This is a genomic window from Polynucleobacter brandtiae (assembly GCF_002797575.1).
Taxonomy (GTDB): Bacteria; Pseudomonadota; Gammaproteobacteria; order Burkholderiales; family Burkholderiaceae; genus Polynucleobacter; species Polynucleobacter brandtiae.
Genome location: NZ_PGTX01000002.1, coordinates 1 through 56430, shown reverse-complemented (window position 1 = coordinate 56430; position 56430 = coordinate 1). Strand labels below are relative to the sequence as shown.

At 44.6% G+C, this 56430-nt stretch carries 59 protein-coding genes and 1 pseudogene (1 of these 60 only partly in view); 43 read left to right on the top strand and 17 right to left on the bottom strand.

What is annotated here, in order from left to right; all coding sequences use genetic code 11:
* Window positions 1-1548, top strand: partial view of a branched-chain amino acid ABC transporter ATP-binding protein/permease gene (locus B0G85_RS04270; RefSeq protein WP_100379233.1) — the 3' portion only. 381 nt of this gene lie to the left of the window's left edge; the window shows 1548 of its 1929 coding nt (coding positions 382-1929); its start codon lies beyond the left edge, outside the window; the stop codon is at window positions 1546-1548.
* Window positions 1549-1579: 31 nt separating this feature from the next.
* Window positions 1580-2308 (top strand): ABC transporter ATP-binding protein, encoded by a 729-nt coding sequence (locus B0G85_RS04265; RefSeq protein WP_100379232.1) that lies wholly within the window; start codon window positions 1580-1582, stop codon window positions 2306-2308.
* Between the two features lie 83 nt (window positions 2309-2391).
* On the opposite strand, the gene B0G85_RS04260 is transcribed toward B0G85_RS04265, so the two are convergent.
* Window positions 2392-3234, bottom strand: a complete 843-nt coding sequence (locus tag B0G85_RS04260) for a sulfite exporter TauE/SafE family protein (protein ID WP_100379231.1) — start codon at window positions 3232-3234, stop codon at window positions 2392-2394.
* Window positions 3235-3330: 96 nt separating this feature from the next.
* Between B0G85_RS04260 and B0G85_RS04255 the strand changes: the two genes are divergently transcribed.
* On the top strand, window positions 3331-4203 hold the full coding sequence (locus tag B0G85_RS04255; RefSeq protein ID WP_100379230.1) for an MBL fold metallo-hydrolase: 873 nt from the start codon (window positions 3331-3333) through the stop codon (window positions 4201-4203).
* Window positions 4204-4217: 14 nt separating this feature from the next.
* Window positions 4218-4535 (top strand): ArsR/SmtB family transcription factor, encoded by a 318-nt coding sequence (locus B0G85_RS04250; protein WP_100379551.1) that lies wholly within the window; start codon window positions 4218-4220, stop codon window positions 4533-4535.
* A gap of 16 nt (window positions 4536-4551) precedes the next feature.
* On the opposite strand, the gene B0G85_RS04245 is transcribed toward B0G85_RS04250, so the two are convergent.
* Genes B0G85_RS04245 through B0G85_RS04230 form a run of 4 tightly spaced genes read right to left on the bottom strand, consistent with a single transcriptional unit; the run spans window position 4552 to window position 7290 of the window.
* Window positions 4552-4983 carry a hypothetical protein gene (locus B0G85_RS04245; RefSeq protein WP_100379229.1) on the bottom strand — a complete coding sequence of 144 codons (432 nt, stop codon included), beginning with the start codon at window positions 4981-4983 and terminating at the stop codon, window positions 4552-4554.
* On the bottom strand, window positions 4980-5810 hold the full coding sequence (locus tag B0G85_RS04240) for an FAD:protein FMN transferase (RefSeq protein ID WP_100379228.1): 831 nt from the start codon (window positions 5808-5810) through the stop codon (window positions 4980-4982). The genes B0G85_RS04245 and B0G85_RS04240 overlap by 4 nt, the downstream gene beginning before the upstream one ends.
* On the bottom strand, window positions 5807-6364 hold the full coding sequence (locus B0G85_RS04235) for an FMN-binding protein (protein ID WP_415836282.1): 558 nt from the start codon (window positions 6362-6364) through the stop codon (window positions 5807-5809). Before B0G85_RS04235 ends, B0G85_RS04240 begins: the two co-directional genes overlap by 4 nt.
* Window positions 6365-6375: 11 nt before the next feature.
* A complete protein-coding gene (locus B0G85_RS04230; RefSeq protein WP_100379227.1) occupies window positions 6376-7290 on the bottom strand; it encodes a DUF6662 family protein in 915 nt (304 codons plus the stop codon).
* 197 nt (window positions 7291-7487) lie between these two features.
* On the opposite strand from B0G85_RS04230, the gene B0G85_RS04225 reads away from it, so the two are divergent.
* A complete protein-coding gene (locus B0G85_RS04225) occupies window positions 7488-7733 on the top strand; it encodes a DUF3820 family protein (protein WP_100379226.1) in 246 nt (81 codons plus the stop codon).
* Between the two features lie 16 nt (window positions 7734-7749).
* Here the strand turns inward: B0G85_RS04225 and B0G85_RS04220 are convergent, their stop codons facing one another.
* A complete protein-coding gene (locus B0G85_RS04220) occupies window positions 7750-8463 on the bottom strand; it encodes a DNA/RNA non-specific endonuclease (protein ID WP_100379225.1) in 714 nt (237 codons plus the stop codon).
* A 408-nt stretch (window positions 8464-8871) separates the two neighbouring features.
* On the opposite strand from B0G85_RS04220, the gene B0G85_RS04215 reads away from it, so the two are divergent.
* Window positions 8872-9882, top strand: a complete 1011-nt coding sequence (locus B0G85_RS04215; RefSeq protein ID WP_100379224.1) for a transglycosylase SLT domain-containing protein — start codon at window positions 8872-8874, stop codon at window positions 9880-9882.
* Window positions 9883-9959: 77 nt separating this feature from the next.
* Here B0G85_RS04215 and B0G85_RS04210 read toward each other — a convergent pair whose 3' ends face one another.
* Window positions 9960-10307 carry an FKBP-type peptidyl-prolyl cis-trans isomerase gene (locus tag B0G85_RS04210; RefSeq protein ID WP_100379223.1) on the bottom strand — a complete coding sequence of 116 codons (348 nt, stop codon included), beginning with the start codon at window positions 10305-10307 and terminating at the stop codon, window positions 9960-9962.
* Between the two features lie 74 nt (window positions 10308-10381).
* Here B0G85_RS04210 and B0G85_RS04205 point away from each other — a divergent pair, with 74 nt between their 5' ends.
* The gene (locus B0G85_RS04205; protein ID WP_100379222.1) at window positions 10382-11398 is read left to right on the top strand and encodes a DUF6352 family protein; all 1017 of its coding nucleotides are present in this window, start codon (window positions 10382-10384) and stop codon (window positions 11396-11398) included.
* A 22-nt stretch (window positions 11399-11420) separates the two neighbouring features.
* Here the strand turns inward: B0G85_RS04205 and B0G85_RS04200 are convergent, their stop codons facing one another.
* On the bottom strand, window positions 11421-12623 hold the full coding sequence (locus tag B0G85_RS04200; RefSeq protein ID WP_100379221.1) for an MFS transporter: 1203 nt from the start codon (window positions 12621-12623) through the stop codon (window positions 11421-11423).
* Between the two features lie 219 nt (window positions 12624-12842).
* Here B0G85_RS04200 and B0G85_RS04195 point away from each other — a divergent pair, with 219 nt between their 5' ends.
* The 10 genes from B0G85_RS04195 to B0G85_RS04150 all read left to right on the top strand — a co-directional run bounded on the left by B0G85_RS04195 (window position 12843) and on the right by B0G85_RS04150 (window position 23445).
* Window positions 12843-15080, top strand: coding sequence for an NADP-dependent isocitrate dehydrogenase (locus B0G85_RS04195; RefSeq protein WP_100379220.1), 2238 nt, complete (start codon window positions 12843-12845; stop codon window positions 15078-15080).
* A gap of 268 nt (window positions 15081-15348) precedes the next feature.
* Complete coding sequence (locus B0G85_RS04190) at window positions 15349-16314, top strand: Bug family tripartite tricarboxylate transporter substrate binding protein (protein WP_100379219.1); 966 nt, start codon at window positions 15349-15351, stop codon at window positions 16312-16314.
* An 80-nt stretch (window positions 16315-16394) separates the two neighbouring features.
* Window positions 16395-17288, top strand: coding sequence for an L-threonate dehydrogenase (gene ltnD / locus B0G85_RS04185; RefSeq protein ID WP_100379218.1), 894 nt, complete (start codon window positions 16395-16397; stop codon window positions 17286-17288).
* Entirely contained in the window at window positions 17285-18574 is a 1290-nt protein-coding gene (otnK, locus tag B0G85_RS04180) for a 3-oxo-tetronate kinase (RefSeq protein WP_100379217.1), read from the top strand. The genes ltnD and otnK overlap by 4 nt, the downstream gene beginning before the upstream one ends.
* Entirely contained in the window at window positions 18567-19223 is a 657-nt protein-coding gene (locus tag B0G85_RS04175; RefSeq protein ID WP_100379216.1) for a class II aldolase/adducin family protein, read from the top strand. The genes otnK and B0G85_RS04175 overlap by 8 nt, the downstream gene beginning before the upstream one ends.
* Window positions 19224-19476: 253 nt before the next feature.
* Window positions 19477-20439 carry a protein-methionine-sulfoxide reductase catalytic subunit MsrP gene (gene msrP, locus B0G85_RS04170; protein WP_100379215.1) on the top strand — a complete coding sequence of 321 codons (963 nt, stop codon included), beginning with the start codon at window positions 19477-19479 and terminating at the stop codon, window positions 20437-20439.
* Between the two features lie 24 nt (window positions 20440-20463).
* On the top strand, window positions 20464-21051 hold the full coding sequence (msrQ, locus tag B0G85_RS04165; RefSeq protein WP_232725939.1) for a protein-methionine-sulfoxide reductase heme-binding subunit MsrQ: 588 nt from the start codon (window positions 20464-20466) through the stop codon (window positions 21049-21051).
* On the top strand, window positions 21044-21634 hold the full coding sequence (locus tag B0G85_RS04160; protein WP_232725938.1) for a lipocalin family protein: 591 nt from the start codon (window positions 21044-21046) through the stop codon (window positions 21632-21634). The genes msrQ and B0G85_RS04160 overlap by 8 nt, the downstream gene beginning before the upstream one ends.
* Window position 21635: 1 nt before the next feature.
* Window positions 21636-22574 (top strand): MBL fold metallo-hydrolase, encoded by a 939-nt coding sequence (locus tag B0G85_RS04155; RefSeq protein ID WP_100379213.1) that lies wholly within the window; start codon window positions 21636-21638, stop codon window positions 22572-22574.
* A gap of 64 nt (window positions 22575-22638) precedes the next feature.
* On the top strand, window positions 22639-23445 hold the full coding sequence (locus tag B0G85_RS04150) for an SDR family oxidoreductase (RefSeq protein WP_100379548.1): 807 nt from the start codon (window positions 22639-22641) through the stop codon (window positions 23443-23445).
* Between the two features lie 7 nt (window positions 23446-23452).
* Here the strand turns inward: B0G85_RS04150 and B0G85_RS04145 are convergent, their stop codons facing one another.
* Entirely contained in the window at window positions 23453-23986 is a 534-nt protein-coding gene (locus B0G85_RS04145; protein WP_100379212.1) for a DUF2889 domain-containing protein, read from the bottom strand.
* A gap of 108 nt (window positions 23987-24094) precedes the next feature.
* Here B0G85_RS04145 and B0G85_RS04140 point away from each other — a divergent pair, with 108 nt between their 5' ends.
* Window positions 24095-24835, top strand: a complete 741-nt coding sequence (locus tag B0G85_RS04140; protein ID WP_100379211.1) for a pseudouridine synthase — start codon at window positions 24095-24097, stop codon at window positions 24833-24835.
* The gene (locus tag B0G85_RS04135) at window positions 24822-25130 is read left to right on the top strand and encodes a 4a-hydroxytetrahydrobiopterin dehydratase (RefSeq protein ID WP_100379210.1); all 309 of its coding nucleotides are present in this window, start codon (window positions 24822-24824) and stop codon (window positions 25128-25130) included. Before B0G85_RS04140 ends, B0G85_RS04135 begins: the two co-directional genes overlap by 14 nt.
* On the opposite strand, the gene B0G85_RS04130 is transcribed toward B0G85_RS04135, so the two are convergent.
* Window positions 25131-25346, bottom strand: coding sequence for a hypothetical protein (locus B0G85_RS04130; protein ID WP_100379209.1), 216 nt, complete (start codon window positions 25344-25346; stop codon window positions 25131-25133). It abuts the gene before it with no gap.
* Window positions 25347-25511: 165 nt separating this feature from the next.
* Here B0G85_RS04130 and B0G85_RS04125 point away from each other — a divergent pair, with 165 nt between their 5' ends.
* The 3 genes from B0G85_RS04125 (at window position 25512) to B0G85_RS04115 (ending at window position 27435) form a co-directional block, all read left to right on the top strand.
* Window positions 25512-25850 carry a hypothetical protein gene (locus B0G85_RS04125; RefSeq protein WP_100379208.1) on the top strand — a complete coding sequence of 113 codons (339 nt, stop codon included), beginning with the start codon at window positions 25512-25514 and terminating at the stop codon, window positions 25848-25850.
* Window positions 25851-25909: 59 nt separating this feature from the next.
* Window positions 25910-26728: a peptidylprolyl isomerase gene (locus B0G85_RS04120; RefSeq protein WP_100379207.1), complete on the top strand. Its 819-nt coding sequence runs from the start codon at window positions 25910-25912 to the stop codon at window positions 26726-26728.
* 167 nt (window positions 26729-26895) lie between these two features.
* Window positions 26896-27435 carry a phasin family protein gene (locus tag B0G85_RS04115; RefSeq protein WP_100379206.1) on the top strand — a complete coding sequence of 180 codons (540 nt, stop codon included), beginning with the start codon at window positions 26896-26898 and terminating at the stop codon, window positions 27433-27435.
* A gap of 61 nt (window positions 27436-27496) precedes the next feature.
* Here B0G85_RS04115 and B0G85_RS04110 read toward each other — a convergent pair whose 3' ends face one another.
* From B0G85_RS04110 to B0G85_RS04100, 3 genes are all read right to left on the bottom strand, one after another.
* Window positions 27497-28339 carry a DUF6671 family protein gene (locus B0G85_RS04110; RefSeq protein WP_100379205.1) on the bottom strand — a complete coding sequence of 281 codons (843 nt, stop codon included), beginning with the start codon at window positions 28337-28339 and terminating at the stop codon, window positions 27497-27499.
* A gap of 66 nt (window positions 28340-28405) precedes the next feature.
* Window positions 28406-29374 (bottom strand): sodium-dependent bicarbonate transport family permease, encoded by a 969-nt coding sequence (locus B0G85_RS04105; RefSeq protein WP_100379204.1) that lies wholly within the window; start codon window positions 29372-29374, stop codon window positions 28406-28408.
* A 23-nt stretch (window positions 29375-29397) separates the two neighbouring features.
* Complete coding sequence (locus tag B0G85_RS04100; RefSeq protein ID WP_100379203.1) at window positions 29398-30285, bottom strand: LysR family transcriptional regulator; 888 nt, start codon at window positions 30283-30285, stop codon at window positions 29398-29400.
* An 84-nt stretch (window positions 30286-30369) separates the two neighbouring features.
* Between B0G85_RS04100 and B0G85_RS10360 the strand changes: the two are divergent.
* From B0G85_RS10360 to B0G85_RS04065, 8 genes and pseudogenes are all read left to right on the top strand, one after another.
* Window positions 30370-31071: pseudogene (locus tag B0G85_RS10360) on the top strand (TerC family protein); the annotation flags it as partial.
* Between the two features lie 66 nt (window positions 31072-31137).
* Window positions 31138-31677 carry a universal stress protein gene (locus tag B0G85_RS10355; RefSeq protein WP_369405929.1) on the top strand — a complete coding sequence of 180 codons (540 nt, stop codon included), beginning with the start codon at window positions 31138-31140 and terminating at the stop codon, window positions 31675-31677.
* Between the two features lie 155 nt (window positions 31678-31832).
* Window positions 31833-32165 (top strand): hypothetical protein, encoded by a 333-nt coding sequence (locus B0G85_RS04090; RefSeq protein WP_100379201.1) that lies wholly within the window; start codon window positions 31833-31835, stop codon window positions 32163-32165.
* A gap of 293 nt (window positions 32166-32458) precedes the next feature.
* Window positions 32459-33724 carry a TolC family protein gene (locus B0G85_RS04085; protein WP_100379200.1) on the top strand — a complete coding sequence of 422 codons (1266 nt, stop codon included), beginning with the start codon at window positions 32459-32461 and terminating at the stop codon, window positions 33722-33724.
* Window positions 33721-35067, top strand: a complete 1347-nt coding sequence (locus B0G85_RS04080; RefSeq protein WP_100379199.1) for an efflux RND transporter periplasmic adaptor subunit — start codon at window positions 33721-33723, stop codon at window positions 35065-35067. Before B0G85_RS04085 ends, B0G85_RS04080 begins: the two co-directional genes overlap by 4 nt.
* Before the next feature lie 3 nt (window positions 35068-35070).
* Window positions 35071-38166 (top strand): efflux RND transporter permease subunit, encoded by a 3096-nt coding sequence (locus B0G85_RS04075; protein WP_100379198.1) that lies wholly within the window; start codon window positions 35071-35073, stop codon window positions 38164-38166.
* Window positions 38163-38486: a P-II family nitrogen regulator gene (locus tag B0G85_RS04070; RefSeq protein WP_100379197.1), complete on the top strand. Its 324-nt coding sequence runs from the start codon at window positions 38163-38165 to the stop codon at window positions 38484-38486. The genes B0G85_RS04075 and B0G85_RS04070 overlap by 4 nt, the downstream gene beginning before the upstream one ends.
* A gap of 73 nt (window positions 38487-38559) precedes the next feature.
* The gene (locus B0G85_RS04065) at window positions 38560-41454 is read left to right on the top strand and encodes an FAD-binding and (Fe-S)-binding domain-containing protein (protein ID WP_100379196.1); all 2895 of its coding nucleotides are present in this window, start codon (window positions 38560-38562) and stop codon (window positions 41452-41454) included.
* Window positions 41455-41507: 53 nt separating this feature from the next.
* Here B0G85_RS04065 and ahpF read toward each other — a convergent pair whose 3' ends face one another.
* Both ahpF and ahpC read right to left on the bottom strand, forming a co-directional pair.
* Window positions 41508-43052 (bottom strand): alkyl hydroperoxide reductase subunit F, encoded by a 1545-nt coding sequence (gene ahpF, locus B0G85_RS04060; protein ID WP_100379195.1) that lies wholly within the window; start codon window positions 43050-43052, stop codon window positions 41508-41510.
* Window positions 43053-43191: 139 nt separating this feature from the next.
* The gene (gene ahpC / locus B0G85_RS04055; protein ID WP_100379194.1) at window positions 43192-43755 is read right to left on the bottom strand and encodes an alkyl hydroperoxide reductase subunit C; all 564 of its coding nucleotides are present in this window, start codon (window positions 43753-43755) and stop codon (window positions 43192-43194) included.
* Window positions 43756-44042: 287 nt separating this feature from the next.
* On the opposite strand from ahpC, the gene B0G85_RS04050 reads away from it, so the two are divergent.
* From B0G85_RS04050 to B0G85_RS04030, 5 genes are read left to right on the top strand one after another with little or no spacing between them, the layout of a single operon-like run.
* The gene (locus tag B0G85_RS04050) at window positions 44043-45017 is read left to right on the top strand and encodes a Bug family tripartite tricarboxylate transporter substrate binding protein (protein WP_100379547.1); all 975 of its coding nucleotides are present in this window, start codon (window positions 44043-44045) and stop codon (window positions 45015-45017) included.
* A 48-nt stretch (window positions 45018-45065) separates the two neighbouring features.
* Window positions 45066-46568, top strand: a complete 1503-nt coding sequence (locus B0G85_RS04045; RefSeq protein ID WP_100379193.1) for a class I adenylate-forming enzyme family protein — start codon at window positions 45066-45068, stop codon at window positions 46566-46568.
* A 55-nt stretch (window positions 46569-46623) separates the two neighbouring features.
* Window positions 46624-47427 (top strand): citryl-CoA lyase, encoded by an 804-nt coding sequence (locus tag B0G85_RS04040; RefSeq protein ID WP_100379192.1) that lies wholly within the window; start codon window positions 46624-46626, stop codon window positions 47425-47427.
* The gene (locus tag B0G85_RS04035; protein WP_100379191.1) at window positions 47420-48166 is read left to right on the top strand and encodes an SDR family oxidoreductase; all 747 of its coding nucleotides are present in this window, start codon (window positions 47420-47422) and stop codon (window positions 48164-48166) included. The genes B0G85_RS04040 and B0G85_RS04035 overlap by 8 nt, the downstream gene beginning before the upstream one ends.
* A gap of 52 nt (window positions 48167-48218) precedes the next feature.
* Window positions 48219-48788, top strand: a complete 570-nt coding sequence (locus B0G85_RS04030) for a YggT family protein (protein ID WP_100379190.1) — start codon at window positions 48219-48221, stop codon at window positions 48786-48788.
* Between the two features lie 31 nt (window positions 48789-48819).
* Here B0G85_RS04030 and B0G85_RS04025 read toward each other — a convergent pair whose 3' ends face one another.
* The gene (locus B0G85_RS04025) at window positions 48820-49752 is read right to left on the bottom strand and encodes a helix-turn-helix domain-containing protein (RefSeq protein ID WP_157799278.1); all 933 of its coding nucleotides are present in this window, start codon (window positions 49750-49752) and stop codon (window positions 48820-48822) included.
* Window positions 49753-50383: 631 nt separating this feature from the next.
* Here B0G85_RS04025 and B0G85_RS04020 point away from each other — a divergent pair.
* Window positions 50384-50866 (top strand): helix-turn-helix transcriptional regulator, encoded by a 483-nt coding sequence (locus B0G85_RS04020; protein ID WP_157799277.1) that lies wholly within the window; start codon window positions 50384-50386, stop codon window positions 50864-50866.
* A 3-nt stretch (window positions 50867-50869) separates the two neighbouring features.
* Complete coding sequence (locus B0G85_RS04015; protein ID WP_232725937.1) at window positions 50870-51535, top strand: nucleotidyl transferase AbiEii/AbiGii toxin family protein; 666 nt, start codon at window positions 50870-50872, stop codon at window positions 51533-51535.
* 526 nt (window positions 51536-52061) lie between these two features.
* On the opposite strand, the gene B0G85_RS04010 is transcribed toward B0G85_RS04015, so the two are convergent.
* Window positions 52062-52640: a redoxin domain-containing protein gene (locus B0G85_RS04010; protein WP_232725936.1), complete on the bottom strand. Its 579-nt coding sequence runs from the start codon at window positions 52638-52640 to the stop codon at window positions 52062-52064.
* 339 nt (window positions 52641-52979) lie between these two features.
* Between B0G85_RS04010 and B0G85_RS04005 the strand changes: the two genes are divergently transcribed.
* Genes B0G85_RS04005 through B0G85_RS03980 form a run of 6 tightly spaced genes read left to right on the top strand, consistent with a single transcriptional unit; the run spans window position 52980 to window position 56196 of the window.
* On the top strand, window positions 52980-53507 hold the full coding sequence (locus B0G85_RS04005) for a YeeE/YedE thiosulfate transporter family protein (protein ID WP_100379187.1): 528 nt from the start codon (window positions 52980-52982) through the stop codon (window positions 53505-53507).
* A 1-nt stretch (window position 53508) separates the two neighbouring features.
* Window positions 53509-54072, top strand: coding sequence for a YeeE/YedE thiosulfate transporter family protein (locus B0G85_RS04000; protein ID WP_100379186.1), 564 nt, complete (start codon window positions 53509-53511; stop codon window positions 54070-54072).
* Between the two features lie 28 nt (window positions 54073-54100).
* Entirely contained in the window at window positions 54101-54307 is a 207-nt protein-coding gene (locus B0G85_RS03995; protein WP_100379185.1) for a hypothetical protein, read from the top strand.
* 45 nt (window positions 54308-54352) lie between these two features.
* Window positions 54353-54976, top strand: a complete 624-nt coding sequence (locus B0G85_RS03990) for a DUF6969 family protein (RefSeq protein WP_157799276.1) — start codon at window positions 54353-54355, stop codon at window positions 54974-54976.
* A 9-nt stretch (window positions 54977-54985) separates the two neighbouring features.
* Entirely contained in the window at window positions 54986-55963 is a 978-nt protein-coding gene (locus B0G85_RS03985) for a sulfurtransferase (protein WP_100379183.1), read from the top strand.
* A gap of 32 nt (window positions 55964-55995) precedes the next feature.
* Complete coding sequence (locus B0G85_RS03980; RefSeq protein WP_100379182.1) at window positions 55996-56196, top strand: YgaP family membrane protein; 201 nt, start codon at window positions 55996-55998, stop codon at window positions 56194-56196.
* Window positions 56197-56430: the final 234 nt, after the last annotated feature.

Genomic DNA, 56430 nt, shown 5'->3' with positions numbered 1-56430 from the left:
GAAATGACTTGGTTAACTGAAGGCCCATTAGGCATCAAGATTCCAAAGCCAGAGTTAATGGGTGTGCCAATGACTAAGGCAGAATTTTTCTGGTTAGTTTCTGCGATTTTGATTATTGCCATGATTGTGGTGGATCGTCTTGTTAAGTCACAAATTGGTCGTGCTTTTGAGGCCTTGCGTGACAGTCCGATTGCATGTGACTGCATGGGCGTGTCGGTATATCGCTTTAAGGTAATTGCATTTGTAATTAGTGCGGGATTTGCTGGTTTGGCAGGTTGCTTGTATGCCTATTCAGAGCAATACATTTCACCAAACACTTACAACAACGAACTTGCAGTGCTATTCCTGCTGGGCATCATTATGGGTGGACGTAAGTCCCGCTTAGGTGCGGTGATTGGTGCGGCCATTATTGTGCTCTTGCCAAAACTGCTCGATGACATCAACTTGTTCCGTATCGTTGCATCCATCATTGCCATCGTGGTGGTAGTGGGCGCGGCAATGGCCTTGTCCAAAAAGGTAACTACTATTAAACGGGTATCAGTTCCGGTTGCTGGTGTCGTAGGTTTGGCTGCATTCTCATTTTGGCTCAATAGTATTTCTGACTGGCGCTTGAGTATCTTTGGCTTCATGATCTTGCTGGTGGTGTACTACTTGCAAAACGGTATCGTAGGTTTTGCGAAGAGCTTCTATCAGTCCATGGTTGGTAAAACTAAGGTAACGCGCGGTGAAGATGCTGGAAAGGTCGATGACTCCGTCAGCTTTATTAGTGATGTAGCCAATAAAGGTAGTGGGGAAGAGCTGCTCAAAGTGGATTCAATCTTGATGCAGTTCGGCGGTCTCAAGGCATTAAACAACGTTGATCTGAGCGTGAAGCGTGGCACTATTCATGGCTTGATCGGGCCTAACGGCTCCGGCAAGAGCACGATGATGAACGTGCTAACCGGTATTTACATTCCTACCGCTGGTAATGTTTTGTATGCGGGTGAGAGCGTTGTTGGTAAGACTTCTTCTGATATCGCCATATCCGGCATTGCCCGTACTTTCCAGAACGTGCAACTCTTTGGTGAAATGACCGCAATCCAAAATATTTTAGTTGGCTTGCATCACACATTTAAGTCCAATATCGTTGATGTAGCCCTCAACCTTGTGCGCTACAGAAAAGAGGATCAGGAAGCCCATGCCCGTGCAATGGCGCTCTTGAAGTTTGTCGGCCTAGAAGATCTGGCAAATGAAGAGGCTCGCAACTTGCCTTACGGTAAGCAACGCTTACTGGAGATTGCCCGTGCCTTGGCATTAGATCCACAACTACTCTTATTAGATGAGCCCGCTGCTGGTTTGACTGCTCCTGACATTAAAGAGCTCCTGCGTATCATTCGCAAGATCCGTGACAGTGGTATTACCTTCATCTTGATTGAGCATCACATGGACGTGGTCATGTCAGTGTGCGATACCGTTTCTGTATTGGACTTCGGTCAGAAAATTGCAGAAGGTAAACCCGCTGAAGTTCAAGCAGACGAGAAGGTGATTAAAGCCTACTTGGGCACTTAATCACTCGAACCCTATATAAACGGTAAAAACCATGTTATCTATAAAGAATCTTGAAGCAGGCTACGGCAAAGTCAAAGTACTGCATGGCATCAACATTGATGTTCCTAAAGGACAAGTCATTACTTTGATTGGCTCGAACGGCGCAGGTAAGACAACGACGATGCGGGCTATTACGGGCATGATTAAACCCACTGGTGGTGAAGTGACCTTGAGTGGCGAGAAGATTGATGGTTATGACTCTCACAAAATCGCCCGCCTTGGCTTGGCTCATAGTCCAGAAGGTCGTCGTGTCTTTACGACGATGTCAGTTAATGACAATCTTTTGCTTGGAGCCTTCCCCCGTTTTACAGGCAGCCGTCCAAAGGGTGATATTAAGAATGATTTAGAGCGCGCTCTAGAAATGTTCCCCCGTCTAAAAGAGCGTCGTAATCAGCTAGCCGGAACCCTATCGGGTGGTGAGCAGCAGATGTTAGCGATGGCGCGCGCTGTGATGTTAAATCCAGAGATTATTCTCTTGGATGAGCCGTCAATGGGCCTAGCACCAATCTTGGTTGAGGAAGTCTTCAAGATCATTTCTAATCTGAAATCTCAAGGGGTTACGATGTTACTGGTTGAGCAGTTTGCAGCCGCTGCACTGAATGTGGCTGACTATGGCTATGTACTTGAGAACGGCAAGATAGCTACTCACGGACCTGCCGATAAGCTCAAAGACGATCCAGCAGTTAAAGCCGCTTACTTAGGCGGTTCTGGCGGCCATTAATTTACTGCGGTTTTATTTGAGTTTCGCTGTTTTGAAAAGCCCTCTGTGAGGGCTTTTTTAATATCTGCCGTTAGATCAAAGACCTAAGCAATAAATGAGATCGAGAGGTTTAAGGCTAACGCAGCCTTGATGAGAAGACCTAGGGCAACGGTCAGTGTCAGCAGTGCAAAGATCAACTGAATATGGGAGCCACGCATTCTGTAGCTTAGTAGTTGCCCAAATAAAAGACCACCCAAGGCTGCTATCGCAAAAGGCGCTGCAAGCTCAATATTCAGAGCTCCCGTAAAACCAGCGAAGATCGCACCACCACCGGTAATGATGGCTAATACCCCAAGGGAGGTTGCCACGATTGATTTGATGGGTAAGTCGGTATAGCGCTTAAGTGCAGGAACGATAATAAAGCCACCACCAACCCCCAGTAATCCCGACAAGAAGCCCGCTAGGCTGCCTGCTAAAAGTAGGGCTCTTGCGCAAGGCAGTGTCCAAGTGAGTTTGCCAATCGCTGCGTTCATTAGACAGGGTGGAGCCACCCGCAGCTTCTCCGGAATTTTTCGGATTTCTCTAGAGGCTTCTAACAATAGGCGCACGGCGACTAACAACAAAATAAGCGCAAAGAGAATCTGCAATGGTGTATTCGGAATTTGTGGGGCAATCCATAGGCCTAATGGAGAGAGCGCTAAGCCGAAGAGTGCCATAAAGCCAGCGGCTCTGTAGCGCAATGTGTTATTTTTCAGACCCAGTATGGCGCCGACGCTTGAGGCTAGTGCTACAGCACAAAGCCCAATAGGAGCTGCTTGAGCGATAGTAAGGTGTGCAAAAAATACCAATAGGGGCACTGACAATATGCCACCTCCCGCTCCAGTAAGCCCCATCAAAATACCGACAATGATGCCTAAGGCTGGAATGATGAGGGTTGTGTAGTCCATTGATAATTATTGTAGATTAATGTAGTAGATTAATATAGTATATAAATATATATATTAATAAATGCAATCAGTCACATCGTCACTTAAAGGAATACCTTGAAGCCAAACCCACAGGCCATCATTCAGGACTTTTTTGATCCAGAGACTTGGACCTATACCTATGTTGTTTATCAGCAGACGGGTAGTCCTTGCGTCATTATTGATTCAGTATTGAACTATGACCCGAAGTCAGGTAGAACCAGTACCCAATCAGCGGATGCTGTGATTGCCTTTATTGAAGCGCATCAATTACAAACTACCTGGATCTTAGAGACGCATGCCCATGCCGATCATCTGACGGCGGCACCCTATTTGCAAAGTCGTTTAGGGGGGAAGATCGCTATTGGCGATCAGATCACACGGGTGCAAGGGGTTTTCAAGGAAGTATTCAATTTAGATGAGCGCTTTAAACCAGATGGTGGGCAATTTGACGCCTTAATCAAAAACGGAGAATCTCTTAGTTTTGGGGCGCTTTCATTAAGTGCTTTATTTGTACCGGGTCACACCCCCGCTTGTATGGCTTATGTCATCGGTGATGCTATTTTTGTTGGCGACACCTTATTTATGCCAGATGTAGGTACGGCTCGATGCGACTTTCCTGGAGGAAATGCGAGTCATTTGTTTCAATCTATTCAAAAGATCTTTTCCTACCCCAATGACACCAAGCTCTATATGTGTCACGACTATCCACCAGAGCATCGTTCAGCACTCTGTATGACGACGGTTGGATATGAAAGAGCGAACAATATTCATGTTCATGATGGCGTGAGTGAGGCAGACTTTATCAAGATGCGCACTATCCGAGATGCCACATTAACCATGCCAACGTTAATTTTGCCCTCTATTCAGATTAATATGCGGGCCGGACATTTTCCTGAGCCAGAGAGTAATGGGGTCTCGTATCTCAAAATTCCTCTGAATGCGTTGTAATTCTGATGATCAAGATGAATTTCAAGCTATCTACAGCAGAGTTAAAAAAGATGCAATCCTCAGCAGACGAAGCTTGTCAGTTGTTGAAAGTTTTGTCGAACCGAGATCGACTGATGCTCTTATGCGAGATGAGTCAAGGTGAAAAATGTGTCGGCGAGCTTGAGGCTGCCCTTAACTTACATCAACCATCCCTCTCGCAGCAATTAACGGTCTTACGCAAACATAAAATAGTGAAGACGCGTAGAGACGGAAAGCAAATTTACTACTCGATAGCGAGTCAAGGCGTAGTTGCCATCATTGCCTTGCTGTACAAGCAGTACTGTAAACGCTAAGTAGAAGAAATCTCTTTTAGTAACTGAATACGAGCTTTCTAGCTCTGGTGGAATGTAATAAAAAGACGAGTGTAAATACAATGCCGACTAACCAGTGTGTCATGATGACAAGGTCACGCATTCCTTCGGGTCCGTAATACAGTAAAGCACCGGTAATAAATAGCGTCAGTAAAAAAGCCAGCTGGCCGATACCACTCAATAGCTTTCGCTTTGACTTCAAGCCAGCCTTCAGGTGATTGGGCAATATTGAGCCCAAAGCAATAGACGCGATCATTGCAGCAATACCATGCCATACCAATATCGAGTGCGAACCCAGCAGTAAGCTTTGTATTTGAAATTCATGGCCCAGTAGATACATGACCCCAGTGATCGAGGCACTCCACATACCTAGTAGGACAAATGGTCTTTGCCATGAAGGCATTTTGCCTAAGCGATTGGATATAGTCATTGGGTGGGTACCTTAATAGATTGGGCTGAGAAATAACGTAAGCAGGGATGATGGGTGTTACCTGAAATACTGACAACCTTTGTCAGCGCATCGGCAAAAACACACTTTGGCGCTATTACAGAATAGGATTGCGAAAAATGAATAGACGCTTGGCTAACTGGATTAACAATAGGACTACTGCTTTGTTTATATGTAGCTCTTGCTCCCTTAGCAAAGTAAAGCCCACTGGTGGCCATGGCTCCGTTTTGTAGTGTTCCTGCATTGAGCAGAGCAGAGGGATTGCAAGGGTTTCGAAGATAGATTGTTTTTGCTGTGTCTCCAAATAGGCGCATATCTCCACCAGCGTTGACTAAGGCACTGTGGATACCAGCGCTTTGTAATGCATTGACTGCCATATCGACAGCAAAGCCCTTGGCAATACCGCCAAGATCAAGGCACAGTGGTTTTGAAGAGCGAATGAGGTGGTCTTCTAAAAAAAGGACGTGCTCGATACCACCAAATTCGGATCGTTCATTACGGTAATGTCTAGGGAGCAAGTCAGAATGAACTAGGTGCTGACCAATGCCACAATTAAATAAACCATTGGATTGCTGATGTAGCTCTTGCGCAGTGCGAAGGACGCTTGCTGTCCAGGGATCGATGGAAATGGATTGCAGATGCGCGAGCGTATTGATTTTGGATAGCTCACTGCGAGCATCATGAAAACTCATCAGTGCCTGTACTTTTGCAATTGCTTTAAAAGCACTCTCTATTGCCTGCGGGGTATGCAGGACATCAGAGGTAGAGATTTCTACATAAGTACCCAGTAGAGGTTTGCAGCGAATCATTTTATTTTTGTAGCTAGAGTAGGATTTTTGAGGGCTAGGTTATACAAGACCGTAATTCGCTTTACTCCATCCGTCAGATGCTTACAGGAGAGAGTAGCCCCTCCAATATTTTGAATATCTTGATTGAGCTTGATGGGGTCTAGTGCGGTTTTACCGATAAATTGTTTACGCCATTGGGCTTGGTCTACTTCGTAGCCATATGACTCCACATATTCCAGGATCTCAATGCCAATGACCCCTCCGGAGGGATTTAATGCTACTGCGTACGTAATCATTTCATGTTTACCCACTACTTCATCGACGATAAACCAAGAGCCATCGACCGCCTTCCAGATGCGCTCTCCCTGAAAGGGATGGCGAACACTGGAGGCACTACGCATTTTTTCTTGGAGATCATCAGTCACGATGATGGGATTTTTTTGCAGTGACTTATTGGGCATCAGTAGTGCCTGGGCCTGCTCAATCGAGACATAAATCTTGGCATGCGCAATGAGTGGGGCACTGATTAGCGCAAGTCCGGCCAGAGCTATGGGGTTTGGTTTCCAATTCATCATGATCAGTAGGCTTAATTGAGCGGAAAGCCGACCTTGACAATGAATTCATTGACAGAGTGGCTATCCCATACGCGCGCATTGGAGCATTCTGCTTCACCTCCGCCCATGCAAGTATTTCCTTTGAGTTGATAACGCCACGCACCAGTAACCCACCAGTCTTTAGCGGCGTAGTGCATATTGGGACCAACAAAAGTAGCGCGTTGTACTTGGTTACGCAGGTTTAATTCTGAATAGTCATTATGAAAGCGGGCCTCGACACCAGCAGACCATTTAGGTGCAAAGCGATAGCTAGCACCTACTAAGAAGTCCAGCATAGACTCAGGCACATTACCATTTTCGACAAACTTTAGCCGCTCATTTGCTAGCACCACATTGCCCGCAAGAATCAGTCGATCATCAATAAAGTTGGATTGTAGGAGCAGTCGAGCTTCAATCTCATTTTTATTTCTTCCGATGGTAGGTTCTAAATAGAGACCAATGCCTACGGGGGAGGTAACGGGGTTGGTAATGCGATAGATAGCTTCTAGAGAGCCACCTTCAATTCCACTTTTTCTGTAGGGGGTAGCTGGATCATGGCTGGATGGAACGCCATAACCTCCAGTACAGCTTGGACTATCGCCGCAAGCTTCGGGGTTGGTGTAATTTTGACTGGCATTGGTGTAATAAGAATTGATATACCCAGCAATCTGTAAATTATTGGTGAGGCCATACTCCAATTCAGTGCGTGCGGTCCAAGCGTCATAGGTGCCTGCTGCCTGTTGTTGATTCAGTTGTAATCTTTGCTCAAATTCCAGCTTACCCTTGGGTTGAAGGTCTAAGGTGTAAATCCAACCAAATGCTCCCTCTCCAGCGTTAGCAAACGAGAAGTGGAATGCGGCTACCAATACTAAGGTGAAGGCTATCAGTCTTTTGATGGTTAATTTCATGGTGTCGTCTCAGTGAAATAGATGTGTGGGTGCGGTGAGTTACTTAAAAAGACTCTCATTAAATAAGAATGATTCTCAATATACATCAAATAGGAATGATTCTCATTAAAAAATGAAAGACCTTGTTAGTTCCAGTGTTCGCGAACTTCAACTATTGCAAGCGGCTAGATAGCCGCTATGTAATAAGATGCAAACCTATGAATGCAGATGCTCTTGAGAAGTTAGTGTTGATGAAGATGCCATTTGGTAAGCACGCAGGGCGAGCGCTTGCCGATTTGCCAGGCAATTACCTAGCGTGGTTTGCTCGCGAAGGGTTTCCTAAGAACGAGTTAGGAGAATTACTAGAATTAATGCACACCCTAGACCACAATGGCTTACGCGGTTTGCTGGCGCCAATTCAGCGAGCGCATGGCATTCAATCTCGCTTGCGGGACCGAGATTGATCTCGGGATTTATTGCTTAGCGGGGATTTGACAGCGGTAAATGAAAGTCGATCCCAGTTCTCTGTATGAGTTCCGAGTAAGAGATCAAGGGACTCACTTGGGCTTCATTGGTATTTTCGATCCAGTAGACCCAAGCCAACTGCTTAGCTGGGTCATAGACTAATTTGTAAAGATAAGCAGGGATGGTGACCTTACTTTTGCCAATGCTGCCCCTATTTCCAGTTGAACCCGTAAAGACATAGATATCACCATCCACTCTTTTGGCGTACATTCGAGTTGGCTCCTCAACGCGTTTCGCCCAGATACCCTGATTATTCTGCCTTGCCTGCGGCATCATATTGGCCAGAGAAAAGGATTGGGCCATACCTTGCTCCCCAGTCATATCACCAGCAGGGACATTATGGCCACGGTCATAACCACTGCCCCGGTAGTCTGATAACAGGGCACGCTCGTGAGCAGGGACCCTCGCTTCCTCATAAAACTGATTGGTGCGACGGGGGCGAGTTTGAGTTAGCTGCCTCCCATTCAGTCTTTCAACGGTATAGATGGGTTTTTTATCCGTCGGCGAATAATAAACAGCGAAATCATCAAAACAGAGGTCTCGTCCGATGAGCGAAGTAGTAGGGGTTTGTCGCTCAGGGAAAAGATCTTGGCACTGGTCAAATAGAGCCAGCGCACTCAGTGGAAAGGCTAGACTGAGCAATACACAGAGTTTGACTATGGCATTCATGAGTGGGTAGTGTAGGTGTGCATTAAAAAGTCAGCTACTTTTTTTAACTCGAGCTGCATTCTCTGTGGGTACTATCTGTAGTGAAATCCAATTCTTTAAGTACTAAATGTACGGGCTCACCCCCTTTTTTATCCATGAAAATAGTAAAAAAGTCTGTTTTACCTCTGTTTTTTATGATGTGAAATAAGTGCGCACTAACTCTTATAAGTGATTGATTTTAATCAGATTAATATCAATCAATGAATGCTTAGAGGGGGTAATACACAATTTAAGATCAAAAAGTAATAAAAATAACTTTCTTTATTCTTGACTAGATATAAGAACCTTCTTAGGATGACACATGTTTATTAATTATTGCGGTGCAACATAAATCAGTTATTTGGTTTCTGGTGTGTAGCAAGACCCTGAATGATTACAAGTTTTATAGCCAAATTAAATGACCTGAGATTAGCGCAGCATACGAGCGCTAGTAGCAAGGCTCTATTGGCGTATGCCTTATCTCCTATCTACCGCGTGATAAATGGTTTAGTGCTGGTCTCGGTTTTTGCCATCGTGGGGCTGTGGTTGTCCGGCAATGGAACTCAGGCGGGTGCTTTTGATTTAGCGCGCGTCTTGGTTCCTGAGGAAGCAAGGCAAATAGTCTGGAATCAGGGATTTGGCATATTGGATCAGTACCAAGAGCCGGCTCAGGCAGCCCCAGCCGATAAAGAAATTATCGCGGTGATGTACGGTAAGTTCATGGGTGGCTCCGTAGCTAGCTCTTTATCTAAGCCCGCAGCCATCCCAAAACAGCAGGCCATCGCCTTACTGATGCCCTCGGTAGCCAATGCTCAAGTAAGGCCTATTTCTCATTTATCGGATCGGATCCCAGCATCCAAGATTGATCCGCAAGCCCAAGACTCGAAGCTGATGGTTTCTGTTCAAAATCAACGGGCGGTTGCAGACTTTTTTGAGAAAAAATACAAGCTCGACCGTAGCAAAATTGAAGGGTACGTCTCCAACACAGTATTGATCGCTAAAGAAATCAACATTGATCCGGTGCTTTTACTCGCAGTCATTTCGGTGGAATCCAATTTCAACCCATTGACCAAGAGTGGGGCAGGGGCAGAGGGCTTGATGCAGGTGATGACCTTAGTACACAAAGATAAATATGCTCTTTATGGCGGCGTTGACGATGCGATCAAGCCTGAGGTCAATATTCGAGTCGGCGCTTATATCTTGAAGTACTTGATTGCCACAACTGGTTCATTGCGCGGTGGCCTTAAGTACTACGTAGGTGCCGCCAATGCGGAGAATGATGGTGGTTATGCAGATAAAGTGATGGCAGAAAGAAATCGCTTGATTGTCTTGTGTCAATCGACGCCAACACCAGGCAGCCAAAATAAGCTCACACTGAATGGTAAAAGCTTACGTTCTTAATGCTTGCGCAAGCTTCAGTCATCAAAAAGGCCGCTCAATGAGCGGCCTTTTTTATTCAAGGGCTCCAACAAAAAGGCTTAGTTCACCCCGTGGAGCTCTACTTCAAAGAGCAAAGTGGCATTTGGCGGAATAACACCACCTGCTCCCCGTGCCCCATAACCCATTTCCGCGGGAATAATCAGGGTGCGTTTACCGCCAATTTTCATACCCTGCACTCCTTGATCCCAGCCTTTAATAACGTGACCAGCACCCAAAGGAAAGCTGAACAGTTGTCCGCGATCCAAAGAGCTATCAAATTTCTGACCTTTATGATCGGCTGCTTTTTCATCAAAGAGCCAGCCGGTGTAATGTACGTCTACCCCATTACCGGCTACTGCTTCTTTACCATCACCAATAACGGTGTCTATTAGCTGTAGTTCACTCATGTTTTTCTCCCTCTTTGGCTTAAATTGATTGGCTAGTATATTCTGGGTTCTATCTTTTGTTTAAACCTATCCCTATGACCAATTTCTGGCCCCGCTCAGCTTATAAGACCCTTACGGTCGATGCAGATAATCAACTTCTGGTGACGGATGCCTTTTTACGCACCTACCTACTTCGCCCAGAGTTACACCTAGTACCAGAGTCCTGTGATGCAGAGCGTGCCTTGCATCAACGCCTGACGAATAATCCTCGTGAAATGATTTCTGAATCAGAAATTCTGGCGATGGCTGACGCAGACATTCAGGTGAACTATCAAGTGTGGTTAAGGTATCGCACTAAGCTTTTGGCGGCTAGCTCATTAGAAAATTTCTACATGAGTTTGTTTGAGGGTGACGGGGTCGATGTACCCCCTCTGTTTATTGCACAATTAGCGCAAATTTTTATTAGACATATTTTGGGTGAGGATTGCCATCCGCTAGATGCCCGTATGGGTGAACTCTTTTTCCGCACGCAGAAAATCAGCGTGTTGGAGGATAGTATTGTCATGGGCGCGGATGAAGAGGTGGTGGATCGCAATGCCAAGGCTGGTGAAACTGGCGACATTATGGATTTGCTGAAAGGTAAATCGATGACGATGCGCTCGGTCGATTTAGATGTGCTTTATGAAGACAACGCCGATTTATATTGGGATAAAAACGAAGATCATGATTTCGCTGTGCAGCTAAATTTCGGGCAGCCTCCCATTAACCATTTTTGCCGTGTATTGGAAAAATGGATAGAGCACTTCTTGGGAGTAAAAACACGCATTACGCCAATGCAACAAATTAACGATCCAAAGTGGTCATGGCATGTAGGGCTTGATGCTAGCGCAACAGAAATTCTGAATAAGCTTTATAACAAAGAGCCAGTGGATACAGATGAGCTGCAAAAAGTCATTTGCTTGTTCCGTTTGGACTTTATTGAAGAGGCCGCTGTCTCGGTGGCGCAGGCAGGTAAGCCGGTATACATGGGCATTGCGATGAGCGATCAAAAGCAATTAAAACTTAAGCCGCAGAACCTGCTATTTAACTTGCCGCTGGCTAAAACGTCTTAGGTTTGCTTACCTCTGGTATTGCCTAAGCTGATTGCGTGCGATTATTTTTTCTATTTTGAGCGCCTAACCAGAGTAGTGCTACTGCAGTAATCAATACCGGGACTAGCGAGCCAAAGTTCAGGATATTCCAGCCCTGCGAGGTGATGATGGCGCCCGAACCAAATGAGGTGAAGGCCATCGTAGCAAATACAAAGAAATTGATGGCTGCCTGTGCCTTGTCACGCTCTTCCGGGCGATAAGCAGTCATTGCCAAGGAAGTGGCTCCGGTAAATAAAAAGTTCCAGCCTACGCCTAATAAAAAGAGTGCGATCAGGTATTGCTGCAATGCCACGCCTGTGAGTGCAATGGCGATGCAGGCTAAATTGAGTAAAACACCAACCCCCATTATTTTGAGAGTACCAAAGCGCTGAATCAATGAACCAGTAAAAAATCCAGGAGCAAACATGCCAATAACATGCCACTCTAATACCAGAGCAGTATCTGAAAATGGGAGCCCACAAATTTGCATTGCAAGTGGGGTCGCCGCCATCAGTAGGTTCATCACACCGTAACCAAGAGAGGCGCCAATAATGGCCACCATAAATACCGGTTGTCGCAAAATAACTTTTAGGTCTCGACCTGCCGAGAGCGCATGTTTAGTTTTGAACTCATCGGGGAAGTGAATGTACTGCATCACGATAATGCCAATACAGCCCGCAACCGAAAGCGTGAGGTAGGCGCCCAAAAAGGCCGTATCGAATATATTCTTTGTCCAAGATGCCAGATTAGGCCCAATGACTGCCCCTAGAATGCCGCCAGCTAAGACCCAAGATACCGCCTTGTCTCTTTGGCTGGCCACCGTAAGTTCTGCAGCCGCAAATCGATACAGTTGGCCATTGGCGCTGTAATAGCCTGCGATGAAGGTACCTAGTACCAGTAACCAGAAATTTTTTGAGTAAGCGGCGTAGGCACATAAGAGTGCTGAAAAGACGGCAACCAATAGGCCTAATTGAAAAGATATTTTTCGACCAAAGTAATTTTGGGTTTTAGCCACAATCGACGTTGAGAATGCGCCACCAACAACATAGCCCATAACGGGTAGTGTCGCCATCCAGGCTACGGGGCTCAGGCTCAGCCCTACCAACCCATTAATGGCGATGAAAGTGACATTATTGGTCAGAAACAGGCCCTGACAGAGAATCAGCAGTACGAGGTTTCTATTAAAGAATGGGATTTTTTCTGTCATAGGCGTCAGTTTACGGCTTATCTCCCAGGGTTTTACCTTGGGGTAACCCGATACATTCCCATTCATGAGCCAATTTGGTGACGATTAAGCCCGAATCTGCACAGGGTGATGATTTAAAATAGAAAGGTAAGCCCTGTATATCTAAAGCTTCTTGCACAAAAAGCGAAAGTCTTTAGTAAGGGGCATTACCCAAAATTTATCCATATTGAGGAAATATCCATGGCTTCAGAGAAATCAAAAATCATTTACACGCTAACAGACGAAGCGCCCTCCTTAGCGACCTGTGCATTTTTGCCGATTATCCGCACCTTCACTGAACCAGCCGGAGTGGAAGTGGTGACAAGCGATATTTCTGTTGCAGCTCGGATCTTGTCAGCTTTTTCTGACTATTTAACTGATGCGCAAAAAGTGCCCAATAATTTGGCCGAGCTGGGGCGCATGACGTTATTGCCCGATACCAACATTATTAAATTACCAAACATTAGTGCCTCAGTCCCTCAATTATTGGCAGCTATTAAAGAACTGCAAGGCAAGGGGTATGCATTGCCAGAGTTTCCGGATGATCCTAAAAGCGATGCTGAAAAAGCAATCCGTGCGTTGTACTCTTCTTGTTTAGGTAGTGCAGTAAATCCAGTGTTGCGTGAAGGTAATTCTGATCGCCGCGCACCGAACGCAGTTAAGCGTTACGCTCGTAAGAATCCCCATTCCATGGGTGAGTGGAGCCAAGCTTCGCGCACTCACGTTTCTCATATGCATGGCGGTGATTTTTATGCCGGTGAGAAGTCTATGACCCTGACTAAGGCATGTGATGTGAGGATGGATTTGGTGACTAAGAGTGGCAAGACGATTGTGCTCAAAGCAAAAGTTGCTTTGCTTGCTGGTGAAATCATCGATAGTATGTTTATGAGTAAAAAGGCGTTATGCGAATTTTACGAAAAAGAAATTGATGACGCCTATAAGACTGGCATGATGTTATCTTTGCATGTCAAAGCAACGATGATGAAAGTTTCTCATCCGATTGTCTTTGGTCACGCTGTGAAGATTTTCTACAATGAAGCTTTTGCTAAGCATGCTAAGTTATTTGAAGAATTAGGCGTTAATCCCAATAACGGCATGAGTAGTGTGTACGACAAAATCAAAACGTTGCCAGAGTCCAAGCGTGAAGAGATTTTAAAAGATTTACATGCCTGTCATGAGCACCGTCCCGCATTAGCTATGGTTGATTCTGCCAAGGGTATTAGCAACTTACATTCCCCAAGTGATGTGATCGTCGATGCCTCAATGCCAGCAATGATTCGCGTGGGCGGCAAGATGTGGGGTGCTGATGGCCGCTTACACGATACCAAAGCAGTTATTCCAGAAAGTACCTTTGCGCGTATTTATCAAGAGGTTATTAACTTTTGTAAAACCCATGGCAACTTTGATCCCACTACCATGGGTACTGTACCGAACGTTGGCTTAATGGCTCAGCAGGCTGAAGAGTACGGTTCACATGACAAAACCTTTGAAATTGCTGAAGCTGGAGTAGCTCGCATTGTGGCTGATGACGGTACGGTATTGCTAGAAGAGAATGTAGAAGAGGGTGATATCTGGCGGATGTGTCAAGTCAAAGATGCGCCGATTCGGGATTGGGTCAAGTTAGCAGTCAATCGTGCACGCCTCTCTAATACCCCAGCGGTATTTTGGTTAGATGAATACCGTCCGCACGAAGCCGAGTTAACTAAGAAAGTAAGTACCTATTTAAAGGATTACGATCTAACGGGCTTAGATGTGCAGATCATGTCGCAAACCCGAGCTATGCGTTACACCTTGGAGCGCTTGATTCGCGGTAAAGATACGATTTCAGTAACCGGAAATATTTTGCGTGATTATTTGACCGACTTATTCCCAATCATGGAGCTAGGAACCAGTGCCAAGATGTTATCGATCGTACCTTTAATGGCGGGCGGCGGCTTATTTGAAACGGGTGCCGGCGGCTCTGCCCCTAAGCATGTTCAGCAACTGGTTGAAGAAAATCATTTGCGCTGGGATTCTTTGGGTGAGTTTTTAGCCCTAGCAGTTTCTTTAGAGGATATTGGCGATAAAACGAGCAATCCTAAAGTGAAGATCTTGGCGCGTACTTTAGATGAAGCAACCGGTACCTTATTGGATAACAATAAGTCCCCTTCGCCACGTACAGGGGAGCTGGATAACCGCGGTAGCCAGTTCTATCTAGCGATGTATTGGGCACAAGCTTTGGCCGCGCAATCTGAAGATCAGCAATTACAGGCCCATTTTGCCCCCATTGCCAAAGCCTTGGCCGAGAGTGAGACAAAGATCATAGAAGAGCTCAAGGCGGTGCAAGGTAAGCCAGTTGATATCGGCGGTTACTTTGCAGCTGATCCTGAAAAGTGCAAGGCAGTAATGCGCCCCAGCGCGACTTTAAATCAGATTCTGAAAGCAGCTAGAGCAAGTTAACTCCGAAAAAACCGCATTGGCATCATAAAAAAGGCAAACCTGCGTGTTTGCCTTTTTAGTACTCATCTCTCTGTGTTGTCAATGAAACTGATCAATTGGATTGTAATTACCTTAAAGTCAACCTGGTCAATAGGGGCCCGTACTTGTAAAAAATGTTTGTAAAAGTAGGCGCAATTGAAATTCACAAAAATTGTTATGATGGCAAACATTACTTTAAATAGTCACTTAAATAAACTTGCTATCTTGAATCTCAATTTTTGGGGGAAATATGTCTCGCATTTTAAAACTTATTGTTATTAGTGCATTTTCGGTTTTATGCACGGCAAATGCCTTTTCTCAATCCTATCCAAGTAAAGCAATTAAATTGGTTGTGCCATTTCCCCCTGGTGGCCTGATAGATACGGTAGCGAGGTTGGTTGCAGCTCCGCTATCAAAAGAGTTAAATCAAGCGGTCATTGTTGACAACAAACCAGGTGCAGGAGGAAACCTAGGTGCGGCTGAAGTTGCAAAGGCGCCCGCAGACGGATACACGTTATTGATGGCCTCGGCACCACTGACTATTAGTCCAGCGCTTTACAAAAATCTACCCTACACACCAGGCGATATTCAAACTTTGTCAATTTTTGGTGAATTACCAAATGTGTTGCTTGTAAATCCGGAGTCTGGAATAAACACTGTAGCTGACTTAGTTAAAAGAGCTAAGACAAATCCGGGCAACCTGAATTACGCCTCCAATGGCAATGGAACATCATTGCATTTAAGTGCTGAGCTATTGAAGAATCAGGCAGGAATTTATATCGTGCATATTCCGTATCGTGGATCAGCATTAGCAAACGTAGCTCTGATGTCTAAAGAAGTTGATTTTATGTACGATAACTTACCTCCTGCTTTAGGGCACATTAAAGCTGGTAAGTTGAAGGCGCTTGCAGTAACTACTGCAAAAAGGAGTGCAGCCTTACCAGACACACCAACAATGCAAGAGGCGGGTTATCCAGGGTTTTCAGTCTCCGCATGGTTTGGATTGGCTGTTCCTAAGGGGACTCCACCAGAAGTAAATGCCCGGCTTCAAAATGCGATTGAAAAAGTGTCATCTCAGAAAAATTTTATAGACTCTATTACTAAGTTAGGCGCTTCAGTTGATTATTTAAACACAGCACAAACAGCTGAATTTATGCGGGTAGATTCAGAGCGCTGGAAAAAAGTGGTCAATTACGCAAAAATCCAATTGGATTGAATAGGCTTTCTTAGTTCAGTGCTGTAAATGCCCCCAATATAGTGTGCGATACATAGTAGATATTTCAAATTAGGCAAGTAATGATTAATAAAAAGATTGGATTAATAGGCCTTGGTGCCATGGGTCTTGGCATGGCAGGGTCTTTGAGGCGAGCAGGGTATGAAGTTCATGTCTGTGATACCCGTAAAGAGATAGCGGATGCTTTTGCAAGGCAAGGTGGGGTTGCACATGATTCACCAGCAGAGCTGGCGAAACAAGTAGATGTTGTTGTCAGTGTTGTTGTGAATGCAGAGCAAACTGAAGAAGTCTTATTTGGTCAAAATGGAGCTGCAAGGGCTATGGCTAAGGGCAGCGCTTTTGTCATGTGCTCAACAGTTGATCCCAACTGGTCAATCTCCCTTGAAAAGCGGTTAAGTGACTTAGAAATTCTGTATTTGGATTCACCGATCTCAGGCGGATCAGCTAAAGCTGCAAATGCGCAGATGACAATCATGAGTTCTGGATCGCCACAATCGTATGCAAAGGTGGGTGAGGCATTGGAAGCGATGGCTGCCAAAGTTTATAAGTTAGGGGATAAAGCTGGCGCTGGAAGTCAAGTAAAGATCATCAATCAGTTATTGGCAGGGGTGCATATTGCTGCAGCTGCAGAGGCTATGGCACTTGGGTTGCGTGAAGGAGTTTCTGCAGAGGCTCTTTATGAAGTGATTACTAATAGTGCTGGCAATAGCTGGATGTTTGAGAATCGAATGGCGCATGTCTTGGCCGATGATTACACGCCTCTATCAGCGGTTGATATATTTGTAAAAGATTTAGGTTTGGTCTTGGATACAGCGAGAGCCAGTAAGTTTCCTTTACCTCTCTCATCTACAGCACATCAAATGTTTATGCAAGCATCTGCTTCAGGCTTTGGACGAGAAGATGATTCGGCTGTAATAAAGATTTTCCCTGGTATTACTTTGCCGAAAAAGAAATGACAAGTTTATTGAGAAAGCCTTTATTGGGCTGTATTGCCGATGACTTTACTGGCGCAACTGATTTGGCTAATAATTTAGTCAGAGGTGGAATGAGTACGGTGCAAACCATTGGCATTCCTCGGGATTCAAAGGTTTTACTTGATGCAGATGCGATCGTAGTCGCATTAAAGTCTCGCACTATATCTAAAGATGATGCCATTACACAATCGCTAGAAGTACTATCTTGGTTGCAATCTCAAGGTGTTCAACAAATTTATTTCAAGTACTGCTCAACTTTTGATTCTACTAAAGAGGGTAATATTGGGCCTGTTATTGACGCATTACTTACAGCGCTAAATAGTAAATTTACTATTGCATGCCCAGCATTTCCAGAGGCTGCAAGAACAATATATCGGGGGCACTTATTTGTAGGCAATGAATTGCTGTCAGATAGTGGCATGAAAAACCACCCTCTGACACCAATGACCGACTCTAATTTAGTGCGCGTATTGCAATCTCAAACTAATCGTAAAGTAGGTCTTGTAGACTATGAGACGATATCAAAAGGGGCTGAAGCGATTTCTAGCAAGTTTTCGAGCCTTCAGTCTGAAGGTGTTGAAATTGCAGTTTTAGATGTTCTTTCTAACCAGGATCTGCATTTTATTGGTTCTGCAATCGCGAATATGCCTTTGATTACTGCGGGCTCTGGGGTAGCGATTGGATTACCAAGAAATTGGGGTTTAGGGCAATCAAATGAAGCCTCTAGTGATGGCTTTCTAAAGCAGGCTAAGGGTTATCAGGCGATTCTTGCGGGTAGCTGCTCCCTTGCTACCAATAGTCAGGTTGATCATTTTAGAAAGGCAGGTAATCCTTGTTTCTGCATAGATCCATTTGCGCTTGATACGGGCGAAGACGTAGTGCGTCAGGCGATTACTTGGGCGCAGTCATTTATTGGGCAACGACCCCTACTCTTTTACGCTACCGCTCAACCTGAAGAGGTAGCGCAGGTGCAGACTAAGATCGGCATTGATCGCGCAGGACTTTTAGTGGAAATGACTCTTGCTCAAATTGCTGTTCAGCTTGTGGAAATTGGCATTCGGCAACTTGTTATTGCTGGTGGAGAGACTTCTGGCGCAGTGATCAAAGCTTTGAAAATTGACCAAATGAATATCGGTCCGCAGATTGCCCCTGGTGTTCCTTGGACTTCTGCAGTAGTGAATGGTGAGCAGATTCATATTGCTTTGAAATCAGGCAATTTTGGGGGTGCAGATTTTTTTGAGAATGCCTTTAGGAGGCTTAATGACTGAATCTATCTTAAGAGATGAAATCTGTAGAGTGGGTTTATCTCTTTATCAGCGCGGTTATGCACACGCTACGGTAGGCAATATTAGTGTTCGGCTACCTGAAAACGATGGTTATTTGATTACTCCGACAGATGCCTGCCTTGGAAGCATGGATCCCAACACTTTGGCTAAAGTTGATATGAATGGAGCTCAAATTAGCGGAGATAAGGCATCAAAAACTTTAAATCTGCATCGCTCTATTTATGCGGCAGATCCTACTGCACACTGCGTTATTCATAGCCACTGTACGCATTTAGTAGCGTTGACGCTAAGTGGGGTTTGGAGTCCGGATAATATTGTGCCGCCGATAACGCCTTACTATGTCATGAAAGTAGGACATGTTCCGCTCATTCCCTACCATCGGCCAGGAGATCCCAAGGTCGGCGAATTAATTGCCTTAAAGGTCAAGGAAATGCAGGCGAAAAATACTCCGATTCAGGCTGTGATGCTAGAACGACTGGGTCCGAATGTATGGCACCATAGCCTTTCAAAAGCAAGTGCTGTTTTGGAGGAGCTAGAGGAAACAGCACGTTTGTATTTAATGACTAAACCATCATTGCTAACCGATATTCAAATTCAAGAACTGCGGGATCAATTTGATGCCAAGTGGTAGATTTTAGAAGAACTTACGCCTAGAAAATTCTCAGTTTATGTAAACGAGCTGCAAATCATCGGTATGATTTGCAGATCTTATATCTATAAAGAAAGTCTTCGTTAAAAAGGGCTTGAGCTCAAAAAATAAGGCGTTGACCTTAATTAGACCGCTTTTAATCGAACCTGCTTATCTGGCTCACAACGGTAGTAAAGTAATGACTTAGGCCTATTTATATAGCTTTCCTTTTTCCTTTCATCTAAGAGGTTCTTATATGAGTCAATATGACCATAAATTACTAGCCAGTGATATTACCCCTAAGGCAGTGTTTGATAATCGACGCACACTCATCAAGTCAGCCGCAGCGGGAGCTTTTGGTTTAGCACTTGCCCCTTGGTTTTCTCGAGAGGCATTAGCCAATGGTGGCCAAAAGTTACCTGCCACACTAAATCCTAACTTTGCGGCGAGGGATGACTTAACGAGTTATAAAAATATTACTACCTACAATAACTTTTACGAGTTTGGAACAGATAAGGCCGACCCAGCTGCCAATGCGGGAAGCTTGCAAACCAGGCCATGGACCGTCACGATTGAGGGTTTGGTCAAAAAACCGGTCACCTTGGATATCGATGCCCTACTGAAATTAGCCCCTATGGAAGAGCGTATTTATCGGATGCGCTGTGTCGAAGGTTGGTCTATGGTCATTCCTTGGGATGGCTATTCTTTATCTAAGTTACTCAGTCACGTTGAGCCTTTGGGCTCAGCAAAATATGTTGAATTTATTTCTCTCGCAGACCGTAAGCAAATGCCAGGCTTACGGAGTCAAATCATTGAGTGGCCTTATCGCGAGGGCCTGCGTTTAGATGAGGCAATGAATCCCCTAACGCTCTTAACCTTCGGCCTTTATGGCGAAGTCTTGCCTAAACAAAATGGCGCTCCGGTGCGGATTGTAGTGCCCTGGAAGTATGGCTTTAAAAGTGCCAAGTCGATTGTCAAAATTCGTCTGACTGAAGAGATGCCTAAGACTAGTTGGAGTCAGTTTGATGCCCGTGAATATGGTTTCTATTCCAATGTAAACCCATTAGTCAACCATCCACGTTGGAGCCAGGCTAGCGAACGTCGGATCGGGGATCCTAAGGGCATGTTTGCACCAAAAATCAAAACAGAAATGTTTAATGGATACGCGGATCAGGTGGCAAGTATGTACTCCGGTATGGACTTGAAGAAATTTTATTAAGTCAGTAGCGTGATTGTGTATTTGATGAAGCCTCTTATTTTTCTTGCGGCATTGATTCCTTTAGGTCGCTTGATATGTCTTGGGTGGGTAGGTGACTTGGGCGCCAATCCCATTGAGTTCATTACTCGCTCCACAGGCACTTGGGCTTTGGTATTTTTATGTTTGACCTTGACGATGACGCCCTTACGCCTCATCAGTAATTCAGTAGCCTGGGTTCGTTATCGCAGAATGTTAGGGCTTTTTAGCTTCTTCTATGCTTTCCTACACTTTGGTATATGGCTGTGGTTGGATCAAGACTTTGATCTTTCCCAGATGTGGAGTGATGTGGTGGAGAGGCCCTTTATTACGATGGGATTTATTAGTTTAGTGATGCTCACCCCACTAGCAATGACTTCTAATCACTGGTCACAACGTTTTCTAAAGCGGCGCTGGTCTACATTGCATCGATTGATTTATGTGATTGCCTGTACGGTAATGCTGCATTATTGGTGGCATAAGGCGGGTAAGAATGATTTTGAATCAGCAAGTATTTATGGGGTTATTTTGTTCTTACTCTTATGTTGTCGGATTCCCTATATACGCAATCGCTTGCGTTTGAATAAACATGCTTAAATTACTTCAAGTAAATATTTTCCTGACGATTTATTTAGGATTGACGACACTCGCTTTGAGCCCAATGCAGGTGAGCGCACAAGCCAATGCTCAGTTGGGGGAAGCGATGGCAGTAAAAACAATCACTACGCTCGATGTCCCGCGCTATTTAGGAACTTGGTATGAAATAGCAAAATTTCCGAATTGGTTTCAGAAAAAGTGCACGAGCAATACGAAAGCAATTTACTCCACAAAGATGGATGGAAATCTACAGGTGCTCAATAGCTGCCAAATAGCCAATGGCGAAACATCCCAAGCCATTGGTGCGGCACGCCAGATTGGGGCGCCAGGTTCACCTAAGCTCCAAGTGCGATTTGCGCCAGAGTGGCTCTCGTTTTTACCTTTTGTGTGGGGCGATTATTGGATTATTGATTTGGATGCCCAGTATCAGCTAGCAGCAGTCAGTGATCCTCAAAGAGAGTATCTTTGGGTGCTCTCGAGAACGCCGCAAATAGATCCTAAAGTTTACAGCGATCTATTGCAGCGCTTGAAGCAGCAGCAATTTGATGTCAGCAAACTTGAGCTGACACCCCAAAAGAATTAGCATGACACAAAGGCGTATTGGAGACTACTTACTTCCGCCGGGGATTGATATCTTTGAGCGAGGCTGGTTGTCTGCCAATAATATTTTTTTATATGATGATCACAATGTAGCGCTGGTAGATTCTGGATACTGCGCTCATCAGCAGTTGACAATCGATTTAGTAGCTAAAGCGCTAGAGCGGCATCACTTGTCAACGCTCAATACCATTGTTAATACGCATTTACATTCCGATCATTGTGGTGGCAATGCAGCGCTCGTTGAGAAATTTAGCTGTGACATCATGATCCCTGTTTCAGAGGCAACTGCCGTCCAACATTGGGATGAGGATTTATTAAGCTATCAAACTTTAGGACAGGTATGCCCGAGGTTTTCTTATCAAGGACTTTTAGTACCCGGCGAGACTATCGTTTTGGGTTCTTATCTGTGGCAGATATTAGGAGCCCCAGGACATGATCACCATTCGGTGATGCTCTATCAAGCAGATCATCAAATGCTGATTTCAGCCGATGCCCTTTGGGAGAATGGCTTTGGGGTAATCTTTCCGGAGCTCTGGGGTGAGGGTGGTTTTGAAGAGGTTGTTAAAACATTGGAATTGATTGAGGGCTTAGCAGTATCGCTAGTCATTCCCGGGCACGGTAAACCATTCACTAATGTCCAAGAATCAATCACTACCGCAAAGTCACGCTTAGATTATCTGTCCAGCAATCCCGACAGAAATGCGCGTCATGGCGCTAAGGTGTTGTTGAAATATAAGTTACTAGAGTGGCGCAGTATGCAGATGGCACAAGTGCAGCATTGGATCTCTAGAACACCAATATTCAGTCATATTCAACAGCAGCTTAATATGACTGAAGAAGAATTACAGGAATGGCTGCCTCAAGCTTTAGTAAAGTCTAATGCCGCTAAGATTGAGCAGGGTTATTTAGTCAATCTAGACTAAAGATTAAAATCAGTTAAGAAAAATACATCAGAAAAGACAGTCAATAGATGGAGTATACGAAATGATGGAACACGCGGAACAATCGAAACAATCGGAAAATTCAGAACATACCGTGTTAGTCACTGGCGCAACAGCTGGATTTGGTGAAGCCACTGCACGACGATTTTTGGCTAGCGGCCATCGGGTCATTGCTCTGGGTAGGAGAGTGGAGCGCTTAGAGGCTCTCAGGGTTTCACTTCCTACAGCGCAACAGAATAAATTACTGACTTTATCGGTCGATGTTTGCGATAGTAAGCAGGTAGATCCATTGGCGGCAAGCTTGCCTGCTGAGTTTGCTGGTGTGACGATTCTGGTCAATAACGCCGGATTAGCCTTAGGCTTAGAGCCTGCGCACCAAGCAATATTATCTGATTGGGATCGGATGATCGATACCAACATCAAAGGCTTAGTCCACATGACGCGGGCATTTTTGCCTGGCATGGTTGAGCGCAAACAAGGGCATGTCATTAATCTGGGATCAGTCGCAGCTAATTACCCCTACCCTGGTGGCAATGTTTATGGTGGAACGAAAGCTTTTGTGCATCAATTTAGTTTAAATTTAAGGGCAGATCTCATTGGGACGCCAGTCCGTGTAACTTGTGTCGAGCCTGGCATGTGCTCTGGTACGGAGTTCTCTCATGTTCGCTTTAAGGGTGATGACGATAAAGCAGATAAGGTGTATAGCGGCGTTCAGGCACTCAGTGCGGATGATGTAGCAGAGGCTATTTTTTGGTCAGCAAACTTACCAAGCCATATGAATATTAATTTGATGGAATTGATGCCCGTTCAGCAGTCATTCAATGGATTTAATGTACACCGTGGGGCCATCTAAATAAGGCTTAACCCTTCCACTGATAAAACTTGGGATAGTGCCGCATTACTACGGGGCCATCAAAATCCCAAGATTTGCAGGTCCCCAAGTAAAGCGGTGGTTTATCGTCACCGGAGTCCAATAGCGCTCCAGGTATCGATTGAAATGCAGCGGTTGCCATGCTGGCCAATAGCTCTCTGAGATGAGTGCATCCCTGAATACCACCTAAGTGGGTATTAATTGTTTTTCGCCAACCTTTGCCGATTTGTTCACCAATCAGGGCATCCATGGGTGGAATGACTTGTGGGCATTCAGGATGGGGATGTTTATCCATTACCACTTCAATATCCTGAAGCACTAGTTGTGTGTTTAAGGTTACTCTGACCCACATGTCATGAAATGCCTCCCCGGGCTGCCAAGTGCTAGCACCAGTCGTAAAGGGATTGGATTTGAAATCCCGTAAATGGGCCTCGATATCCCATAGGCCGTCTTCCCGGGCATAGCCCTGGAAAATAATTTCACGAGTGTGTAAGTGGCTTCTAGGTGCAGGTGATGAAAGCATGGGGATCTCTAATTCCAGTAGGAAATATCAAAAGTATGACATTTATCATAATGGCTTCTTACGCCCTTAGAAAATATGTGTTGCTTTGTAGTATGCTCAGCAAGATCTATGTCTAAACCACTTCCACTTGAAAAAATACTTTTTAGCCAAGGCTTTGGTACCAGGCGTTATTGCAGTGATTTGGTGTTGGCAGATTTAGTGATGGTCAACGGGGCTTTAGCAGAAGATCCGGATGAGCGTATTGCTACTGAGGGTTTGGTCCTCAATGTAGAAGGCAAAGATTGGGAGTTTCATGAAAAAGCGTATCTCGCTTTTAATAAGCCCCCAAACTATGAGTGCTCTCATAAAACCACTCATCACCCCAGTATTTACAGCTTACTCCCTAAGCCATTCGTGGAGCGTGGCTTACAGTGTGTTGGGCGCCTTGACTTTGATACAACAGGTTTAATTTTGATGTCAGATGATGGTCAATTTATTCACAAGATGACAACGCCAAAGAAAAATATTGGGAAGGTATACGAGATCACCACCCCAGAGCCTATTACTCAAAAGCAAATAGACCATTTGTTGCGGGGAGTTGTATTGGATGATGATCCCAAGCCATGTTTCGCTACTGCATGCCATCAACTCAGTGACAATACCTTAGCGATGACGATTGTTGAAGGCCGCTATCATCAAGTTAAGCGCATGATGGCTGCCGTAGGTAATCATGTAGCGCAGTTGCATCGAACGGAAATAGGCCAATATGTCATGCCTGCAGATCTTGCTGAAGGCGAGTGGCGCTGGCTTTACCAGGATGACTTAAAACAGTTATCACAGAGTGTGGAGCATTATCATGCCAAAACCTAGTCTCTTGCCAGTAGATTTTAATTTTCTGGAGGCTGTGCCAGATTGGCAGTTAGCTTCGAGCGGTCAGGAGATCTCTCGTGAATTTACTTTTAAGAACTTTAAAAGTGCTTTTGCTTTCATGACCCTTAGCGCAGACTTTGCTGAAGAGCTCAATCATCATCCAGATTGGACTAACTGCTGGAATAAAGTCGGCGTCCGCTTAAGTACCCATGACCTTAAAGGGTTGACTGATCTTGATATCACCATGGCTCGCGCCATGGATCAATTTGCTCGAGATATCACTCATCAAAATTAATTAATGCTCTTGTTCATCCTCTTCTTCAGAGTTCATGCTCATGAGAATAGTGGCTAAGAGACCGTAAACCACTTCAGTAGCAATCATTCCATCTTCGTCGAGCTCATCGATCAGATCATTTAAACAATCTTCGGTTGGCTCGTTCAATAGGGTCATGGCGCATTTGCACCCGTAATCAAAATCTTCATCATCTGGGGTTGATGTCTCGTTGGTCATGCTGGTCCTTTATAGGTAATGCCGTAAGGATTGAGAATAACGCTTTTATTGCATTCTTAAAAGCGCTTTATCCCCCCAAGGACATCAGCGCTGAATGAACCCCATATTCACCACATCCGCTACACTACAAATATGATCAAATTCATATCATCGACAGCAAGGGCTGTGCAAACTCAACGCATTCAGTCAAAGCCTCTCTTGATCGTAGTACTTGCTAGTATTTGCGCTGTAACTGTTCCCAATCGGGTTATAGGACAAACTTTCTCCCCTTACACGCCGGCTCAGATTCAAGAATTGAATAGTCAATCGATTGCACCAGTAGAAACACCTGCAGGCCCAATATATTCCGGTATACAGCCAGCGAACCCCATTCCAAGTCAAAACAAAAGCCCTAGCTTAGATTCTCGATACTTCTCAAATCCTCAGGGTGAAGAGCAGGCACAATCACAAGAGATGGAGTCGGCAGTACCGTTTGAGGCCGTACCTTCAACGATTCAGTTTTAACGGCTGTAGTCAACTCTAGCTGTTACTATGAACTTCATCATTCCATAAAAGACTTTTTCATGAAATCACTCATCCTTCAGTTAGCTGTAGCGATCCCCCTTTCATTTGTTACATTAGGGACGGCATTTGCTCAGGGAGCGCTACCAGTCAATGCGGCTGCTTCTGTCAATGGCACAATTATTTCCAATGACACGGTAGAGCAGGGCATACAAGCGGCTTTGGCACAAGGTCAGACAGATTCTCCAGAATTGAGGCAGGCTGTATTAGGAAAGTTGATTGAGATTTCACTACTCTCGCAGCAAGCGGAGAAAGATGGTTTGGCCAATTCAGATAAAGCCAATCGTCAGCTAGCGATGATTCGCCAGAATTATTTAGCGGACTTAGAGTTGGCCACCTATATTTCAAAGAATCCAGTAACTGAAGCGGATATGCAGGCTGAGTACAACCGAGAGATTGCTTCCTTAGGTTCGCAGGGCATGATTGTTGAGTATAAAGTGAGTGATATTGCCGTCGCTACAGAAGCAGACGCCCAAGCGGCTTTAGCCAGAATTAAAAAAGGCGAGGCATTTGATAAAGTAGCTAAAAGTGTTTCATTAGCGCCAAATAAGGTTCAGGGTGGCGCGGTTGGTTGGGTTCAAGCAGGTCAGACTATGCCACAAATTGCAAATCTATTAGGCTCGATGGCTAAGGGGCAAGTTTCACCAACGCCCATTAAGATGCCACAGGGCTGGTCTTTAATTAAGCTTGAGGACAAGAGAACTAGTAAACCACCAAGCTTTGAGCAAGCTAAAGCGGCTATTCGTAATGGCATGATCCAAAAGAAACAGTTTGAATTTTTATCCCAATTGCGTCAAACCGCCACAATCATTGTTCAGTAATGATTCGATAGCTAGTGGTATTTCTCTATCTGAATCATTCGTAATTCAGGGTAGATTAGATTGCTAGATCGGTTGTAGGTTCATTAGTGAGTTCAGCAGTTAGTTCGGCAGCATGTTCAGTAGTGTGTACATTATGGATTTGATATTCAATTACATAGGAGCTAGCCATGATTCAGAAGAACGCAACAAAGGTAATGGATGCAGCGCAAGCAGTGGGTCAGGTAGTGTTGACTAGCACTCAAGAAATTGCGCAATTAAATCAACAGGCCTCTCAGGAACTCTCTGCCCGCCTACAGGCGAAAGTGACTGATCTGATGAAAACCCAAGATCCTAAGGCTGCTTTTGAGTTTGTGCATGCACAAGTATTGCAAGACGCTGCAAAAGAAGTGACGCAGTACCAGGCTAAGTTATGTCAGGCTTTAGCCAGTAGTAATCAAGAGTTGGTCAAGATTGCTGAATCGATGATTAAAGAATCGCAGCAAGATTTGATTCATTTTGTAAATGAAGCTACTCAAAATGCCCCGTCAGGTAGTGAGCCCTACCATTCGATATTTAAAGGTTCTTTCAGTAATGCATTACAAAACTTTGAATTAATTCGTGCTGCTATGGCTGACTCATTTGGTAGTTTTGAAAAGAGTATCCAGAATATGAGTAATCTTGCGGGTACTCAAAAAGAAACAAGCGCTAAGACTCGGGGTAAAAAATAAGCCTAATAGCTTAGGAGCTAAAGGAATCTAGGATCCTTGATCTAGGATCGTTGGTCCCAGATCAAGGATTACAGTGGCTGCAGCGGGAGGGGTCTGCTAATTTGAGGACCTTCATTCCTTCGGTGTGCTGGTGATCACACTTGAGGCAGCCCCAGATCTTGGCTATCTCTTGCTCAGTTGGCAATCCACAAGCATTACAGGGAAGGCCTCGCTGAATATCTTTAATCCAGTAGCCCGGGGTTTGGCACCCCGGACAGACAGAATTCATCTTCTGGATAAGATCAAGGGTGGCTTTGCGAATATTCTCCATGCGCGTGGGGTTGGCAAAAGCCCTCAGATCATTTTCTATGAAGACCGCGCCTTTGGTGGAGTGCGCTTGAGCCCATTCAAAAGCATCCTTTAACTCGATGAGGTTTTTAATACCCTTGCGAGACTGTGGATGATATTCATCTGTCGGCTTGATCACTAATTGATGCGATGGAAAAAGAGCAGATTGAGAAAACTGGATGACCTCTTCCCAATGACTGAGGTAGCTACTATTACTTTGAGCGGGCGCACCAGAAAAGCCAATGATTTCAAATTGATGCTGGTGGTCAAGCAAAATGACGAGTTCATTATTCCAAGGGATCACACCGGTATACGGATCGGCAACAAAGGCGCCCTCATTTGCTAGTCCTAGGTTAGTGCCAAGCAAATCCATACCGATAATCACTTTCTTACGAGCAGCATCTAACTGTGTTCCGTATCGAGGCGTTTCACGAGTGAACGTACCTAACTGATCGGTGTCATAGGCATCGGTATGCTGGACTTGACAGCCAGTGAGCGCAAGCATTTCAGAGGCAATCACCATTTCTTTGCCATGTTTGGTGAGTAAGCTAGCGGTCCGATTAGAAAAGAAATTCATACAGTGCTCCATACAGAGACTCATCCAGGGATTGAGTAAAGCAAAGTACTGCTGTGATGATCATCTTTACAACAACTGCTTAGCAATCCAGGTGTAAAGCGGAATACCTATGATGATGTTAAACGGAAAGGTTAATCCTAAAGACATGCCCATGTATAGTGCTGGGTTGACTTCAGGCAGAGCATGTCTGAGCACAGCGGGAACTGCAATATAAGAGGCGCTAGAAGCAAGCACCATGAGTAAGACAGTATCCCCCAGTGGCAAGCCTAGCAATTTACAAAATACGAGCGCTAAGAGCGCATGCGTCAGTGGTGATCCTATGGCATATAGCAAAGTAATCGGTGGCTTTCCTTTGAGGCCACTGAAATTTCTAGCTGCCATCAGACCCATATCGAGTAGGAAAAACGCCAGCATTCCCTTGAACAGATCAATCGAAAATGGCGCCATGAGTTTTTGGCCGGCATCTCCACTCATCAGGCCTACTATCATGGATCCAAGCAGTAATAGTTGGGCGCCATCCGTGAATGACTCATGCAATACCTTAGATAGACCTGTGACTGGCTGGCCTGTTCCATGACCTGACGGTTGTGCAGCTCTTGCTTTGTTAGCCATGATGATGGCGAAGATAATCGCTGGAGATTCCATGAGCGCCATCGCAGCAGCCATGTGGCCACCATAGCCAAGACCTAAGTGATCTAAATATTGGGTAGCAGTAATAAACGTGACAGCACTGACAGATCCATAGGTAGCGGCGATCGCAGCTGAATCAAAAGCATTTAATTTTTTTCGTAAAATCCAATAACCAATAATCGGAATCACTATTGCCAACAATATAGCCAAGCCTAATGAGAGCCCGATTTCCGTTGTAAAGCCAGATTTGTGGAGGGCAAATCCACCCTTTAAACCCAGAGCCATTAATAGATAGAGCGATAAAAATCGGGAAATAGGCTGCGGAATTTCTAGATTCGATTTAACGGTGCCCGCAAAGACGCCAAAGATAAAAAATAAGATGGCAGGATCAAGAAAATTAGTCATGTTGTGAGTTTAACGGTGGATCATCAAGGTGATGATCGTTTGATGATTGCCTCTACTAGGGGGTTAGCAATCTTTTTCTCAGATAGGATGGCGTAGAAATATTCGTAAACATCGCTACAGTGGCCTAGTGCCTCGATGTGATAAGTTTCCTTCAATTCTTTTTGCACTAGGTTAACTGCAGGAAAAACGCCCATACCACTAGCGGCAAAGGTTTTGAGTAGGGCGCTATCCTCAAATTCTCCGACGATATTGGGAATAATATTATTTTTGATAAACCATTGGTCGATCAAAAATCGAACCATGGAGTGGGAGGTGGGCAGTAGGATGGGTAAGTGATTTAAGCAGTCTGGAAACCCGCCTTTTACTTCTTTAAGCCACTTTTTAGAGCCATACCAAGAGATAGAGGATTTAGTCAGCTCTTCACTATAAACATTGAGGTTTTTGTTATTGGGCGCAGGGCGATCTGACAAAATAATATCGAGTCGATGTAATGCAAGGTCTGCCAATAAATCATCAAACTCACCCTCGTGCACAATAAGATGAATCTCTTTCATTTGTAGAATAGGTTCAAGTAATTGACGCGCAATGAGCTTGGGTAAACCATCGGATACCCCAACAGTAATTTTTTGTTTGGGGGCCTTAGCAGCATCCCTGACTGCCTCGGGCAGTTTCTCTCCGAGTGAAAAAATTTGATCAGCGATTTCTAAAGCAGCAAAACCAGACTCCGTCAGCGTGATGCCTCGCCCCGCGGGTTTAAACAAGAGGAAGCCTAGTGACTTTTCTAGCTCATGCACCTGTGCGCTGATCGTCTGAATGGCCATATCTAGACGCTCAGCAGCCTTGGACATACTGCCTTCTTTTGCCACTACCCAAAAGTAGTACAGGTGTCGATAGTTAAAGGGCATGGTCATATTCAGGTTTTTTCGAAAGTAAGTTCAATATATATCTTCTTTTTACTAAGCTCAATCAACCTTACATTAACCCCATCAGTGCTCATGGTATTCGTGGGTCAAATATTAATTAAGGAAACTCAATTGGAACTCTTTAGCCCAGAATTTTTTTCGGCCTTACTGGCCATTGTGATGATCGATTTGGTGTTGGCGGGGGATAACGCTATCGTCATTGCGATGGCAGCCAAAAATCTCCCCGCTCACCTACAGAAAAAGGCAATCGTTTGGGGGGCAGTAGGCGCAATTGTAGTGAGAAGCGTCATGACTCTCTTGGTTGTGTATCTATTGCAGATTCCAGGGTTAATGTTGGTTGGCGGTTTACTCCTGGTATGGATTGCCTACAAGTTGCTTAACCCTGCAGCAGATGATGGAAAGGGGCATGGCGCTGCTTCAACCACATTCTGGGGGGCAATGAAAACGATCGTGATTGCGGATGCGGTGATGGGTTTAGATAACGTCTTAGCAGTTGCCGGCGCATCAAATGGTAGTTACGTACTCGTTGTATTAGGCCTACTGATCAGCATTCCAATTGTGATTTGGGGATCAACTCAAATTTTAAAGCTAGTAGAGCGTTACCCATCAGTTACCTACCTCGGAGCAGGTGTTCTGGCATTTACTGCTGGAAAGATGATTACCTCAGAGCCTCTCACACAGGAATTTCTTCAGTCTTACAGTGCCGCATGGGAATACGTCATACAAATAGCGGTTGTACTTGGAGTTTTATGCGGTGGTTTTATCAGAAGCAGACTGGCGCTAGAGGATGTAATCGCTTCCTCAGTAGTAAACCCAGGCCCTACTGACGAAGTAGTAACAATGCAGTCTTCTCAATTGAAAGGAAATACCATGAATTCCATTCTAATTCCGGTTGATGGTTCTAAGAATTCTGATTTAGCAGTTAAGCATGCAATACGAGCATATGGGCACAATCCCCAAACACATATTCATCTATGTAATGTGCAGCCAAGCTTGCATACCCATATCCGTAAATTCTTAAGTAAGCGCTCCGTTCAAGATTGGCAAGCCGATTGTGCGCTCAAAGCGACAGAGTCTGCATCACGTCATCTCGAAAAAGCAGGCGTTGCATTCTCTTCTAGTTATGTTTGTGGAGATAAAGGTACAGGTTTATATGATGAGGCGCAGCGACTTCAATGCAATCAGATCGTGATTGGGACTTCTAAAAAGCACTCAGTAAACAGGCTCTTTGAAAACTCTACAACTGCTAAGTTGCTGCAAATCAGTGATATTCCAGTAGAGGTAGTTACTGGTAGTGCCTTGCATCCACTAGAGCGTTGGGGGATTCCTGCCTTAGGCGCTGGCGCTGCCACTGCGTTGATGGCAATTGTGATTGATTAACTTTATCCTGCTGTTCTCTCTTTGGCCCTCTTAGTGAGGGCCTTTTTTTATCTACAGTATCAGTAAAAACCAGAAATATAATCAATTAAATTCACCTTTATTGGGAATATAAATAACCCTATAGTTCATGACATGAGCAAAGTTAAAGGGGTGATATGAATTTAGTTTTAGAGGCAGGGGGTGTTATCGAGCCTGAATTCAAAGTATTTGTTCAGAACCGGGTGCAGTTCTCTCTGAAGAAATTATTTTGGTTAGTCCATAAAATAAAAGTGAAATATTCAGTTGAGGTGCACTCTAGAACTGCCTGCAATCAAATCTGCTCTATAGAGATACAAACTGTGAATTGCCGTCCTATCGAGGTGAGCATTACTGCGAAAGATCAGCGCACCGCACTCGAAATGGGCTTAAGGAAAATACATAAATTACTGCAAAAAACCTTTCATCAGAGTCAGCAATATGGGCGTATTTCTAGGCGGATACTTCGTTAAATCTGGTGTACTCATGTATTAATTCATGCATTAATTCACCTATGCGTGACTGAAGGATCTGTGTTCAGTCACTCTATCAGTCTGTTAGATGACCAGGGTTGAATCTAATTTGTTAATTGATCTAGCCCCTTTGTGACACCTTAAATAAAGTGATCTGATGAATTTGTTGTCCTATTTCCAGGCTTTTGCGTTCAAAACTGTATCGGCGCTCCAAATTAGAGGTATTTACTCCGCCTTGACTAGATTAAGGGCTTGATAATGGAGGATTGTGTTTGCATTTAAGAATATTCGCCATGAGACGATCTAAGCCCCTTTTATTTGCTACGACTTGCCTTTGGTTTGCGGGCAGCGTTTTTGCACAAGGGCAAAAGCCGCTGACCGTCAACGAATTAATTTCAATGGCAATCAACTCTAGTCCGCAGGTATTGGCAGCCCGAGATCAATCTCAAGCGATTAAAGGTCAGCTTTCAACGGCTCGCGCTATTCCTAATCCTGATTTTGAGATTAATACTGGCCAACAACGATCAGTATCCGGGCCCCTAACAACCGGCAATGTGTCATCTTGGTCGGTAACGCAACCATTAGATATGCCTTACACCCGCTTTCCTAGAGTGAATGCTGCCGAGGCTAACGTTCGTGCGGCAGAAGCGGGTCGTGTTGCTTTTGAGATTGAAATTATTTCCAAGGTGCAACAGCGTTTTTATGAGGTGATGCGGCGTAATGCTGAATTAAGCGCGGCAGAGGCGGACTTGGATCTGACCAAACAAATTCGTGATCGTATGCAGATCCGCTATGACGTTGGTGAAACCGCACGTTTCGAGCTGATTAGAGCCCAGACAGAATTCTTAAATGCGCAGATTAATGCCGAATCGAGCAAGCTGCGGGTAATGCAGGCAAAAAGTATGTTGAGGCAGACAGTGGGACATGGCTTGCCTGCAGACTATTCGGTGGTGACGCAATCTATTCAGATTGAGGCGCTTCCCCCTTTAGCCACGTTAATACAGGAGCTACAAACTCAAAGCCCAGAATTACAGCGAGCCAAAGCTGAGGTCGAGTCTACTGAATCTAGACTGAGTTTTGAGCAAAACTCACGACTACCTCGAATTTCATTGAAGGCTCAGCAATATAACGATCCGAATTTTACGGATCGACAGTATGGCTTGGTGTTCAGTATTCCTATCTGGGATTTTAAGGGCGGCCAAATTGCTGAAGCACAGGCAAATGCTTCTAAAGCTAAAAATCTTCTCAATGCACAAAGTCAAAGCTTAGAGCAGCAAATGGAAACAGCCTATCAGCTGTACCAAATGACAAGCTATCAAGTCAAAATATTGGATCAAGAGGTAGTTCAGCTAGCTTCTAGTGCCAGAAGAATTGCTGAGGTGTCCTATCGTTATGGTGAGCGCGGTATGTTGGAGTACTTAGATGCCCAAAGAACCTTTAGGTTAGCCCGAAATGATCTAATTAGAGCCCGTTTTGATCTAGCCTCAGTATTAACGGAAATACAGCGCTTAAGGGCAACACCAGAGCTAATTGCAAAGATAGAAAGTGTAAGTCAATGAAGAAAAAATTCATTTTGGGAATGAATGTTATTAAAAGTTGGTATGTTCAATATATGAGCATTGCTAAGGTATACGCAAGAAGATGGGTTGCCGACATCATCAATGCCCAAAATAATATGTACACCCTGACGCATGATTGGTTTACTTCACATGTACCAAGCATTGCAAAGCAGTATGACAAAACGCCTCAGTGGACTCAAAAAGGATTGTTTTACTTGCCATGGTTTTGCGTATTTTTGCTGATTTTAAATTACTTCAATGTCTTTGATCCCAAGCCTTCGGTCAAATTAATTCAAGATCCGAACATCGTGGTCGTGAATAAAGATTTGCGGAATATGATTACAGAGGGTCGAGTGTATAGCGGCTCCTTTGTTGAGGAATTACGGGCTTCAGGCCGCATAGACTTTAATGAACTCTTTCTTTCTAGAATTGGGGCAAATGTCACCGGTCGTGTTTCAGATATTTTGGCTATTCCTGGCCAAGCAGTCAAGCAAGGTGACATTTTGGCTAAGATCACTTCTACAGAATTGACTCAATCCCAGTTATCTTATTTAAAGGCAAAGAGTGCAAGCCTACTCGCTGACCAAGCAGCCAATCGTGCCAGAATTTTGTACAAGGAAGATGTGATTGCTTTGGCAGAATTACAGAGGCGTGAAGCTGAAGCCAATAGTGCGAAGGCTGAGTATCGAGCCACTAACGACCAGTTACGAGTGCAGGGCATGGATCAGCCCAGTATCGATCGCCTTGCAAAATCAGGCGTCATTGAGTCTATCAATAATGTCATCGCAACTATACCCGGTCAGATTGTTGAACGTAAAATCAATAAGGGCCAAGTTGTACAACCTGCAGATGCACTCTTTACGGTTGCCGACTTAAGTACCTTATGGGCTATTTCAGAAATTCCGGAGAGTAATGCCTATTTAATTCGCAAGGGTCAAAAAGTTTCCTTGATTATTCCTGCTTTACGCAATACGGAAGTCGAAGGAGTCGTTGCACACGTTGACTCTATTGTGAACCCTCAAACACGGACCGTGATTGTCAGAATGGAGATCTCCAATCCAGACGGCCATATTAAGCCAGGCATGCTAGCAACGATGTTGATTGAAAGTCAGCCGACAGAAAGACTATTAGTTCCTCTTAGTGCGATTATTCGTGAAGATAACCATGATCATGTCTTTATTCGTGAAGATGGCGACAGATATCGAATGGTAGCGGTGAAGTTAGGCCCCGAAGGTAAAGGCTATCGACCAGTACTTTCCGGAATTAAGGAAGGTCAAGATATCGCAGTCAACGGTGCATATCATTTAAATACTGAGCGTAAGCGGCAGTTGAATGGTGGTTAAATCATGATTGAGAAAATTGTCCGCCTCTCACTGCAGCAGCGTTTATTGGTCATTATTATTGCTGCTGTTTTATTTATTGCGGGCTTATTGGCAACAAAGCGTTTATCAGTGGATGCTTTTCCGGATGTAACAAATGTACAGGTACAGATTGCATCAGAAGCGCCTGGCCGATCCCCAGAAGAGGTTGAGCGATTTGTTACGGTACCAATTGAGTTGGCGATGACAGGTTTGCCAGGCTTGATAGAAATGCGCTCCTTAAACCGCAATAATCTCTCTGTGATTACGCTTGTTTTTACAGAAAAAACCGATTTGTATTTTGCGAGGCAATTAGTCACTGAGCGTTTAATTGAGGTAGGCTCAAAAATGCCGATTGGTATTACACCTGTTTTGGCTCCTCCTTCAACGGGATTGGGTGAAATCTATCAGTACACCCTAGATCATCCTTCGGATGGAACAAGGCAGCTTACGATTGAAGAGCTAGAGGAGCGTCGAACTATCCAAGATTGGGTAGTGCGGCCAATGTTGCGCTCTATCTCGGGTGTGGCCGAGATTAATACGCAGGGTGGGTATGCGCGGGAATATCAGGTGCTAGTCAACCCAGAGAGATTGCGACACTATCAAATTAGTTTGCGTGATGTGTATGAGGCTCTCGCTAGAAATAATGCTAATTCTGGCGGTGGACAGTTACCCTCCTATGCTGAGCGTTACTTGATTCGTGGTGTAGGTTTAATTACTAAACCGGAGGATATCGAGAAAATTATTCTCAAAGAGGTCAAGGGCACGCCAATTTATGTGAAAAATATTGCAGAGGTTGTTATCGGCAGTGAAATTCGACAAGGCGCAGCGATCAAAAATGGCTATACCGAGAGCGTTGCTGGAATTATTCAAATGATTCGTGGCGGCAATGCCCGCGATGTCGTTAATCGTATTAAATCTAAAGTCGCGCAAATTAATGAGGGCAAGCAATTGCCTGATGGCTTGCAGATAGTTCCGTTTTATGACAGAACGGATCTAGTCGATGCTGCCATGTTTAACGTTGCTAAGGTATTGATTGAGGGTGTGATCTTGGTGGTGATCTTGCTCTTTTTATTCCTAGGGGATGTTCGCTCATCACTCATTGTGGTGGCAACCCTAATCCTCACGCCGCTATTAACATTTTTGGTAATGAATCGCTATGGTATTTCCGCTAACCTGATGTCTTTAGGTGGTCTTGCTATTGCCATTGGCATCATGGTCGATGGTTCAGTGGTCGTAGTTGAAAATACTTTTGGTAAGTTGGGCGCCAAACTCAAAACAGGTGAATCGAAGAACCGCATCATTTTAGAAGCGGCAACTGAGGTCGGTAAGCCAGTACTCTTTGGGGTAGGCATTATTATTTTAGTGTTCATGCCCTTGTTATCGCTTGAGGGCATGGAAGGAAAAATGTTTGCACCGATGGCCATTACGATTGCGATTGCATTGACAATCTCACTGATTTTGTCTTTTACACTCTCCCCAGTCTTATGCTCTTATATTCTGAAGGGTGGTAATGAAGATGACACTAAGCTAGTAAGTCGGCTACGAGCGCCATATGAGCGCTGGTTGCACTGGAGTCTGTCTAATCCTAAGTTAGTGCTTAAGCGTTCGTTTATTGCGTTAGCCGTCAGTATTTTAGGCTTCGTGATGCTAGGTAAGGCTTTTATCCCAGTGATGCAGGAAGGTTCTATCACGCCAGTCATCGTACGAGCCCCCAATATCTCTTTAGATGAGTCAATTAAATTAGAGTTTGAGGCGATTAAGCGAATCATGACGATACCTGGGGTCGAGATGGCTGTTTCTCGTTTGGGTAAAGGAGAGTCGCCCGCTGATCCTGGTCAGCCTAATGAGTCCGATCCGATTGTTACCCTAAAGCCTATTGGCGATCGACAGCTGAGCCAAGAAGAGATCGCACAAGAAATTCGGAGTAAGTTAAAAACGCTTCCGGGTATCGAGCTATCGATTTCTCAACCTATTGCTGCTCGAGTTGATGAGATGGTTTCTGGAGTACGCTCACAAGTCGCCATTAAGATTTTTGGTGATGACATGATCATCTTGCAAAAGCTAGGTGCTCAAATTAGCCAAATTTTGAGCAAGATGAAAGGTAGTAATGACTTACGTATTGAGCAAGCCTCTGGTCAGAATTACCTTAACATCACCATCAGGCGAGATGCTATCGCCCGTTATGGAATTAATGTTGCTGATGTGAATGAGGTAATAGAAACAGCAATTGGCGGCAAGCAGGCGTCGATAGTGTACGAGGGGGAAAGGCGCTTTCCTTTGATGTTGCGCTACCCATCTTCTTATCGAGATAAGGTCGATGCGATTGAAAATATTATTTTGCATTCACCGGATGGCGCCCAAGTATTGATGCGTGATTTAGCAGATATTGCATTGGTAGATGGCCCTGCGCAAATTTCTCGAGAGTCCGGTAAACGCCGCCTGGTCGTTGGTGTGAACGTGGAGGGTCGAGATTTAGCTGGTTTTGTGAGCGAGGCACAATCTCAAATCGCTAAAGAGCTTGAATTGCCTCAAGGCTATACCTTGCAGTGGGGTGGTCAGTTTGAAAACATGGAGCGGGCTATGGCGCGGCTGATGGTGATTATTCCGCTGACAATTTTAGCTATTTATTTTTTATTATTTATGCTGTTTAAGTCATTAAAGTTGGCAGGTTTAATTATTTTGGTGCTTCCATTTGCATCGATTGGCGGTGTCTTCGGCTTATTTATTACTGGTGAGTATTTGTCTGTGCCAGCCGCTGTAGGATTTATTAATTTGTGGGGTATTGCAGTATTAAATGGAGTGGTATTAATATCCTTTATTAAGCAACTGCGTGAAGACGGCTACTCAATGGAAGACGCCTTACTTCATGGTTGTGGGCATCGCTTTAGACCAGTAATGATGACTGCTTCTGTAGCGATGTTAGCTTTAGTGCCAATGCTTTTTTCTGGCGGCCCTGGCTCTGAAGTAACCAGGCCACTTGCAGCTGTTGTGATTGCGGGATTAGTTACCTCCACAGCACTAACATTATTAGTGCTCCCTGTTTTGTATAGATGGTTTGAAGATAAAGAGGTGGAAGCATGATGGAGGTCAAAGCGGTCGTTCGGCCCAATAAATTAGCAGCTCTTCGCACTGCGCTATTAGAGGTTCCGGGATTTCCGGGTATGACAGTGACGAAGGTTGAGGGCTGTAGTGCTGCTAACCGCACCGAAAAAGTCAATATTAAGGATGAGTTAACAGATTACTCTGCCAAGATCAAAATAGAAATGATCTGTAATGATGAGGCTGCACAGGTTTTGATGGATCGGATCGTGGCCATTTGTCAAACGGGTCAAATAGGGGATGGCATCGTATGGTGCACTGAGGTTCCTAAAGCTTTCTTTATCGCAAAGAGCAGCCTCTAATAACAATTCTGCAGAAATGGTTAGAATGCTTACTACCCTCTAAGGGGTAATCAGAGCGAATAAGGATTGAAATATGGGTGGTATTTCTCAGTGGGAACAGCTCAATGTGGAGCTGACCGCCGCTTTAGGCGGTTCTGTTCATTTCGATACGGCCCACCAAGCGGTCTATGCCTCCGAGGCATCGAATTATCGTCAAATTCCGATTGGGGTCGTCACCCCCAAAAATACCGAAGAATTTATTAAAGGTATTGAAATCTGCCATCGAAATAAAGCGCCCGTACTGATGCGTGGAGCGGGTACTTCTATGAATGGCCAGACTGTCAATAACGCAGTCGTGTTTGATATCTCCAAATACTGCAATCACATTCTGGACTTAGATCCTCTGGCTGGTTCGGCGACTGTTGAGCCAGGTGTGATTTGTGATTCATTGCGTGATGCAGCAGAAATACATGGCTTAACCTTTGCACCAGATCCGTCTACGCATAGCCGCTGTACCTTAGGAGGCATGGTAGCGAATAACTCTTGCGGTGCACATTCTGTGATGGCGGGTAAGACATTAGAGAATACGGAAGCCTTAGAAATTCTGACCTATGATGGCGAGCGATTCTGGGTTGGCCCAACCTCTGATGAAGAGTTGGAACAAATTATCGCAGCGGGCGGGCGTAAGGGCCAGATCTATCAAGATCTACTGACTTTACGCGATCGCTATGCCGAGCTGATTCGTGCGCGCTTTCCGAATATCAAGCGTCGTGTCTCGGGCTATAACTTAGATCAACTACTACCAGAGAACGGTTTTAATGTTGCCCGCGCTTTAGTAGGAACAGAGGGTACCTGCGCGCTCACGCTAGCTGCCAAAGTAAGGTTAGTGAGAAGTCCCCCAAAGCGGGTAGTACTGGTGCTCGGCTTTGAGGATATTTATGTCGCGGGAGATGCAGTACCGGAATACCAGTCCTTTGGCCCCATTGCCATCGAAGGTTTAGATTACAAGATTATTCGTGGCTTGCAGCAGCGTAATTTAGCTAAAGCAGAGATTGACTTATTGCCTGCAGGTAATGCATGGGTCGTCGTTGAATTTGGTGACGACACAATAGAGGGGGCAATTGCCCAAGCTGAAAAGGCTGAGCAATATTTCAAGACTAGAACGAAAGGTCCGCAGCCTTCCACCTGGTTGGTTCCTGATGCGCAATTACAAAAGCGCATTTGGTCTATTCGGGAGAATGGCGCTTCTGCGACCCATCTTTCGATTGACCCCAAGGGTCCAGATCCGGTAGTGGGTTGGGAAGATGCCGCTGTTGACCCTGCCCGTTTAGGTGATTACTTGCGCGCATTTCAGGCACTGGTCGACTCTTATGGTTATGACACCTCCCTATACGGCCATTTTGGTGACGGTTGTGTCCATGCCCGTATTACATTTGATTTCCGAACCGCAGAAGGGGTGGCTAAATTTAGATCATTCATTCGCGATGCTGCAACGCTAGTGGTTTCTTTTGGGGGCTCATTAACGGGTGAGCATGGTGATGGTCAGGCCAGAGCTGAATTCTTACCCATTATGTTTGGTGAAGAGTTAATGGGTGCAATGCATGAGTTCAAGCGTATTTGGGATCCACAAAATAAGCTTAATCCTGGAAAAGTAGTTCATCCCTATCGCGTGGATGAAAACCTACGCATGGGCCCAGAATATAAGATTGTCAATATTAAAACCCGTCTCAATTTCTTGAGTCAAGAAGGTAATGGTTTTCAGAGAGCGGTTGAGCGTTGTGTTGGAATGGGTAAATGCCGTAGCGAGAAGGTTGGCACGATGTGCCCCAGTTATCGCGTGACCAAAGAAGAGCGTTTCTCAACTCGTGGCCGCTCACGACTCTTTTGGGAAATGCTGCAAGGTGAAATTATTAAAGATGGATGGGAAAGCAAGGAGCTTAAAGATGCCTTGGATACTTGCCTATCTTGCAAGGGCTGTAAGAGTGACTGTCCTGTGCACGTAGATATGGCCTCCTATAAAGCCGAATTTTTATCCCACTATCACGAGAAGCACGGCAGACCGCGCCAGGCCTTGACGATGGGGCGCATTGGCGATTGGGCTCCTCTCGCTAGCCGGTTTGCTTGGCTGGTTAATACGGTGATGCAAACACCTGGCTTATCGTCTTTTGCCAAATGGGTTGGCGGTGTGGCCCAAGAGCGTAGTCTGCCTCGGTTTGTAAGCCCCTCCTTCAGTCAGCAATTTAAGCCAGTGGCTCAAAAGGGCGTTGATCAGAAAAAAGTCATTTTGTGGGTAGATACTTTTTGCGAGCATTTCCATCCGGGGGTGGCTAATGCAGCAGTAGAGGTTTTAGGACATGCTGGTTTTGAGGCTACGCTACCAAAGACCCCTTTGTGTTGCGGTCGGCCTCTATATGACTTCGGTTATTTGGATTTAGCCAAGCAAAAGCTTGAGAAGATACTCGACGCACTGGGTGATCAAATTGATGGCGCCCAAGATTCACCAATAGCAGTAGTGGGACTTGAGCCAGGGTGTATGTCGGTCTTCAAAGATGAATTGTTGAAATTTTTCCCGCATGATCCGAGGGCGAAATTACTTTCATCGAGCACGTACCTACTGGGGGATTTTTTACATGAGCACGGTTACACCCCACCGCCTTTAGATTGCAATATTTTGGTGCACTCACACTGTCATCAAAAATCACTATTTGGCACTAAGGGTGATGTAGCCCTGCTGACAGCCTTAGGTGCACAAGTCAATTACATCGATAGTGGATGTTGTGGCATGGCTGGGTCTTTTGGTTTCAATCCAGAACATGTAGAACTCTCAAAGGCAGTGGGTGAGCTAGTACTTCTGCCAGCGATTCGCTCTACCGAGCAAGACACCATTATTTTGACAAATGGCTTTAGTTGTCGAGAGCAGATCGAGCAAGAGACCGGAAGGAAGGTTAAGCATTTGGCCGAACTTCTGCAGATGGCCCACCAAGCCTAGAGTCTTAGTAGGCATAGACAAATAAAAACCCCGAATTGAATTCGGGGTTTTCTTTAAGAGCGAATTAAATAGTCAAAGGCAGAGAGTGACGCCTTTGCACCTTCGCCCATTGCGATGATGATTTGCTTGTAAGGGACTGTTGTGCAATCACCCGCAGCAAACACACCTGGCATAGATGTTTCACCCTTCTGATCGACGATGACCTCGCCGCGTGGGGATAAGTCGATAGACCCTTTAAGCCAGTCGGTGTTCGGAAGTAATCCAATTTGAACAAAAATACCTTCCAGTGCAATGTCATGCATCTGTTGACTAGCCCGATCTTCATATCGCAAGGTAGTTACTTTATTGTCGGCCCCTAAAACTTCTTTACTGAGAGCATTAGTAATGACGGTGACATTGGGCATGCTGTACATCTTCTTTTGCAAGACCGCATCAGCGCGCAATTTAGTATCGAATTCGACTAAAGTGACATGATTAACTATTCCAGCCAAATCAATCGCCGCTTCAACCCCTGAGTTTCCTCCGCCAATGACAGCAACACGCTTACCTTTGTATAAAGGGCCATCGCAATGCGGGCAGTAGGCGACACCCTTACCACGGTACTCTTGTTCACCGGGTACATTCATTTCACGCCAGCGTGCGCCGGTACTCAAAATAACGGTCTTACTTTTGAGGGTTCCACCATTTTCTAGTGTGATTTGAATTTCTTCACCAGACTTACTAAGACCTGTCGCTTTCTGAAGATTCATGATCTCGACATCGTAAGCTTTGACGTGCTGCTCTAAGGCCATAACTAACTTTGGACCCTCTGTTTCTTGTACAGAGATAAAGTTCTCAATACCGACAGTATCTGCAACCTGACCACCAAAACGCTCAGCCAGAATACCGGTTCTAATACCCTTTCTAGCGGAGTAGATGGCTGCCGAAGCACCGGCAGGGCCACCACCAATGATGAGAGAGTCATACAGCGCTTTGGCGCTAAGTTTTTCTGCATCACGTGCGGCTGTATTGGTATCCAACTTTGCTGCTATTTCTTCAACGGTCATTCGTCCCTGACCAAATACCACGCCATTTAAAATGACGGTTGGGACAGCCATGATTTGGTATTGATCTACCAGGCCTTGAAAAAGGGCTCCATCAATCATTTCATGCTCGATATTGGGGTTGATGGCGGACATCAAGTTCAGTGCCTGAACAACATCGGGGCAGTTGTGGCACGACAAAGAAATAAAGGTCTGAAAGTGTAGCTTTCCAGTCAGTCCTCGAATGCTTTCAAGAATGTCTTCCTCTACCTTGGGTGGGTAACCACTAGATTGCAGAATAGCCAGGATAAAAGAGGTCATCTCATGACCCATAGGCAAACCTGAAAAAGCAATACGCGCCGCTTCATCCGTCTTGCCAACTGTAAAGCTAGGTGTATTTTTGCTATGGCCTGAAGTTTGAATAGTAATTTTGTCAGACTGCTCTGCTACTTCATTTAATAATTCGAGCATTTGAGCCGAGGCTGGGCTGTCATCTAGCGTAGCGGTAAGCGTAACTGGACTGACAATCTTTTCAAAGTAAGTTTTTAATTGGGTTTTGATATTGGTGTCTAACATATAGTGCTTTCTGTACTTGAATGGCAATAAGATTTGATCAACTTTGATGAATCTATTGGAGAGGAGATTGACATCACCTCCTCTCCAATAGACTCTCCTTGGAGAGTCTGACTGGTAGTGCTGTTGTAGCTTTAAATACTTAGATCTTGCCTACGAGGTCTAAAGAAGGTGTCAATGTTGCAGCGCCTTCTTTCCACTTAGCTGGGCAAACTTCACCTGGGTGAGCAGCGGTGTACTGAGCAGCTTTAAGCTTACGTAATGTCTCGGAAACATCACGAGCGATTTCATTTGAATGAATCTCAGCAGTTTTAATGATGCCTTCTGGATTGATGATGAATGTGCCACGTAATGCCAAACCATCTTCATCGATGTGTACACCAAATGCACGTGTGAGGGTATGCGTTGGATCGCCAACCAATGGGAACTTTGCTTTACCTACTGCAGGTGATGTCTCGTGCCATACCTTATGTGAAAAATGCGTATCTGTAGTAACGATATATACCTCAGCTCCCATCTTCTGGAACTCAGGATAGTTCTCTGCAGCATCTTCAATTTCTGTTGGGCAATTGAAAGTAAATGCAGCAGGCATAAAAATGAGTACGGACCATTTACCTTTGAGTGTTTCGTCAGTGATGGTCACAAACTTACCATTGTGGAAAGCTTGGGTTTTGAACGGCTGAACAGCAGTGTTAATGATGGACATGTTTTTTTCCTATAAAAGTTGAAATATTGTTTCGCAACGATGTTATTTTAGGCGGTATTTATATATCTGCATAATAATTTAATTTAATATTGGTAATCTAATTTATAGATCAACAAAATGGCTTATGAATGCCCTTTTTACCCCTGATGGGCTGACTCGATGCCCCTTTCTTTTTGAGTCGCAATTCCACAAGGTTCTGCATAATGGAGAAATAACAAAAAAGTGGCAATTCTTTAATGAATCACGCAGCAATTGACAACCTTTTAGGAGACTTGATCTTGAATAAAATGACATTACTGGCATCGTTTGGAGCTGTGTGCATGACGCTAGCGGCAACGTCCGCCCATTCTCAAGTCCCCACTTACCCAGACAGGCCAGTAACCCTCATCGTGGGATACGCTCCGGGCGGCGCAACCGACCGAGTTGCCCGTATGGTCGGCAAGGTACTAGCAGATCAGACAAAGCAGACTTTTATTGTTGAAAATAAAGCGGGCGCCAATAGTAATGTTGGGGCTGAGATGGTTGCACGCGCCAAGCCGGATGGCTATACCTTGTATGTTGGTTCAATCGCAAATACGATTAATCACTCGCTGTACAACAAACTCAATTTCGATCTCAACAAAGACTTTAAGCAGGTCGCGCTACTAGCGTTGGTTCCCAATATGTTGGTGGTGAACCCCAACTTGCCCATTAACTCCGTTAAACAATACATTGCTTACGCAAAAGCAAATCCCGGAAAACTGACTTGCGCTTCTTCCGGTAGCGGCTCATCCATCCATCTCTCTTGTGAATTATTTAAGATCGATACGGGCACCAATATCCTACATATTCCTTACAAAGGAAGCGGTCCTGCAGTGGCGGATTTATTAGGTGGTCAAGTAGATTCCATGTTTGATAATCTGCCTTCCTCAATTGGTCAAGTCAGGGCAGGTAAGTTGCGCGCTCTTGGCGTCACAACTGCTACTCGTGTCCCTTTTGCACCAGAGATTCCTACGCTGATTGAGCAGGGTATTCCGGGTTTTGCAGTGACATCTTGGTTTGGCGTCATGGCGCCAGCAGGTACACCGCAGGTAATATTGGATAAGCTCAATCTAGAAATTAATAAAGCGCTCAACACTACTGAAGTGAAGGCAAGTTACTTTGCCGCTGGATTTATTTCTCCACCTGCCCCAAATTCTCAGCGTCAATATGGGGATTTTGTTACTAGTGAAATTGACCGTTGGAATAAAGTTATTGCCGCTGGCAATATCAAGGTAGATTAAGCGATAGCTTGGTTACATCATTAACAAATACCAGTAATAAGGTTTTCAGTGCACCCAATTGATTTTTTCTTTCGTGCGGCCAAACGCTCTCCAGAGCGGATTGCGCTAGAGAGTCCTTCTGAGCAGTTAAGTTATCAAGTCCTAGCGCAAAGAGTGCAAGCTTTAGCCTGTGCTCTGCAGGCAATAGATCCAGAGCCACAAAGTCGAGTGGCTATTGGCGCAGGAAACACCCTTGAGCATGTCACGGCACTGTTGGCGGTATTAGCGGCTGGTAAGGTGTGGGTGCCCTTAAATGTACGCAGTACCCCATCTGAGATTGCTCGTATTACTGCCACCATTGAGCCTAGTATTGTTATCACCGATGGCAAAGGGGCTGAACTGATCGGGCCGGGTCTTTTTACTTGGCTACGCTTAGATCCGGGTTTTGAATCGGATCATTGTATTGCTAGTTTGTCCTTGCGATATGCTGGTCAGGTGCCCAGCATCAATGCAGTAGATGAAGAAGGTATTCAGGCCATCAAGTTCACTGGTGGTACTACTGGAGTACCCAAGGGTGTGATGCAACCCTATCGTGCTTGGATGGCGGGGATCATTAATCAAATCAATGGTTGGCAAATTACACAAGAGGATTGTTATGTGGTGACAGCGCCAGTCACGCATGGCACATCAACCTATCTTTTGCCGCTGTTGGCACAAGGTGGCAAGCTCTTATTTTTGGATAAGACGGATCCCTCATCAGTCATTCAAGCATTTCGAGAGCTAGGTGGCACGATGAGCTTTATGCCGCCCACCCTCATCTATATGGTGATGGCCTATCCAGGCGTTTCCAAGGCAGACTTTCCGCGCTTGCGGAATCTGATTTATGGCGGTGCCCCCATGCCCGCTGAAAAAGTGGATCAAATTAGAGCATTCTTTGGTGAGGTATTGGGTACAAACTATGGACAAACAGAGGCGCCACAGGTTGCTACGATCATGCCCCCTTCTGGATTTGCTGATCCCCGCAATCGCGGCTCTGTTGGTCTTTGTACTTGGCTTTCAGACTTAGCGATCATGTCGCCAGCTGGTACGATCTTGCCAGAAAATACGATTGGCGAAGTAGTCATTCGTGGCCACTTAGTCATGAAGGGGTACTGGCGTTTACCTGAAAAAACAGCTGAGACCTTAATTGATGGATGGTTGCATACCGGCGACGTTGGTTTGATTGATGAACGTGGTTATTTGTTCTTAAAAGACCGTATTCGTGATGTCATTATTACCGGCGGATTTAATATTTATCCCACAGATGTGGAAAATATTCTTTCTCAACATCCCGCAGTGTATGAATGCGCTGTATTTGGGATGCCTGATGAAAAGTGGGGTGAGGCAGTCCACGCCGCTATTCAGCTCCGGCCTGAAATGACTTGCGAGCCAGCAGAATTGATTGCCTTTGTTAAGGAGGCGCTTGGGTCTGTCCATGCTCCCAAGGTAATTCATTTCTTTGACAAGCTACCCGTATCCTCTGTTGGTAAGGTACTAAAAACGGCTATTCGAGAACAGCTCACGAGCCGCTAATGGTCTTTAGGAATTTTAATTTATTTAATGTAATCAACCGATTTAAGGTGACCATATGAGTAGTTCTGCTAATAAAAAAATACCCGCTACGAAGTTATGTGCTCATACATTGACGAGCATGCATTATCGTGACGCTGATTTAGTTAATGACTTGTTGGGTAAAAAGACGTTTACAGAAGTCATGTTTATGCAAATCATGGGACGAGAACCACGCGGTGTAGATATGCGCATATTGGATGCCGCATTAATTACTTTAATGGAGCATGGCTTTACCCCCAGCGCAATTGCGACACGCATGATCTATATGAGCGCTCCTGAGAATTTGCAGGGTGCAGTCGCTGCTGGCTTAATGGCTGTGGGAAGTCAGTTTGTGGGCACTATGGAAAATAATGCGGTGATCTTGGAGCAGTTAGTTCAATCCAAAGATCCTGCTGGTTTAGCTGAGTCCATCGTGATGGATATCAAGAAAAACAAGCAGCATTTACCTGGATTTGGACATCATCTGCACAAGCCGGATGATCCACGTTCTATTCAGTTACTGGCGTTAGCTGAGGCTGAGCCTGAGCTACCTAAAACCTATTTGCAAGCATTGCGATTGTTGGCGGCTACAGTAGATCGTGTGTATGACCGACACATCACAATCAACGCCACAGGGGCAATAGCTGCGCTGCTCGGAGAGATCGGTGTTCCTCCTCGTCTGATGCGGGGCTTTGCAGTGATATCTCGAGCAGCAGGACTTGTTTCACATATCGCTGAAGAGCAGCAAGATCCTGCCGGTCGATTTATTTGGGAAACGATTGATGATGCCATTCCTTATATTGGGAATGGTCCAAGCGCAAAAAATAATCCACATGAGTAACGATAGGGTCAATCCTAAACCTGCTGTATTGGTCACGGGAGGTAGTGGCGGTATCGGGCGCGCCATTGTGCAGCGTTGTCTAGAAGATGGCTATCAGGTAGTTAATTTAGACAAAGTAGTTCCGCATCAAGTGCTCGATGGTGAAACGGTATTTCAAATAGATTTAACGGATACTCAAGAAATCCAAGATGTCATGCACAAAATATGCTCAGATATGACAGTGTTACGCGTTGTTAATAATGCAGGCTTTATTCGTCCTGGCGCTCTAGAGGATGTTTTGCTGGAGGATTTTGATGCTGTATACGCGCTCAATTTACGTGCACCGATGTTAATTTTTCAGGCAATACTGCCTTCGATGCGTCGGGCTCGATTTGGCAGGGTAGTAAATATTGCTAGTCGTGCAGCGCTGGGTAAAGCTGATCGTACAGTCTACTCAGCAACCAAGGCTGGCTTGTTGGGGATGACACGCACCTGGGCCCTAGAGATGGCCGCCTTTGGTATTACTGTTAACGCCATAGGGCCAGGACCAATTGCGACAGCATTATTTACTTCAGGTAATCCACCAAATTCACCTAAAACCAAAAAAATTATTGAATCGATTCCAGTCCAGCGGATGGGTCAGCCTGAGGATATAGCGCATGCAGTATCTAGTTTTTTGGATGAGCGCGCAGGTTTTACAACAGGCCAGGTACTTTACGTCTGTGGCGGCATGACAGTCGGCCTTGGACAGGTGTCCTAAGCTTCATGGCTTGTGCTATTAATTTATTGCATTCTTATAAAGGTGTATCAGTATGATTTATCAAATAGCTAATTTACTATTACAGGCTTTGGTGAGCATCATTGGGGGTGCTTGCTTAATTCGTTGTTACATGCAATTTTTTCATATTAATTTAGGCCGAGCAGGAGGCTATCAAATTAGCGGTTATTTACTCAGTCTGACTAACTGGATCATCATGCCTTTGCGAAAAGTGTTACCCAGTATTGGTAGGCTGGATTCTGCAAGCTTAGTAGCGGCCTACTTGATAGCCTTATGCAAAATTGGTGTTTTGTGGTTTTTAAGTGGTGCGCCGGTTATGGTGGGTAGTGTGCTGCTGATGAGCGCCTTTGAATTGCTCAACCTCTTTTTATCTGGAGTCATTGGCGCTGTGTTTGTGAGCATCATCCTCTCGTGGTTTGCTGCTACTTCAATGGTTTACTATTTCGTGGCTGCATTGACAGAGCCTTTATTACAACCATTTCGTAATGCTTTGCCAAAAATAGGAATGATTGATTTATCTCCTCTGGTGCTCTTGATAGCTGTACAGATTCTGCAAGTGCTTGTTGCTAGTGTGCAGACGACTTTATTGTCGATGGTTTCCTGAGTGTATAGATAACCCTCACCCTTGAGGGCAGTTAATTTTGGGCGGGGATCATTGTGGCTACCTCAGTAGCCTCCAGAATTAAGGTTTTCACGTTAGGATTTGTTAAACGTACTTTTGCGCCCTGGAAGTACACATCCGCCTGAGTCATACCCAGAGTCAACACCTTAAATGGCGGTCTGCCATAAAAAGAGGTGCCAGCACCGGGCTCAAGCAATTTGTTTTGAATCTTTCCGGAGGCATCAACAACACATACAGTCTGCTTAGTTTTGGCTTGCACATAAACCATATCAGCTGATTTACGAGGTGCCTCTGGCTTGTAGCTCAGAATGCCCTCTTCAGCCGGGCAAGCAAGGGATACATCTGTTGTAGTCAATAGTGCCACAGCAGCTGGCGCTACGGGGGCCGTTGTTGGTTCAACAACAACCACAGAAGGGGCCGGCACAGGCACGGGATCTGTAGCTACAGTCGTTGTTGCTGGAGCAACCTCAATCACCTCTTCCGTTATGACGATCCCTTTATCTGGCGCATCTGTAAAAAATAAAGGGCGTAAATTGATCACTGAAAATACAATTACAGCAAACAGACTTAATCCGATAAACAATTTCCGGGGTACTAACTTGGTTTTTGTTGGAGCCAAATCATCAGAAATTTTTGACGGGCTAGCATTCACTCGTTCTTTATCCGGGGCCTCGAGTTTTTGAGGAGCGACCTCAACAGCACTAGGGATATTGCCCTCAAAAGCATCTTGCTCATTCAGGCCTAATAGACTCGCTACTTTCTTTGCAGCAGTATATTTAACTTGTGCACCATAAAAGGAACTCATTTCACCATTCTCTATTTGCTCAATTTGGCGAGTCGAGAGGCAGGCTTTCAAGCCCAGTTCTTTAGTGCTCAAGCCAAGCTTTTCCCTGGCGCTAGTAAAAGCCTCTTTCTGAATCTGCGCAACCTTTGTGTTGGTACTCACAAAAGTATCTTTGACTGTTGAGTCGACATCATTTTCTGGTTTCTGAAGGAAAATAAAAAGAGCTGTAAATTAACTCTCAGCTTATCAACATAAAGCGTCAGTAGTATTACAGTCAAAGCATTTTGCAACCAAGACATTAATCTAGTCTACTCGTATCTGATTCCATACCCTAACTTTATTTATCTTATGCATTTCGTCTGCATCTAGCTTGGCGGCAAGTACCATCCGCGTCTAAGTATGAGATAGGGCGGTTCTGCTGCTGACAGTATTTAAGTACTAATCCTTTAGTAGATAAGAGTGGGTTTCCTATGTAAACCAGGACCCCACCACAGGCTTTAAAGAGCTATTTCTGACAATGCATGCGGTAATAATAAGCCCCGCATAAGCGAGGCTTATTAACCTTTGTATTGCTGGAGGGTCAGGCGCGATTCGAACTCGCGACCAACGGATTAAAAGAAATTATGCCTTTACAAATCCTCATATAAATCAATGCTTAGTAGTTGGCTAAAACGGGTGTGCGATTGAGTGTGCGATTACCTCTCAGTAAATAGTTCAAAGCCCCAGGAAATGATAGAGCATCCCGATTTAAATAATGTGTAGTATATTACACAATTTGTGCTATAGTCCACTTATGAACTTACGCGAAATCGGTCTCAAAGTCGGGCAGCGTCGAACTGATCTGGGTTTATCTCAAGATCGGCTGGCAAAGCTTTGCGGTCTCTCAAGATCGACCATTCATCATCTAGAGAAGGGTAGTTTGAATGATTTGGGCGCAGCTAAGTTACTGTCTTTGCTATCGTTGCTGGGTTTAGATGTGATTACTCAAGAGCATCATCAAAAGCACCATGGCCTTGATATGGCAAGTAAGACGGCAAGCGTGAGCTATAGGACAAAGTTACATAGTAGTGACTTATCACGTTCATTGGCGTGCGGAGAGTTGCCTGAAAATATTTACCCTCATGTGGCATCTTTATTGGATGAAGCGCCATTAGGGATTATTGTGTCTGCAGTTGAGGAAGCGGCAAAGATTAATCACGTGGCACCCAAGGTTATTTGGAAAAATATTCATCGGTGGGCACATGAGATGCATTCACCAAGATCGGCTTGGGCTTAATCTATGAGTAATATTATGGAGCGCGATCTTCCTGAAGGCGCATGGAAAGATTTGCTACCCCATGCGCTTTCGATTATTGAAGATATTAAGAGCCACGGAACGCCTGACCCATTCTGGACTTTTGGCGGAGGTACAGTGTTGATGTTTCGTTATCAGCATCGTCTTAGTAAAGACATTGATATTTTTGTCCCAGATCCTCAGTATTTAGGATTTGTTACTCCGCGCTTGAGTGATGTAGCTGCTGCGGTAAGCGCTGACTATGTTGAAGATCAGAGTTCTTACGTTAAGTTAATTCGTCCAGAAGGGGAGATTGACTTTGTAGCATCCCCAAACCTAACTGAAGCGCCATTTGAGATGTGGAATATTGGTGGGCAGCATATTCGGGTGGAAACTGCCGTAGAGATCGTGGCTAAGAAATTATGGCATCGAGGTGATAGGGCGACTGCTCGTGATTTATTTGATCTGTCTTTAGTTATTGAGCGTGAACCTGAGGACTTGGTAAAGTCTGCTAAGTTCTTGCGAAAGAATGCTGAGCAATTTATTAGTCAGATTGCTAGCAGGGCGGCAGTATTAAAAGCCCAGTTCTCTGAAATTGATGTGCTTAATTACAGACCAGGTTACGACGAGGCTGCGCAAAGAGCGGTCACATTCCTAGGCTCACTTAAGTGAATATGGATTTGATGCTGGTTTGCTAGCAAATAATAGGTCTTAAGCAGATATAAAGAAGCTTTTTTGATGGATGTCATGGGTAATAAAAAGCCCCGCAGAAGCGAGGCTTGGTAATGCTGGTGGGTCGGGCGAGATTGGCTACGCCGAAACTTCGTTTTCGAACTCGCGACCAACGGATTAAAAGTAAAAGTGGCTCTTCAAAAACCTATATGAATCAATGCTTTGCAAGCACATAAAAGTGGTGTGCGATTGAGTGTGCGATTGCTTATTAGTGCCTAGTTTGGATCTGTGGGGCGCATCAACACTTTCGAGCAGGCTACAAGCGTTACTTTAAGTAACGGTGGAGCCTCGAGTAACAGTGATTCGTCCCAAGGCCAAGTTCGCTGGTTAGAATCGTGCTGGGCAGGCCAAACTCTCATGTAAATTGATTAGATGGGCTGTGATGTAGGTTCATCATTAATCCGTGTGTTGCTTTATGAATAAAACGCCCTCAAACGAGGACGTTTTAATGAGTCCTAAATCTTTTTTATTTGTTAGGTGCTTTAGCGTAACGTAAGTAAGGTAGTTTTACGTCAATTTCACCAAACCGTGTTTTTGCTGCTTCATTAGATAGGTTCAGGGCAACGATCACATCCTGACCAGGTTGCCAGTTTGCTGGCGTAGCAATAGGCACCCCATCAGTCATTTGTATTGCATCGAGCGCTCTTAGTATCTCGGCAAAATTACGCCCAACTGACATAGGATATGACATTGTTAAGCGAATCTTCCTATCTGGCCCAATGATAAATACAGTTCGAACAGTAGCCGTGTCTGCAGGAGTTCTACCGTCTGCAAGATATGCCTCTGCTGGCAACATATTGTAGAGCTTAGCAACTTGAAGTGATCTGTCGTCAATGATAGGAAAATTAGCCGGTACACCAGCAGTAGCCTCAATATCGCGTATCCACTTGTGGTGTTCTTCAACGCTATCTACCGATACGCCCATCACTAAAGTGTTTCTCTTTACAAATTCTTTAGCTAACAATGCTAAAGCGCTAAATTCAGTAGTGCAGACTGGTGTGAAGTCTTTTGGGTGTGAAAACAAGATAGCGTAATGATCCCCCATTTAATTATGCAGACTTATTTTTCCAGCAGTTGAGTCGGTTGTGAAATCTGGCGCAACATCATTGATTCTTAGTGACATATTGAAGTTCCTTTTAATTTTTTAGTTCATTCATTAGGCGTCAACAAAAGAGCCTATGTTTTGATCTAGATCAAATGAATTTAACCTTTTTCTTGCACAATTTATCTTCCTTGGTGATGTGTACAGTAGTTAATTAAATATATTATTAATTTATAAAATGATTGTGTTTAATCAATTGCGGCTTAGAAGCTTAAAAGTAGTGTGCCTTCTCACCACTAGAAAGTACTGTTTTCTTAATGATCTGATGAAAGAGTCACCTTTATGCAATACAGCAAAAACACAATAAAACCAAGTGCGTATTGGAATCCCTTGCTAGCAGGACTTGCCTTAGGCCTTGTTCTCTTGCTCACTTTTGTATCTACAGGTCACGGACTTGGCGCTACAGGCTTCACCACACGACTAATAGCTTGGCTTGGAATGCAAGTTGTACCCGCTGCCACATTGGCAAATGATTATTTAGGCGGAATGGCTGAGGACACTTATCCGCTAAATGCATGGATTAGTTGGCAAGTAATTGGCTTAGCCATTGGAGCACTGGTATCTGCATATCTAGCACACCGAATATATTTTCAATTAGATGGCAAAGTATTTCTTGGCGGTGCAAAGCGTCCAATCACCGCTTTATTGGGCGGATTGTTGGCTGGTTTCGGGGCACGTATTGCAGCCGGCTGTACAAGTGGCCTAGGTTTATCAGGCGCTGCTACTTTAAGTATTGCTGCTTTTGTCTTCCTAGCAACTTTTTTTGCGGCTGGAATACTGGCTACAAAGTTGATGAAAGTAGGTCAATAAGATGAATGAAATCATATCTGGATTAATGCTTGGTTTTGGTTTCGGTTTTGTATTGGAGCGGGCAGGATTTGGCAACCCAAATAAGTTGACTGGTCAATTTCGGTTTACTGATTGGTCTGTTTTTAAGGTGATGTTTACTGCTATTGTATTTACCGCTATCGGATTGATGGCTCTGAAATACTTAGGTTATATACAGATAGATCAGCTTTTCGTACCCCCGTCATTTTTGGGTGCCGCTGCTTTGGGCGGTGCACTGGTAGGGGTAGGCTTCGCAATTGGCGGCTATTGTCCTGGGACTTCAATAGTGGGTCTAATGTCCGGTCGTATAGATGCCGGTATCTTCCTGATTGGTCTGCTGTTAGGAACTGTAATATTTTCTCTTGCTTATCCTGTAATTGAAAGTGTGACGTCCTTGGGGGAATATGCCCAAGGAGATACCCTCATGGTATTGCTCAATACGAGCGATATTTATATCAATATTGCCATGGTGATAGCTGCCATAGCTATTTTTATATTTGGTGGCTGGATGGAAAAGCGCTCTAGTGGCACCGTTTGCTCGAAATAAATTTAATCATATTCAAAAAGGATATTAAATGTCTACGAAATTAAAGATTGCGGCACTCTCAGTAGCATTGGCTGGTCTTACAGCAGCTCCGCTAGCACATTCAGCCGATACACCAGTAAAGGCCCCTACAAGTTCGGAACAAAGCAATCCATGCGCTCCCAAAAAGAAAAAAGCAACCAATCCCTGTGGCCCAGCCAATCCATGCGCCCCTAAAAAGCGCAAAGCTGCTGAGTAAATATAAGCAAAATGACCATCCTATTTTTTTAAATTTGCTATGTTGATGAAATCTACTCTTTGCCTTTCTGCTCAAGAGATATTAAATATCTACGAACGCTATGCTAAAAAAGGGGTGACGCTTTCTGAAGTGGCACTTTGTGGAGCAAAAGAATTTATTGAGTTAACCCATTACCCAAAGAATGATGTTGTCGACCTTGTGAGTGGGTATGAGTTTTATTATCATGCCCACCCGACATCAAGCACGGCTAGTAGGGAGCATGGTCATTTTCATTTATTTCAAAGGCAAAAGAACCAGACATTTATCCATTTAATCGCCATTTCTTTAAATCCGCAAGGATTACCAGTGAGGCTATTCACATGCAATCAGTGGGTGACAGGCGAAACTATGGTTGAGTCAAGTAAGGTCATTGAGAGCTTAAAAGATTTTGATCTTGAACTGAAAGGGCGCCTCGGACCCATTGCTAGATGGGTAACTGCTATGACTACATTATATTTCTATGAAATGAGCGCCTTAATCCATGCTCGTGATCAAAAATTAATCGACTTAGAACCAGCTTTTAGTAGTCGCAGTCAGTTACTAGAGTCTAAGCAGCATCATGAGCTGACGCAATGTGATATTGAATTAATGGCTAGTTTTTCTCAGCATTTAACTATTACTAATTACTAAGGAGTGGGTATGAAGAAGATACTGTTTTTATTAATCGCTTGCATAACGTTATTTTTCAGTACGGCACATGCTGTGAGTCTACCTGGGCCAGTGGTTAGTACTGAATGGCTGGCAGCCAATATGACAAATGTACAAATTTTAGAGGTCAGGGGAGATGTCGCAAGCTATACCCGTTTGCCTGAATTTGAAGTGGATAAAAAGACCGGCAAGAAACTATTAGTGGAAGTAGGTGGCCATATCATTGGTTCTAACTTCCTTGATTTTAAAAAGGTCAGAGTAGATAGATTAATAGATGGTAAAAAAATTAAATATCTCATACCTGAAAAATTAGACTTTGAAAAAATAATTCAAGCTGTTGGTATTAATTCAGATAAGCCCATTATTTTGGTTCCAGTTGCTCTAGATATGTCTGATATCGACGAGGCACTTCGTACCTATTGGCAATTTAAGGTATATGGCGAAGATAATATTGCAGTGTTAGATGGCGGCATGGCTGGCTGGTTATCTGAAGGTCGTGATTTTTCCACTGCTTCTGCTGCTAAGTCGATCGGTAATTGGACGGCAAAGGCGGAGCGTCAAGAATTGATTGCAAATTCAGAGCAAGTGGCTGCCGCATCAAAAAATGGCCAATCTACGTTAATTGACGCACGGCAACCTGCACAGTTTCTAGGTTTGAGCAAGCGGGACTATGTTCTGACTTATGGCCATATTGCCGGCGGCAAGCAATTCGCTCCCGAGTTACTTGCAAAGTCGAAAAAAGGCGCGCTCTATTTTTGGGATAAGAATACCTATCAAGCTTTATTTTTAGCAAATGATATTAGCACCAAGATGCCTGCAATTAGTTACTGCAATAGTGGTCATCTGGCTGCTGGTGGATGGTTCGTTATGTCTGAGCTTGTTGGCAATCCATCAACTAAGCTTTATGACGGCTCTTTGTATTTATGGACGCTTGAAGGGCGTCCGACTGTAGGCGTTCCACTTAATTAAGTATTTTAAATTTATCAACTTGGAGAAATCATATGAAATGCAATATTGGAACTATGGATCGCATCATGCGCATCAGCGCTGGTTTGATACTAATTGGGTTGGCTGTAGGAAATGTTATCGGTAGTTGGGGCTGGATCGGTATTGTGCCTTTAGCTACTGGCCTCATCAAATTTTGTCCTTTATATCCAATCTTGGGCTTGAATTCTTGTGGACAAAAAGGAAGTAAAAAATAATCCTATTAAATAAATACCGCTTATCTCCTCTTGGGAAATATGATGGTTGAATACTAATAAAGTAAAGACAAAATGATTGATACCCTAATGTTGAGCCGTATCCAATTTTCGAGCAACATCACATTTCATATTCTCTTTCGGTAATCGTCCCCTAGGTTAACCGTCCTTGAAGGTAGAATTTTCTCAATTAGAGGAGTTCTGCATGAAACGTTCTAAATTTACCGATTCCCAGAT

Excerpts from the sequence above, each read along its gene's own strand:
- B0G85_RS04225 (WP_100379226.1), top strand. The coding sequence starts at position 7,488 with ATGAATGCAGATGCTCTTGAGAAGTTAGTGTTGATGAAGATGCCATTT.
- B0G85_RS04235 (WP_415836282.1), bottom strand. The coding sequence starts at position 6,364 with ATGATGAATTGGAAACCAAACCCCATAGCTCTGGCCGGACTTGCGCTA.
- B0G85_RS03985 (WP_100379183.1), top strand. The coding sequence starts at position 54,986 with ATGAAGAAGATACTGTTTTTATTAATCGCTTGCATAACGTTATTTTTC.
- B0G85_RS04260 (WP_100379231.1), bottom strand. The coding sequence starts at position 3,234 with ATGGACTACACAACCCTCATCATTCCAGCCTTAGGCATCATTGTCGGT.
- B0G85_RS04120 (WP_100379207.1), top strand. The coding sequence starts at position 25,910 with ATGAAATCACTCATCCTTCAGTTAGCTGTAGCGATCCCCCTTTCATTT.
- B0G85_RS04150 (WP_100379548.1), top strand. The coding sequence starts at position 22,639 with ATGGAACACGCGGAACAATCGAAACAATCGGAAAATTCAGAACATACC.
- msrP (WP_100379215.1), top strand. The coding sequence starts at position 19,477 with ATGAGTCAATATGACCATAAATTACTAGCCAGTGATATTACCCCTAAG.
- B0G85_RS04195 (WP_100379220.1), top strand. The coding sequence starts at position 12,843 with ATGGCTTCAGAGAAATCAAAAATCATTTACACGCTAACAGACGAAGCG.
- B0G85_RS04160 (WP_232725938.1), top strand. The coding sequence starts at position 21,044 with ATGCTTAAATTACTTCAAGTAAATATTTTCCTGACGATTTATTTAGGA.
- B0G85_RS04080 (WP_100379199.1), top strand. The coding sequence starts at position 33,721 with ATGAAGAAAAAATTCATTTTGGGAATGAATGTTATTAAAAGTTGGTAT.
- B0G85_RS04205 (WP_100379222.1), top strand. The coding sequence starts at position 10,382 with ATGACCAATTTCTGGCCCCGCTCAGCTTATAAGACCCTTACGGTCGAT.
- B0G85_RS04175 (WP_100379216.1), top strand. The coding sequence starts at position 18,567 with ATGACTGAATCTATCTTAAGAGATGAAATCTGTAGAGTGGGTTTATCT.
- ahpC (WP_100379194.1), bottom strand. The coding sequence starts at position 43,755 with ATGTCCATCATTAACACTGCTGTTCAGCCGTTCAAAACCCAAGCTTTC.
- B0G85_RS04015 (WP_232725937.1), top strand. The coding sequence starts at position 50,870 with ATGAGTAATATTATGGAGCGCGATCTTCCTGAAGGCGCATGGAAAGAT.
- B0G85_RS04050 (WP_100379547.1), top strand. The coding sequence starts at position 44,043 with ATGACATTACTGGCATCGTTTGGAGCTGTGTGCATGACGCTAGCGGCA.
- B0G85_RS04035 (WP_100379191.1), top strand. The coding sequence starts at position 47,420 with ATGAGTAACGATAGGGTCAATCCTAAACCTGCTGTATTGGTCACGGGA.
- B0G85_RS04115 (WP_100379206.1), top strand. The coding sequence starts at position 26,896 with ATGATTCAGAAGAACGCAACAAAGGTAATGGATGCAGCGCAAGCAGTG.
- ltnD (WP_100379218.1), top strand. The coding sequence starts at position 16,395 with ATGATTAATAAAAAGATTGGATTAATAGGCCTTGGTGCCATGGGTCTT.
- B0G85_RS04070 (WP_100379197.1), top strand. The coding sequence starts at position 38,163 with ATGATGGAGGTCAAAGCGGTCGTTCGGCCCAATAAATTAGCAGCTCTT.
- B0G85_RS04005 (WP_100379187.1), top strand. The coding sequence starts at position 52,980 with ATGCAATACAGCAAAAACACAATAAAACCAAGTGCGTATTGGAATCCC.
- B0G85_RS04110 (WP_100379205.1), bottom strand. The coding sequence starts at position 28,339 with ATGAATTTCTTTTCTAATCGGACCGCTAGCTTACTCACCAAACATGGC.
- B0G85_RS04245 (WP_100379229.1), bottom strand. The coding sequence starts at position 4,983 with ATGACTATATCCAATCGCTTAGGCAAAATGCCTTCATGGCAAAGACCA.
- B0G85_RS04040 (WP_100379192.1), top strand. The coding sequence starts at position 46,624 with ATGAGTAGTTCTGCTAATAAAAAAATACCCGCTACGAAGTTATGTGCT.
- B0G85_RS04230 (WP_100379227.1), bottom strand. The coding sequence starts at position 7,290 with ATGAAATTAACCATCAAAAGACTGATAGCCTTCACCTTAGTATTGGTA.
- B0G85_RS04240 (WP_100379228.1), bottom strand. The coding sequence starts at position 5,810 with ATGATTCGCTGCAAACCTCTACTGGGTACTTATGTAGAAATCTCTACC.
- B0G85_RS04250 (WP_100379551.1), top strand. The coding sequence starts at position 4,218 with ATGAATTTCAAGCTATCTACAGCAGAGTTAAAAAAGATGCAATCCTCA.
- B0G85_RS04020 (WP_157799277.1), top strand. The coding sequence starts at position 50,384 with ATGAACTTACGCGAAATCGGTCTCAAAGTCGGGCAGCGTCGAACTGAT.
- B0G85_RS10355 (WP_369405929.1), top strand. The coding sequence starts at position 31,138 with ATGCAGTCTTCTCAATTGAAAGGAAATACCATGAATTCCATTCTAATT.
- msrQ (WP_232725939.1), top strand. The coding sequence starts at position 20,464 with ATGAAGCCTCTTATTTTTCTTGCGGCATTGATTCCTTTAGGTCGCTTG.
- B0G85_RS04105 (WP_100379204.1), bottom strand. The coding sequence starts at position 29,374 with ATGACTAATTTTCTTGATCCTGCCATCTTATTTTTTATCTTTGGCGTC.
- B0G85_RS04000 (WP_100379186.1), top strand. The coding sequence starts at position 53,509 with ATGAATGAAATCATATCTGGATTAATGCTTGGTTTTGGTTTCGGTTTT.
- ahpF (WP_100379195.1), bottom strand. The coding sequence starts at position 43,052 with ATGTTAGACACCAATATCAAAACCCAATTAAAAACTTACTTTGAAAAG.
- B0G85_RS04210 (WP_100379223.1), bottom strand. The coding sequence starts at position 10,307 with ATGAGTGAACTACAGCTAATAGACACCGTTATTGGTGATGGTAAAGAA.
- B0G85_RS03980 (WP_100379182.1), top strand. The coding sequence starts at position 55,996 with ATGAAATGCAATATTGGAACTATGGATCGCATCATGCGCATCAGCGCT.
- B0G85_RS04145 (WP_100379212.1), bottom strand. The coding sequence starts at position 23,986 with ATGCTTTCATCACCTGCACCTAGAAGCCACTTACACACTCGTGAAATT.
- B0G85_RS04140 (WP_100379211.1), top strand. The coding sequence starts at position 24,095 with ATGTCTAAACCACTTCCACTTGAAAAAATACTTTTTAGCCAAGGCTTT.
- B0G85_RS03995 (WP_100379185.1), top strand. The coding sequence starts at position 54,101 with ATGTCTACGAAATTAAAGATTGCGGCACTCTCAGTAGCATTGGCTGGT.
- B0G85_RS03990 (WP_157799276.1), top strand. The coding sequence starts at position 54,353 with ATGAAATCTACTCTTTGCCTTTCTGCTCAAGAGATATTAAATATCTAC.
- B0G85_RS04265 (WP_100379232.1), top strand. The coding sequence starts at position 1,580 with ATGTTATCTATAAAGAATCTTGAAGCAGGCTACGGCAAAGTCAAAGTA.
- B0G85_RS04010 (WP_232725936.1), bottom strand. The coding sequence starts at position 52,640 with ATGGGGGATCATTACGCTATCTTGTTTTCACACCCAAAAGACTTCACA.
- B0G85_RS04155 (WP_100379213.1), top strand. The coding sequence starts at position 21,636 with ATGACACAAAGGCGTATTGGAGACTACTTACTTCCGCCGGGGATTGAT.
- B0G85_RS04135 (WP_100379210.1), top strand. The coding sequence starts at position 24,822 with ATGCCAAAACCTAGTCTCTTGCCAGTAGATTTTAATTTTCTGGAGGCT.
- otnK (WP_100379217.1), top strand. The coding sequence starts at position 17,285 with ATGACAAGTTTATTGAGAAAGCCTTTATTGGGCTGTATTGCCGATGAC.
- B0G85_RS04220 (WP_100379225.1), bottom strand. The coding sequence starts at position 8,463 with ATGAATGCCATAGTCAAACTCTGTGTATTGCTCAGTCTAGCCTTTCCA.
- B0G85_RS04090 (WP_100379201.1), top strand. The coding sequence starts at position 31,833 with ATGAATTTAGTTTTAGAGGCAGGGGGTGTTATCGAGCCTGAATTCAAA.
- B0G85_RS04075 (WP_100379198.1), top strand. The coding sequence starts at position 35,071 with ATGATTGAGAAAATTGTCCGCCTCTCACTGCAGCAGCGTTTATTGGTC.
- B0G85_RS04200 (WP_100379221.1), bottom strand. The coding sequence starts at position 12,623 with ATGACAGAAAAAATCCCATTCTTTAATAGAAACCTCGTACTGCTGATT.
- B0G85_RS04030 (WP_100379190.1), top strand. The coding sequence starts at position 48,219 with ATGATTTATCAAATAGCTAATTTACTATTACAGGCTTTGGTGAGCATC.
- B0G85_RS04085 (WP_100379200.1), top strand. The coding sequence starts at position 32,459 with ATGAGACGATCTAAGCCCCTTTTATTTGCTACGACTTGCCTTTGGTTT.
- B0G85_RS04100 (WP_100379203.1), bottom strand. The coding sequence starts at position 30,285 with ATGACCATGCCCTTTAACTATCGACACCTGTACTACTTTTGGGTAGTG.
- B0G85_RS04215 (WP_100379224.1), top strand. The coding sequence starts at position 8,872 with ATGATTACAAGTTTTATAGCCAAATTAAATGACCTGAGATTAGCGCAG.
- B0G85_RS04065 (WP_100379196.1), top strand. The coding sequence starts at position 38,560 with ATGGGTGGTATTTCTCAGTGGGAACAGCTCAATGTGGAGCTGACCGCC.
- B0G85_RS04190 (WP_100379219.1), top strand. The coding sequence starts at position 15,349 with ATGTCTCGCATTTTAAAACTTATTGTTATTAGTGCATTTTCGGTTTTA.
- B0G85_RS04130 (WP_100379209.1), bottom strand. The coding sequence starts at position 25,346 with ATGACCAACGAGACATCAACCCCAGATGATGAAGATTTTGATTACGGG.